General features: G+C 67.1%; 49 protein-coding genes, 2 tRNA genes and 2 pseudogenes. 20 read left to right on the forward strand and 33 right to left on the reverse strand.

The features are described 5' to 3' along the window. Nucleotides 1-283: 283 nt before the first annotated feature. A complete protein-coding gene (locus FHS98_RS04020; RefSeq protein ID WP_167100417.1) occupies nt 284-550 on the forward strand; it encodes a hypothetical protein in 267 nt (88 codons plus the stop codon). 39 nt (nt 551-589) lie between these two features. On the opposite strand, the gene FHS98_RS04025 is transcribed toward FHS98_RS04020, so the two are convergent. Both FHS98_RS04025 and cpdR read right to left on the reverse strand, forming a co-directional pair. Beyond that, nucleotides 590-664 (reverse strand) — tRNA-Val (locus tag FHS98_RS04025). A 77-nt stretch (nt 665-741) separates the two neighbouring features. Further along, nucleotides 742-1119, reverse strand: a complete 378-nt coding sequence (cpdR, locus tag FHS98_RS04030; RefSeq protein ID WP_167100420.1) for a cell cycle two-component system response regulator CpdR — start codon at nt 1117-1119, stop codon at nt 742-744. Nucleotides 1120-1290: 171 nt separating this feature from the next. Here cpdR and FHS98_RS04035 point away from each other — a divergent pair, with 171 nt between their 5' ends. Then, the gene (locus FHS98_RS04035) at nt 1291-2154 is read left to right on the forward strand and encodes an N-formylglutamate amidohydrolase (protein ID WP_243847852.1); all 864 of its coding nucleotides are present in this window, start codon (nt 1291-1293) and stop codon (nt 2152-2154) included. A gap of 213 nt (nt 2155-2367) precedes the next feature. Here FHS98_RS04035 and FHS98_RS04040 read toward each other — a convergent pair whose 3' ends face one another. The 3 genes from FHS98_RS04040 to FHS98_RS04050 all read right to left on the reverse strand — a co-directional run bounded on the left by FHS98_RS04040 (nt 2368) and on the right by FHS98_RS04050 (nt 5263). Further along, nucleotides 2368-2928, reverse strand: coding sequence for a cytochrome b (locus FHS98_RS04040; protein WP_167100422.1), 561 nt, complete (start codon nt 2926-2928; stop codon nt 2368-2370). Nucleotides 2929-2960: 32 nt separating this feature from the next. Continuing rightward, nucleotides 2961-3734 carry a SapC family protein gene (locus tag FHS98_RS04045; protein ID WP_167100425.1) on the reverse strand — a complete coding sequence of 258 codons (774 nt, stop codon included), beginning with the start codon at nt 3732-3734 and terminating at the stop codon, nt 2961-2963. Nucleotides 3735-3802: 68 nt separating this feature from the next. Continuing rightward, nucleotides 3803-5263, reverse strand: a complete 1461-nt coding sequence (locus FHS98_RS04050) for an FAD-binding oxidoreductase (RefSeq protein ID WP_167100428.1) — start codon at nt 5261-5263, stop codon at nt 3803-3805. Nucleotides 5264-5408: 145 nt separating this feature from the next. Here FHS98_RS04050 and FHS98_RS04055 point away from each other — a divergent pair, with 145 nt between their 5' ends. The 4 genes from FHS98_RS04055 (at nt 5409) to FHS98_RS04070 (ending at nt 9207) form a co-directional block, all read left to right on the forward strand. Next, complete coding sequence (locus FHS98_RS04055) at nt 5409-5870, forward strand: hypothetical protein (protein ID WP_341786021.1); 462 nt, start codon at nt 5409-5411, stop codon at nt 5868-5870. A 91-nt stretch (nt 5871-5961) separates the two neighbouring features. After that, the gene (locus FHS98_RS04060; RefSeq protein WP_167100434.1) at nt 5962-7284 is read left to right on the forward strand and encodes a DEAD/DEAH box helicase; all 1323 of its coding nucleotides are present in this window, start codon (nt 5962-5964) and stop codon (nt 7282-7284) included. A 115-nt stretch (nt 7285-7399) separates the two neighbouring features. Beyond that, entirely contained in the window at nt 7400-8410 is a 1011-nt protein-coding gene (locus FHS98_RS19045) for a diguanylate cyclase (protein WP_167100437.1), read from the forward strand. Between the two features lie 299 nt (nt 8411-8709). Beyond that, entirely contained in the window at nt 8710-9207 is a 498-nt protein-coding gene (locus FHS98_RS04070; protein ID WP_167100440.1) for a hypothetical protein, read from the forward strand. A gap of 113 nt (nt 9208-9320) precedes the next feature. Here FHS98_RS04070 and tgt read toward each other — a convergent pair whose 3' ends face one another. Then, nucleotides 9321-10448: a tRNA guanosine(34) transglycosylase Tgt gene (gene tgt, locus FHS98_RS04075; RefSeq protein ID WP_167100443.1), complete on the reverse strand. Its 1128-nt coding sequence runs from the start codon at nt 10446-10448 to the stop codon at nt 9321-9323. A gap of 93 nt (nt 10449-10541) precedes the next feature. After that, a complete protein-coding gene (locus tag FHS98_RS04080; protein ID WP_243847853.1) occupies nt 10542-12497 on the reverse strand; it encodes a putative bifunctional diguanylate cyclase/phosphodiesterase in 1956 nt (651 codons plus the stop codon). Nucleotides 12498-12762: 265 nt separating this feature from the next. On the opposite strand from FHS98_RS04080, the gene moaA reads away from it, so the two are divergent. The 4 genes and pseudogenes from moaA to FHS98_RS04100 form a co-directional block, all read left to right on the forward strand. Then, complete coding sequence (gene moaA, locus FHS98_RS04085; protein ID WP_425057331.1) at nt 12763-13800, forward strand: GTP 3',8-cyclase MoaA; 1038 nt, start codon at nt 12763-12765, stop codon at nt 13798-13800. An 8-nt stretch (nt 13801-13808) separates the two neighbouring features. Next, nucleotides 13809-14597, forward strand: a complete 789-nt coding sequence (locus tag FHS98_RS04090) for an NAD kinase (RefSeq protein WP_167100446.1) — start codon at nt 13809-13811, stop codon at nt 14595-14597. A gap of 77 nt (nt 14598-14674) precedes the next feature. Further along, nucleotides 14675-14749, forward strand: a tRNA-Asn gene (locus FHS98_RS04095). Nucleotides 14750-15145: 396 nt separating this feature from the next. Further along, nucleotides 15146-15268: pseudogene (locus tag FHS98_RS04100) on the forward strand (integrase core domain-containing protein); the annotation flags it as partial. A 22-nt stretch (nt 15269-15290) separates the two neighbouring features. Here the strand turns inward: FHS98_RS04100 and FHS98_RS04105 are convergent. Then, nucleotides 15291-16604 (reverse strand): methionine gamma-lyase, encoded by a 1314-nt coding sequence (locus FHS98_RS04105; RefSeq protein ID WP_341786022.1) that lies wholly within the window; start codon nt 16602-16604, stop codon nt 15291-15293. Between the two features lie 71 nt (nt 16605-16675). Between FHS98_RS04105 and FHS98_RS04110 the strand changes: the two genes are divergently transcribed. Further along, nucleotides 16676-17134: an Lrp/AsnC family transcriptional regulator gene (locus FHS98_RS04110; protein WP_167100449.1), complete on the forward strand. Its 459-nt coding sequence runs from the start codon at nt 16676-16678 to the stop codon at nt 17132-17134. 16 nt (nt 17135-17150) lie between these two features. Here the strand turns inward: FHS98_RS04110 and FHS98_RS04115 are convergent, their stop codons facing one another. After that, the gene (locus FHS98_RS04115) at nt 17151-17906 is read right to left on the reverse strand and encodes a TetR/AcrR family transcriptional regulator (protein ID WP_341786023.1); all 756 of its coding nucleotides are present in this window, start codon (nt 17904-17906) and stop codon (nt 17151-17153) included. A 10-nt stretch (nt 17907-17916) separates the two neighbouring features. Here FHS98_RS04115 and FHS98_RS04120 point away from each other — a divergent pair, with 10 nt between their 5' ends. After that, nucleotides 17917-18582 (forward strand): O-methyltransferase, encoded by a 666-nt coding sequence (locus tag FHS98_RS04120; protein ID WP_167100452.1) that lies wholly within the window; start codon nt 17917-17919, stop codon nt 18580-18582. Between the two features lie 170 nt (nt 18583-18752). Here the strand turns inward: FHS98_RS04120 and FHS98_RS04125 are convergent. Further along, nucleotides 18753-18890: pseudogene (locus FHS98_RS04125) on the reverse strand (integrase); the annotation flags it as partial. Between the two features lie 32 nt (nt 18891-18922). After that, the gene (locus tag FHS98_RS04130; RefSeq protein ID WP_167100455.1) at nt 18923-19846 is read right to left on the reverse strand and encodes a LysR family transcriptional regulator; all 924 of its coding nucleotides are present in this window, start codon (nt 19844-19846) and stop codon (nt 18923-18925) included. A 92-nt stretch (nt 19847-19938) separates the two neighbouring features. Between FHS98_RS04130 and FHS98_RS04135 the strand changes: the two genes are divergently transcribed. Continuing rightward, nucleotides 19939-21354, forward strand: coding sequence for an aldehyde dehydrogenase family protein (locus FHS98_RS04135; RefSeq protein WP_167100458.1), 1416 nt, complete (start codon nt 19939-19941; stop codon nt 21352-21354). Nucleotides 21355-21582: 228 nt separating this feature from the next. Here the strand turns inward: FHS98_RS04135 and FHS98_RS04140 are convergent, their stop codons facing one another. The 4 genes from FHS98_RS04140 to FHS98_RS04155 all read right to left on the reverse strand — a co-directional run bounded on the left by FHS98_RS04140 (nt 21583) and on the right by FHS98_RS04155 (nt 25029). Then, nucleotides 21583-22911 (reverse strand): M28 family metallopeptidase, encoded by a 1329-nt coding sequence (locus FHS98_RS04140; protein WP_208402011.1) that lies wholly within the window; start codon nt 22909-22911, stop codon nt 21583-21585. A 178-nt stretch (nt 22912-23089) separates the two neighbouring features. Next, nucleotides 23090-23668: a DUF308 domain-containing protein gene (locus FHS98_RS04145; RefSeq protein ID WP_167100464.1), complete on the reverse strand. Its 579-nt coding sequence runs from the start codon at nt 23666-23668 to the stop codon at nt 23090-23092. Between the two features lie 118 nt (nt 23669-23786). After that, entirely contained in the window at nt 23787-24428 is a 642-nt protein-coding gene (locus FHS98_RS04150; RefSeq protein WP_167100467.1) for an NrsF family protein, read from the reverse strand. Continuing rightward, nucleotides 24418-25029, reverse strand: coding sequence for a sigma-70 family RNA polymerase sigma factor (locus tag FHS98_RS04155; protein ID WP_167100470.1), 612 nt, complete (start codon nt 25027-25029; stop codon nt 24418-24420). The genes FHS98_RS04150 and FHS98_RS04155 overlap by 11 nt, the downstream gene beginning before the upstream one ends. Before the next feature lie 427 nt (nt 25030-25456). On the opposite strand from FHS98_RS04155, the gene FHS98_RS04160 reads away from it, so the two are divergent. Further along, nucleotides 25457-26017: a cytochrome P460 family protein gene (locus FHS98_RS04160; RefSeq protein ID WP_243847855.1), complete on the forward strand. Its 561-nt coding sequence runs from the start codon at nt 25457-25459 to the stop codon at nt 26015-26017. 165 nt (nt 26018-26182) lie between these two features. On the opposite strand, the gene FHS98_RS04165 is transcribed toward FHS98_RS04160, so the two are convergent. Next, nucleotides 26183-27202, reverse strand: coding sequence for a type VI secretion system protein TssA (locus tag FHS98_RS04165; protein WP_167100473.1), 1020 nt, complete (start codon nt 27200-27202; stop codon nt 26183-26185). A gap of 143 nt (nt 27203-27345) precedes the next feature. On the opposite strand from FHS98_RS04165, the gene FHS98_RS04170 reads away from it, so the two are divergent. From FHS98_RS04170 to tagH, 3 genes are read left to right on the forward strand one after another with little or no spacing between them, the layout of a single operon-like run. Then, the gene (locus FHS98_RS04170; protein ID WP_167101680.1) at nt 27346-29226 is read left to right on the forward strand and encodes a type VI secretion system Vgr family protein; all 1881 of its coding nucleotides are present in this window, start codon (nt 27346-27348) and stop codon (nt 29224-29226) included. Further along, on the forward strand, nt 29223-29768 hold the full coding sequence (locus tag FHS98_RS04175) for a DUF6931 family protein (RefSeq protein WP_167100476.1): 546 nt from the start codon (nt 29223-29225) through the stop codon (nt 29766-29768). Before FHS98_RS04170 ends, FHS98_RS04175 begins: the two co-directional genes overlap by 4 nt. Then, on the forward strand, nt 29765-31060 hold the full coding sequence (gene tagH / locus FHS98_RS04180) for a type VI secretion system-associated FHA domain protein TagH (RefSeq protein WP_167100479.1): 1296 nt from the start codon (nt 29765-29767) through the stop codon (nt 31058-31060). Before FHS98_RS04175 ends, tagH begins: the two co-directional genes overlap by 4 nt. A gap of 16 nt (nt 31061-31076) precedes the next feature. On the opposite strand, the gene FHS98_RS04185 is transcribed toward tagH, so the two are convergent. The 5 genes from FHS98_RS04185 to tssK are packed head-to-tail and all read right to left on the reverse strand — an operon-like array spanning nt 31077 to nt 38394. Continuing rightward, a complete protein-coding gene (locus tag FHS98_RS04185) occupies nt 31077-31820 on the reverse strand; it encodes a PP2C family protein-serine/threonine phosphatase (RefSeq protein ID WP_167100482.1) in 744 nt (247 codons plus the stop codon). After that, nucleotides 31820-32314: a type VI secretion system-associated protein TagF gene (gene tagF / locus FHS98_RS04190; RefSeq protein ID WP_167100485.1), complete on the reverse strand. Its 495-nt coding sequence runs from the start codon at nt 32312-32314 to the stop codon at nt 31820-31822. Before tagF ends, FHS98_RS04185 begins: the two co-directional genes overlap by 1 nt. Continuing rightward, entirely contained in the window at nt 32311-35700 is a 3390-nt protein-coding gene (gene tssM, locus FHS98_RS04195; RefSeq protein WP_167100489.1) for a type VI secretion system membrane subunit TssM, read from the reverse strand. Before tssM ends, tagF begins: the two co-directional genes overlap by 4 nt. A gap of 4 nt (nt 35701-35704) precedes the next feature. Further along, nucleotides 35705-37054: a type IVB secretion system protein IcmH/DotU gene (gene icmH / locus FHS98_RS04200; RefSeq protein ID WP_167100492.1), complete on the reverse strand. Its 1350-nt coding sequence runs from the start codon at nt 37052-37054 to the stop codon at nt 35705-35707. Then, entirely contained in the window at nt 37051-38394 is a 1344-nt protein-coding gene (gene tssK / locus FHS98_RS04205; protein WP_167100495.1) for a type VI secretion system baseplate subunit TssK, read from the reverse strand. The genes icmH and tssK overlap by 4 nt, the downstream gene beginning before the upstream one ends. Before the next feature lie 372 nt (nt 38395-38766). Here tssK and FHS98_RS04210 point away from each other — a divergent pair, with 372 nt between their 5' ends. The 3 genes from FHS98_RS04210 to FHS98_RS04220 are packed head-to-tail and all read left to right on the forward strand — an operon-like array spanning nt 38767 to nt 42853. Next, a complete protein-coding gene (locus FHS98_RS04210; RefSeq protein ID WP_243847856.1) occupies nt 38767-39519 on the forward strand; it encodes a response regulator in 753 nt (250 codons plus the stop codon). Between the two features lie 14 nt (nt 39520-39533). Then, nucleotides 39534-40454: a cytochrome-c peroxidase gene (locus FHS98_RS04215; protein WP_243847857.1), complete on the forward strand. Its 921-nt coding sequence runs from the start codon at nt 39534-39536 to the stop codon at nt 40452-40454. Then, nucleotides 40451-42853, forward strand: coding sequence for a DAHL domain-containing protein (locus tag FHS98_RS04220; protein ID WP_167100498.1), 2403 nt, complete (start codon nt 40451-40453; stop codon nt 42851-42853). The genes FHS98_RS04215 and FHS98_RS04220 overlap by 4 nt, the downstream gene beginning before the upstream one ends. Here FHS98_RS04220 and FHS98_RS04225 read toward each other — a convergent pair. The 12 genes from FHS98_RS04225 to FHS98_RS04280 all read right to left on the reverse strand — a co-directional run bounded on the left by FHS98_RS04225 (nt 42850) and on the right by FHS98_RS04280 (nt 56908). Continuing rightward, on the reverse strand, nt 42850-45177 hold the full coding sequence (locus tag FHS98_RS04225; RefSeq protein WP_167100501.1) for a serine/threonine-protein kinase: 2328 nt from the start codon (nt 45175-45177) through the stop codon (nt 42850-42852). The two genes, FHS98_RS04220 and FHS98_RS04225, sit on opposite strands and share 4 nt — an antisense overlap. A 16-nt stretch (nt 45178-45193) precedes the next feature. After that, nucleotides 45194-47836, reverse strand: a complete 2643-nt coding sequence (gene tssH, locus FHS98_RS04230) for a type VI secretion system ATPase TssH (RefSeq protein ID WP_167100503.1) — start codon at nt 47834-47836, stop codon at nt 45194-45196. Then, a complete protein-coding gene (gene tssG, locus FHS98_RS04235; protein ID WP_167100506.1) occupies nt 47833-48876 on the reverse strand; it encodes a type VI secretion system baseplate subunit TssG in 1044 nt (347 codons plus the stop codon). Before tssG ends, tssH begins: the two co-directional genes overlap by 4 nt. Continuing rightward, nucleotides 48840-50708, reverse strand: coding sequence for a type VI secretion system baseplate subunit TssF (gene tssF, locus FHS98_RS04240; RefSeq protein ID WP_243847858.1), 1869 nt, complete (start codon nt 50706-50708; stop codon nt 48840-48842). Before tssF ends, tssG begins: the two co-directional genes overlap by 37 nt. Continuing rightward, complete coding sequence (gene tssE / locus FHS98_RS04245) at nt 50705-51232, reverse strand: type VI secretion system baseplate subunit TssE (RefSeq protein WP_167100509.1); 528 nt, start codon at nt 51230-51232, stop codon at nt 50705-50707. The genes tssF and tssE overlap by 4 nt, the downstream gene beginning before the upstream one ends. Beyond that, a complete protein-coding gene (locus FHS98_RS04250; protein ID WP_167100512.1) occupies nt 51229-52020 on the reverse strand; it encodes a type VI secretion system accessory protein TagJ in 792 nt (263 codons plus the stop codon). The genes tssE and FHS98_RS04250 overlap by 4 nt, the downstream gene beginning before the upstream one ends. 121 nt (nt 52021-52141) lie before the next feature. Then, nucleotides 52142-52789 carry a hypothetical protein gene (locus tag FHS98_RS04255; RefSeq protein ID WP_167100515.1) on the reverse strand — a complete coding sequence of 216 codons (648 nt, stop codon included), beginning with the start codon at nt 52787-52789 and terminating at the stop codon, nt 52142-52144. Nucleotides 52790-52855: 66 nt separating this feature from the next. Next, on the reverse strand, nt 52856-53344 hold the full coding sequence (locus tag FHS98_RS04260) for an Hcp family type VI secretion system effector (RefSeq protein ID WP_167100518.1): 489 nt from the start codon (nt 53342-53344) through the stop codon (nt 52856-52858). A 62-nt stretch (nt 53345-53406) separates the two neighbouring features. After that, nucleotides 53407-54900 (reverse strand): type VI secretion system contractile sheath large subunit, encoded by a 1494-nt coding sequence (gene tssC, locus FHS98_RS04265; protein ID WP_167100521.1) that lies wholly within the window; start codon nt 54898-54900, stop codon nt 53407-53409. Nucleotides 54901-54925: 25 nt separating this feature from the next. After that, a complete protein-coding gene (gene tssB, locus FHS98_RS04270) occupies nt 54926-55450 on the reverse strand; it encodes a type VI secretion system contractile sheath small subunit (RefSeq protein ID WP_167100524.1) in 525 nt (174 codons plus the stop codon). Nucleotides 55451-55618: 168 nt separating this feature from the next. Beyond that, on the reverse strand, nt 55619-56590 hold the full coding sequence (locus FHS98_RS04275) for a zinc-binding alcohol dehydrogenase family protein (protein ID WP_167100529.1): 972 nt from the start codon (nt 56588-56590) through the stop codon (nt 55619-55621). 99 nt (nt 56591-56689) lie between these two features. Continuing rightward, nucleotides 56690-56908 carry a hypothetical protein gene (locus FHS98_RS04280; RefSeq protein WP_167100533.1) on the reverse strand — a complete coding sequence of 73 codons (219 nt, stop codon included), beginning with the start codon at nt 56906-56908 and terminating at the stop codon, nt 56690-56692. Nucleotides 56909-57227: the final 319 nt, after the last annotated feature.

A 57227-nucleotide genomic window follows, 5' to 3' on the forward strand; every position in this document is an offset into this window, starting at 1 on the left:
CGTCGAAACCGGCAACGACAGCTGGCGCTTCAAGAACCGGAGCTGAAAACCCTTCCCCCGGACCCCCATCCCGGCGGTTGACCCGGTGGGTCCACAGGGACCTCCCACGGCCGTCGCCGCCTGCGCTCGTGGCGGCGCGCGGCGCCGGCCGTGGGCCCCTCCTATGGACTACCGGGACAACCGCCACTCGCCTCTCAAAGGGGTCCCTTTTCGACGCCTATAGGGGGTCCCTTTTGGACGCCGATTGACAGCACTTGGCCTTCCGGGTGATGGTGAAGCGGGCATGAAGCTCATCCGGCGCTCCATGGCGCAACTTCTGCGCGAGCATGGGGTACCTCATGACCAGGTAGAAATGCAGCTCGGTCACCGGAGGTTCGGAAGCGTCAGCGAGCTCTATGCCCCCTTCTCACCGGACTACTTGGCGAACGCTCTCTCAGCCATCGAAGCCATCATCGACGAGATCGAAAGCCGTGCACCGGGGGCATTCCACCGGACAGACACCGGAAGTGCCGAAGGTGCAGAGGTAGGAAAGCTTGATCCGGAGGCATAAAAAAGCCCCGGAAAACAAGATGTTTTCCGGGGCTTTCTATGGTGGGCGTGGCAAGGATTGAACTTGCGACCCCTGCGATGTCAACACAGTGCTCTACCACTGAGCTACACGCCCGCCGTGGGATGGGCCTCTAGCCAGCATGGCGGAGGATGACAAGCGCCTTGTTACGATTTTTTGGGGATAACTCCGCTTCAGGGCTCGCCCGCCATCGTGCCCACGCCGAACAGCCGATCCACCTCCAGCACCAGATCGCGCAGGTGGAACGGCTTGGAGAGCACCTTCGCGTTGGGATGCGAGATGCCGCCCTTCAGCGCCACCGCCGCAAAGCCCGTGATGAACATCACCCGCATGTCCGGCGCCATCCGCGCCGCGCGCTGGGCGAGTTCGATACCGTCCATCTCGGGCATCACGATATCGGTCAGCAGCAGATCGAACCGCTCAGCCTCCAGCAGCGGCAGCGCCGCCGTGCCGCAGTCGACCGCAGTGACGGAATAGCCGACCTTCTCCAGCGCGCGCGCCAGATACTCGCGCATCGAGCGATCGTCCTCGGCGAGCAATATCCTTATCATCGTCTCTCACACACCCCGGATGGCCCCTCGCGGCACGACCGCGGAAAGGGCGTATCGGCTCCCAACGCATCGGGCGGATCACGCAGCGGGTTCGCCTCCGCTTCCACCCCTCACCTATTGGCGAGTGCGCAGACCATTGCTCACCGCACAGCGACTGCCTAGCAGAATAGCATGGCCATGAAGCCTTCGGAACCGATCGCCTATGCCAGGTTGGGACAGGTGGGCGCACGCAGCCCGCTGGTGATCGCCGTCCCGCACGCCGGGCGGCATTATCCGCCCGCGATGCTGGAGGCCGCCCGCCTGCCCCGGAGCGCGCTGGAGACGATCGAGGATCGCTATGCCGATCTGCTGGTCAGCGACGCCGTGCAGGCCGGCGCCGTGGCGATCGTGGCGCAGACCGCCCGCGCCTATGTCGATCTCAATCGCGACGAGCAGGAGATCGATCCGGTGCTGCTGACGACGCGCCCCTCGCCCGGAATGCTCATCGCCTCACCCAAGGTCGCGGGTGGGCTGGGCGTGGTGCCGAGCCGCATCGCGGCGGGCGGAGCCGTCTGGACGCGGCCGTTCAGCGAGGCGGAGCTGGAGGCGCGGATGGCGGGCGTCCACCGCCCCTATCATGCCGCCATCGCCGCCGCGATGGACGAGGCGATGGCGGTGCATGGCATCGCGATCCTGCTCGACTGCCACTCCATGCCGTCGCTGGCCGGCCGAGGCCCCTCGCCGCGCGTGGTGGTGGGGGATCGGCACGGCCGCTCGGCCGCCACGCGGTTCGTCGCAGCCGTGATGGGCACGGTGCGCGATGCCGGGCTCACCGTGGCGCGCAACCACCCCTATGCCGGTGGCCATACGCTCGATCTCCATGGCCAGCCACGCCGGGGGCGTCACGCGATCCAGATCGAAGTCGACCGCTCGCTATATCTCGATCCTCCGGGGCTGGAGCCCGGCCCCGGCCTCGCCGAAACCCGGCGACTGGTGCAGGCGATCGCCGCCGCGCTGGAGGACGAGGCGCGCGGACTTGCGCTTGCGGCCGAGTAAGCGGCGCACCATTAAAAAAACCGCCCCGCGCAAATGCGCGAGGCGGCCAAGGTTCAGGGAGGAACGCGCCCGGAGGCGCGTCATGCGCGATCACGAAGGGGGGCGTGACCACGCATCACAAAAATAGGGCGCGGGGGATCGATTTCAAGCGCAAAGATGCAAAAAAGCCACGACTCGACTAAAAAACTATCGAGAGGCGATTAAAGGCTTGCTTTAGCGCGGCCCCGCGCCCGGCAGCATCCGATCCAGCGTGCGGTCGCGATCCAGGAAGCGGTGCTTCAGCGCGGCCGCGACATGCAGGACCAGCAGCGCGAGCATCAGATAGGCGACCGTCTCATGCCGGCCATGCCAGACATGGCTGATCGCCTTCTCCTGCGGCACGGGGAAATAAGGCAGCCCGAAAAGCCCGAAGAATGTGAGCGCATGGCGCTTGGGCGAGGCCGACGTGAAGATCCATCCCGACAGCGGGATGAAGATCATGAAGGCGTAGAAAATCCAGTGGACCGCGTGGGCAAGCCCCTTCTCCCAGGGCTTCACGCTGGCCGGCAGCGGCGGCGGCCGATGGCCGATCCGCCAGCCCAGTCGCACGAGGCTGAGCAGCAGCACCAGCATTCCGATCGACTTGTGGATGGGCACGATACCGTCGGGCAGATCGTCCATCAGCAAGCCGATGCCAAGGTTGGTGACGAGAAGGACCGCGATCGTCCAGTGCAACGCGATGGCCACCCGCGTGTAGCGCGTCAGGCCGGCACCCGAGAACACGGTCCCCATCATCACCACCTCATGTTGGTCGTTCCGGTCGCGGATCAGATCAGCGGCATGTCCGGCACGGGCAGCTTGCCCTGCTGTGCCTGACGGCCAAAGATGTCGGCCATGCGCTGGAGCGAGAATAGGTGCGCGTAGATCAGCGCCATCAGCCCGCTCTGGATCCACTTGCGAGCCACGTCGCCGCGCAGATTCTTGACCGCCTCTTCCGAGATGATCTGGAAGCCGCGATACACATAAGGCTGCGGCGCCTCGACCGGCTGGGCCGAGAATTCCCCGTCGATCAGCAGCTTCTGCTCGGCGATGTCCTTGAAGAAGGCGCCGGTCAGCAGGCTGCTCTGCTCCACCTGCTCGCAGAAGCTCAGGATCGCCTTGGTGCGCTCGGTCGGGTTGCCGTCTTCGAACAGCAGATCGCCCTCGTCATAGGCGCCGACCACGTCGGAGGTGGGATCGACGCAGAGCGACAGCTCGTCCGTATCCGGGCGCAGGCGCGCCAGCATGAAGGGATAGCGGCGGATATAGGCCGGGACATAGACGTCGGCCGGGAACAGGCCGTTTTCGTCGACGAAGGTGTTGATGCCCTCGTTCAGGCCCATCAGCGCCAGCGGCACGGGATTGTCGCCGACCGAGAAGACGATCGGGAAATGACGGCTGGCGGAGATGAACTCCTCGACCAGCAGGGGCACGGCATGAACGTTCTTGAGGAACGGCGCGCCCTCGACCGGGCGGATGCGCCAATCGGCATGCACCTGGCTCGAGATCGGCGTCAGATCGTTGTAGAACAGCGGCAGGCCCTGATTGGGTGCGCTCGCCATAAACTTGCTCTCCTGAAAACCACTGGACGGGAGAGGCCCCCCGCCACCCCTTTTGAAGACAAAGTCGTCTATGGCCCGGAAGCGGCTTCTGCAAGCGGCAGCAGCGCTCCGGGGTTCATGATTCCGGCCGGATCGAGCGCGCGCTTCACCGCCATCATCGCGGCGAGCCGCGCCGGATCGATCAGATGGAGGAAATCGGCCCGCTTGAAGCGGCCGATGCCATGCTCCGCCGAAAGCGATCCGCCCGCCTCGGTGACGAGGCCGTGGACGAAGCGGGAGACGTCGGCGGCGGTGGCCTTGAACCAGGCCCTGTCGTCTCCCCCGGCAGGCGCGCGGACGTTGAAATGGACGTTGCCGTCGCCGAGATGGCCGAAGGCGATCGGCCGCGCGCCGGGGAAACGCTCCACCACCGCCGCGCTCGCCCGTGCCATGAAGGCAGGCATGTCGGCGACGGTGACGGAGATGTCATGCTTGGCGGCCATGCCGTCCCGCGCCTCGGCCTCGGACATGCTCTCGCGCAGCTTCCAGAAGGCATCGGCCTGCGCCTCGCTGGCGGCAAGCGTGGCGTCGCCGATCAGCCCCGCGTCCAGCGCGTCGGCCAGCGCAGCCTCCAGCCGGGCACCCAGCGGAGCATCTCCGGCAGGCGCCACCGCCTCGATCAGCACGTTCCACGGCCACGCCTGGCCGAGCGGCGCGCGGGTGTTGGGAATGTGGCGGAGCACCAGCGCCAAGCCCTCGGCCGGCACCAGCTCGAAACTCTCGATCGCCTCGCCCAGCCGATCCTCCAGCCGGCGCAGCAGGGCGAGCGCCTGTTCGGGATCGCGGAAGCCCACCCAGGCGACCGCCTTCTCCCCGATCGCAGGCACCAGCTTCAGCGTCGCGGCCGTCACCAGCCCGAGCGTCCCCTCGCCGCCGATCAGCAACTGCTTCAGATCATAGCCGCGATTGTCCTTGCGGAGCGGCGCCAGGCCCCGGAGCATCGATCCGTCCGGCAAGACCGCCTCCAGCCCCAGCACCAGCGAGCGCATCGGCCCGAAGCGCAGAACCTGCGTGCCCCCCGCATTGGTGGAGATCAGCCCGCCGACCGTCGCATTGCCCTTGGACGCCAGCGACAGCGGGAAGCGCCGCCCTTGCGCCTCCACCGCGGCATGGAGATCGGCCAGCACGACGCCCGCTTCCGCCGTCACCGCATTGTCCGCCGGCGAAACCGAGCGGATCGCCCGCATCCGCCGCATCGAGACGAGCAGCGCCCGCCCCTCGCCGATCCCGGCGGGCGTCGCCCCCGCGACCATCGAGCTGTTGCCGCCCTGCGGCACGATCGCCACACCCTCGGCCGCCGCCTGTGCGACGACGAATGCCGCCTCCTCCGCGTTGGCCGGCGAGACCAGCGCCGCCGCCGAGCCCGTCAGCCGCCGCCGCCAGTCGGTGAGCCAGGGCGCGAGATCGGCCGGCTCGGTGGCGAAGCCCGATGGCCCCAGCCGCTCGGACAGGCGCGCCAGCAAAGCGGGAGAAGGCATGGGATAGGTCATGCCTCCCCTCCTAGAGCCATAACGCGGATGCGGAAACGCCCGATTGATCGGCCACGATTGGCTGCATCTTAATTCATCGCATGTTCAACCCGGCATGGTCAGCGTAAGCAGCCGTCATGCTTTTTCCACCATGGGGCCTTCACTGGTGATAGCGCTCGCGCTCATTGCCATCCTCTTCGGCAGCGCCGGCACGTCCGGCCGCCAGAGCGTCGCCGCCGCGACGGTCGAGCAGTTGACCGTCACGCAGTCGGTCATCATCCGGGTGCCTGCGCGGCGGTCCCACCGCGCCAATCGGCGCGCCCATGTCGATCCGCCCGCGATGCCCGTCTTCCGCGATCGCAGGGGGCCGCGCTGCATCGACGCGGGCGCCATCGCCGGCGCCGCCATCTCCGCGCCGGACAGCGTGGATTTCATCCTCCGCGGCGGCCAGCGGGTCCGCGCCCGGCTGGAGGACGAATGCCCCGCGCTCGATTATTATTCGGGCTTCTATGTGAAGCCCGCGGGCGACGGGAAAATCTGCGCCAACCGCGATTCGATCCGCACCCGTTCGGGGGGCGATTGCCAGGTGGACCGCTTCCGGCTGCTGATACCGATCCCCCAACATTAACCCCCCATCCCCTTGACAAGGCGGGCCTGGCGCGACAGGGCAGCGTGCGATTCCACCTGCCTGTCGCAAGTGGTCATTCCCGGAACCGTGCATGAGCTTCGCCGACCTCGGCCTATCCGATGAATTGCTCCGCGCCATCGCGGACGCCGGCTACACCGAGCCCACGCCGGTGCAGGCCGCCGCCATCACGCCCGTGCTGATGAATCGCGATCTGATCGCGATCGCGCAGACCGGCACCGGCAAGACCGCCAGCTTCGTGCTGCCGATGATCGACATCCTTGCCCATGGCCGCAGCCGTGCGCGGATGCCGCGCTCGCTGATCCTCGAGCCGACGCGCGAACTCGCCGCCCAGGTCGCCGAGAATTTCGAGAAATACGGCAAATATCACAAGCTCTCGATGGCGCTGCTGATCGGCGGCGTGAACATGGGCGATCAGGTGGCGGCGCTGGAGAAGGGCGTGGACGTCCTGATCGCGACCCCCGGCCGCCTGATGGACCTGTTCCAGCGTGGCAAGATCCTGCTGACCGGCTGCTCCCTGCTCGTCATCGACGAGGCGGACCGGATGCTCGACATGGGCTTCATCCCCGACATCGAGGAAATCTGCACCAAGCTGCCCGCCTCGCGGCAGACGCTGCTGTTCTCCGCGACGATGCCGCCGCCCATCAAGAAACTGGCGGACAAATTCCTGTCGAACCCGAAGCAGATCGAGGTCGCGCGCACCGGCTCGACCAATGCCTCGATCGAGCAGGCGCTCGTGGCCACCACCTCGCGCGCCAAGCGCGAGACGCTGCGCGGCCTGCTGCGCGCCGAGGACATGAGCACCGCGATCATCTTCGCCAATCGCAAGACGACGGTGCGCGATCTCAATCAGTCGTTGCAGCGCCACGGCTTCTCTTCGGGCGAGATCCATGGCGACATGGACCAGTCTTCGCGCCTGAAGGAGCTGGATCGCTTCAAGGCCGGCGACATCAACATCCTCGTCGCCTCCGACGTCGCGGCGCGCGGGCTCGACATCAAGGGCGTGAGCCACGTCTTCAACTTCGACGCGCCCTGGCACCCGGACGATTACGTCCACCGGATCGGCCGCACCGGCCGCGCGGGCGCGACGGGCAAGGCCTTCACCCTCATCACCGATGACGATGCCGAGAACATCGCCAACATCGAAAAGCTCACCGGCCAGAAAATCCCCCGTATCGAGGGCATCAAGGCCGAGCGCGAGGCGCCGGCTGCCGCCGAGGAGCGCCGCCCCGGCGGTCGTCGTGGCGGTGGCGAGCGGTCGCGTGCCGAGCGTGATCGTCGCGATTCCGCGCCGCAGCGCGCTTCGGCGCCCACGGCGGAGCCCATCGCGAACGACGCCGATGCCACTTGGAACGGCCCCGTTCCGGCCTTCCTCCATCGGCGGATCGCAGACTAAGCGAAGCAAATCTTTCGCGCTTTCTTTACGCTTCTCCGCTACCAAAGTGGAAGGTGAGAGATTCGGCCGACAATGAGGCCGCAATCCTTCGCTTCGGGGGATGGACTGCGGTATCGTGACCGACACGAGGGGCACATTCGATCGTATTCGAGCATTGCTCGAGGAAAGCGCGATCGCGCCGACGCCGTCGAATTATGAATTTCTTTATCGATATGTAAGCGGCGCCGATCCTCAACTGGTCGAAGCGGTGGATGCCGTGCGCCGCACCAAGGGCCAGCTCAGCGACCGCATCCTCGCCAACATCCGCCGCGAACTTTACGGCACCGGCCGGGCCGGCGTCGGCCGCGTGCTGGAGGATACCGAGGCGCAGCTCGCCCGGATGAACGACTATATCGAGCGTTCCGACGCCGACGCGCGCAACTATGCCTCGCGTCTGGACGTGAGCCGCTCCGATCTCGACGCCGCCGCGACGCTGGAGCGCCAGCGCACCATGCTGGCCGAGATGATCGAGGCGACCAACCAGATGATCGCCACCACCGAGCAGCTCCAGTCCGAGCTGACCGCTTCCTCGCGCGAGATCGATGCGCTGAAGGCGGATTTGGAGATCGCCCGTGTCGACGCCCGTTCGGACGCGCTGACCGGCCTCGCCAACCGCAAGGCCTGCTGCGACTATCTCGACGCGCAGATCGATCGCGCGATGAGCGAGGAGCGGCCGATGAGCCTGATCTTCCTCGACATCGATCATTTCAAGAAGTTCAACGACAATTACGGCCACCGGATGGGCGACGAGGTGCTCCGCCTCGTGGCGCAGAGCCTGGAGCGTTTCTTCCACGGGCGCGGCTTCGTCTCGCGCTGGGGCGGCGAGGAGTTCGTGATCGTCATGCCCGGCCACGAAGCCGAGGAGGCGACCCAGTTCGCCGAGCGCTTCCGCCAGCATATCGGCACGCGCACCGTCCGCGCCCGCCAGTCGGGCCGCGAGATCGGCAAGGTCACGCTGTCGCTTGGCGTCGCCGGGCTGGACCGCGAGGACAGCGCGCAGAACCTGATCGATCGGGCAGACCAGGCGCTCTACGACGCCAAGGCCGACGGTCGCGACCGGGTAGTCTGCTGGAAGGCGGCGGCGTAGGATTTCCACGCGAAGTCGACAAAGTCGACACGAGTGACGCTGTTTTCGCCGCATACCTATTGGCTTGATCGGCGCTGAGAAAGATCGGCCGTATGAAGCGGCAGCGTTACCAGCCAGACAAAATCCCACATTGGAAGGGAACGGATTCGTCCCGCCTACGATCCCGTCCAGCCGCTTGCCCGAAGGCAGTACCGTCTCTATAAATCAGGCTCACGAAAGATGAGGGGGCGGTATTGAGGAGATTTTTCCTCATTGTGGCGGCGGCTCTTTTCGCAATTGGCCCGGTCTCTTCCGCACCCATGCCGACGGATAGCTATCTGATCCATATCTTTGGCGGTGGATTGGGGGTAACGACTGATGATACGATTTCTATTTCAAGGATAGGCCATCGCTGGATCATTGAGCGCTTGGTGAGAGATCATAATTGGTGTGGCAAGCAGTCTTTCGATCGTCATAACCCATGCATCACGACAGATGTCGTCAGACATGAATGGGCAGATGGAGGAAACTGTCCAGAAATTTCTCGCGCGATGCTTCAAATTGCTGATGCTTGGCGATCGGATGAAATAATCCCGGATAATATGAGACCGACAGTTACAGACAACCCGAAATTCACGATCGCCGCAAAGCGCGGAAGCAAGAATATTCGCGCAGATCGAACGGCTGCCGAGTTTGGCGGCCCGCTCTCAGCATGGTGGCGCAACACCAAGGCGCGTATATACGATTGTTGGTCAGATGCGGCTCCCTTGAGTTCTGGAGTCCCCATCAAGCCACGATTATTTCCTACATGGAATTGATACAGACACGCGACTTGCTTGACGCCGTCAAACCAAAGCAACCGAACTGATACTTGCCAACGCCGCCATCCGCCTGAGCCACCCAATCCGCCCCGGCGTGACGCCCCCCCTGCCTACTTCCCCCGCGCTCCATATCTCGCGCGGAACCCCTCCGCGAAGCTCTTCAGCCGCCCTTCCGCGATCGCGGCGCGGAGTTCCTGCATCAGGCGTTGGTAGAACCAGAGGTTGTGCTCGGTCATCAGCATCGCGCCCAGCATCTCGCCGGAGCGGACGAGGTGGTGGAGATAGGCCTTCGACCACGCCGCCGTCGGGCTCTCGGGATCGAGCGGGGATTGATCCTCGGCGAACTTCGCGTTGCGGATGTTGAGCGGGCCGTCCCAGGTGAAGGCCTGTCCGTTGCGGCCCGAGCGGGTCGGCAGCACGCAGTCGAACATGTCGATGCCGCGCTCCACCGCGCCGACGATATCGTCCGGCTTGCCGACGCCCATCAGATAGCGCGGCTTGGACGGATCAAGCTGTCCCGGCGCATAATCGAGGCAGCCGAACATCGCCTCCTGCCCCTCGCCCACCGCAAGGCCGCCCACGGCATAACCGTCGAAGCCGATATCGAGCAGCGCGTCGGCCGAGGCCTTGCGCAGCCTCTCATCCAGAGCGCCTTGCTGGATGCCGAACAGCGCCGCGCGCGCGGCATGGTCTCCACCGCCATCGAACGCGTCGCGCGAGCGCTTCGCCCAGCGCATCGAGCGCTCCATCGCCTTGGCCTGCACCTCGCGGGTCGAGGTGGTCGGCACCAGCTCGTCGAACGCCATCACGATGTCGGAGCCGAGCAGGCGCTGGATTTCGATCGAGCGCTCCGGCGAGATCATGTGGCGCGAGCCGTCGACATGGCTGGCGAACGCCACCCCCTCCTCGCTCCGCTTGGTGAGCGCGGACAAGGACATCACCTGATAGCCCCCGCTGTCGGTCAGGATCGGACGATCCCACTGCATGAACCGGTGCAGCCCGCCCAGCTTCGCCACCCGCTCCGCGCCGGGGCGGAGCATCAGGTGATAGGTGTTGCCGAGAATGATGTCCGCGCCCACCGCGCGCACGTCGGCGGGCTTCATCGCCTTGACGGTGGCGGCGGTGCCCACCGGCATGAAGGCGGGCGTGCGGATCTCGCCGCGCTGCATCTGGATGGTGCCGGTGCGCGCCTTGCCGTCGGTGGCGGCGATCTGGAAGGAGAAACGGGGCTTCGTCATGGCCGCGCGCTTTGCCTCGTCCTGATCGCGAAGTCGAGCCGCGGCGGCCTTGGCCGCTGCGATACAAGACGACGCTTCTGCCCCAATAGCGGCCTAGCGGACCAGTTCCTCCAGCGTCCTGACGTCGACCGGCGGGGCGCAAAGGAAGCCCTGGAAGAAGTTGCAGCCCGCCCGCGCCAGCAGGGTGAGCTGGTCCTCCGTCTCGACGCCTTCCGCGATCACCGCGAGGCCGAGCGAGCGGCCCATGTCGATCACCGAGCGCACCACGATGCGATCACGCGGGCTGCCGACGATGTCCTGCGCCAGACGGCGGTCGATCTTGATCGTGTCGAGCGGGAGGGCCTTCAGATAGGCGAGGCTGGAATAGCCGGTGCCGAAATCGTCGATGGCGACGCGCAGGCCTCCCGAGCGCAGGTCGGCGAGGATATCGGCGGCGCGCGCCAAATCCTCGATCAGCCCGCTTTCGGTGACCTCCACGGTCAGCCGCCCACGCAGCCCCGACGCCTCGGCCCGCGCTAGCATCCGGCTCGCGAAGCCCGGCTCGGCCAGATCGGCGGCGGTGACGTTGATCGCCACGCGCAGATCCGCCAGCGCGCCCTCCCACGCGGCGGCGGCGGCGATCGCCTTGGCCTGCACATGGTTGGAGAGTTCGACCAGATAGTCCGAGCGCTCCGCCGCCGCGAACAGCGCCTCCGCGCCCAGCTCGCCCAGCACCGGATGACGCCAGCGCGCCAGCGCCTCGACGCCGACGATCCGCCCCGTCGCCACCGACACCTGCGGCTGCCAGAGGATTTCGATCCGATCTTCGTCGAGCGCGAGGCGGACGTCCAGCTCCAGACGGCGATCCTCGGCACGCCGGCTCTGCTGCCCTTCGGCGAAGACGCGCACGCGCCCCGCCTCGCCCTCGCGCGCATCGGCCAGCGCGAGGCTGGCGCGGCGCAGCAGCTCGCTTGCATCCCGTTCGTCGGGGCGCGAGCCGGCGATGCCGATACGCGCGGTCAGCGTCACGACATGCTCGCCCGCCACGAAGGGCCGGCTGATCGCGGCGAGCAGCTCGCTCGCCAGCAGCTCGGCCTCGTCGATGGTGCTCGGCGTCGGCATTCCGATCGCGAACTCCGCGCCGGCGAGGCGGGCGACCATCCGCCGATGCGGTGCCAGCGGCCCGGCGATCCGCTCGATCCGGCGGGCGACCGATCCGATGATCGTATCCCCCACCGCGCGCCCGAACGCCGCGTTGACCGTATCGAAGCGGCTGAGCCCGATCACCAGCAGGATCGTCGCCTCGCCGCGCGCCAGCCGCGCCTCGATCCAGCGACGCGCACCATGGCCGTCGTCCAGCCCGGTGAGCGGATCGCGCGGGCTCGCCCCGCTCCGCTCGCCGTCAAGCGGCTGGACATGGCCGATCACCGACGGCCCGCGCGCGCCGCCCTTCTCCAGCATGAGATGATGCGCGACCCGGCGGCCATCTGCGGCGTTATGGGCGAAGGGGGTCACGCCGCCCTCCTCGCGCAGCCGCGAGACGGCGTGGAGCGCCGCCCGCATCCCGCCCCGGCCGAGCCATCGCTGCGCCTGCCCGCGCGTCACCTCGACGCCACCTTCGGCAAGCCCGCTCGCCTTCGCCAGCGCCGGGCTCAGCGTCAGGATCGCCGGCCGATCGGGCGACCAGCGCCAGATCATCGCTTCGTTCGCCGTCATCTGCGCCTGACCGGCGGCGGCGCGATGGCCGCCCGCCAGCCGATCGGCGTGGCGCTTGGCGAAGCGGAGCGCCTGCGCGAACTCGCCCTCCGCGAAGGGAGAGGTGAGGTAATGCGTCGCCCCCGCCTCGAACGCCGCCGCCACCGCCGAAGCCTCGCGCCGGCCGATCAGGAACAGCAGCGCCGCGCCATTGGCCTGCACCGCATCGGAGAGCGCGCGCGCCGCGCCCAGCCCCTCGGCCAGCGTATCACGCGCGTCGATCACCGCGACGCGGGCACCGCTGGCGAGAAAGCGCCGCTCCAGCCCTTCGCTGCGCCGCGCGGCGAAGGCCGCCCAGCCGGCGCGCTCCGCCATGCGGGCGATTTCGTCACGCTGCCGGAACGACAGCATGAACAGAGGCGTCGACCCGGCCGGAGCTTCGTCGCTGATGGAAATCTCTTGTCTCCTGCGGATGCGCCACGGAGCGCACCCCACTATCCCGTCCGCCACGCTAGCCGCCGCCGTGGCCATCGCCAACGGGCTTTGACGGTCGTCCTGTCCCGCCTTGGGCAGGATTCGGCCCTCCTGCGCGCCGCCGCCGGCCTTGTCGAGCGGCGTCGCACGGCTTAGCTCTGATGGGATGACCAATGTCGCCCCTCCCCGTGCCCACGCGTCGGCAGACGCCGCGATGCTGCGCGACGGCTTCGGGCGGCGCATCGACTATCTGCGCATCTCGGTGACGGATCGCTGCGACTTGCGCTGCCGCTATTGCATGGCCGAGGCGATGAGCTTCCTGCCCCGCCGCGAACTGCTCTCGCTGGAGGAGCTGGCCGAGCTGGCGGAGGCCTTCATCGCGCGCGGGGTGCGCAAGATCCGGCTGACCGGCGGCGAGCCGCTCGCCCGGCGGGGCCTTCCCGATCTGGCGCGAGACATCGGCCGCCATCTGAAGACGGGCGCGCTCGACGAATTGACCCTCACCACCAACGCCACCCGCCTCGCCGAGCAGGCGGAAGCGCTGGCGGATGCCGGCATCCGCCGCATCAATGTCAGCCTCGACAGCCGCGATCCCGCGCTGTTCCGCCATATCACGCGCACCGGCGACGTGGCGCAGGTGCTGGGCGGCATCGCCGCCGCAAAGGCCGCCGGGCTCGCGATCAAGATCAACATGGTGGCGCTGAAAGGCCTCAACGAGGCCGAGATTCCCGCCATGGTCGAGTGGTGCGGCGAACAGGGCCTCGACCTGACGCTGATCGAGACGATGCCGCTCGGCGCCGTCGACGAGGATCGCACGGACCGCTATCTGCCGCTCGATGGCGTGCGCCGCACGCTGGAGGAGCGCTTCACGCTGATCGGCGACAATCACCGCACCGGCGGCCCCGCCCGCTATGTCCGCGTCGCGGAGACAGGCGGACGGCTGGGCTTCATCACCCCCTTGACCCACAATTTCTGCGAAGGCTGCAACCGAATGCGTGTGACCGTGCAGGGTCGCCTTTATATGTGCCTCGGCCATGACGACCGCGTCGACCTCAAGCAGGCGCTGCGCGAGGGCGGCCGCGCCGCGCTCGATGCCGCGATCGACGAGGCGCTGCGCCACAAGCCCCAGCGCCACCATTTCCAGATCGCCGGACGCGACGCTGAGCCTGCCGTCGATCGCCATATGAGCGTCACCGGCGGATGAGCCGCGGCATGAGCCGGGAAGACCGGCGCGAACCTCGTCTGGCGCTGGTCGCCTCGCCCACGCCCGCTGCGCAGGCTGCGGAAGCGGAGATGCGCCAGCGTTACGAATGGACCGACATCGCCAATGCCGACATGGTGGTGGCGCTGGGCGGCGACGGCTTCATGCTCCAGACGTTGCACGCGATGCTCGATCAGCACGAGATTCGTCCCGTCTTCGGGATGAACCTCGGCACCGTCGGCTTCCTGATGAACGAGTGGCGGCTGGATGCGCTGCACGATCGCCTGGCGCGCGCGCGCGCCTTCTCGGTCGCGCCGCTGCGTATGGAGGCCGAGACGGTGGATGGCGAGCGCTGCTCCAGCCCGGCGATCAACGAGGTCTCGCTGTTGCGCGAAACGCGGCAGACCGCGTGGATCGAGGTGAGCGTCGATGGCCGCACCGTATTGCCCGAACTGGTGTGCGACGGCGTGATGGCGGCGACGGCCGCAGGATCGACGGCCTATAATCTCTCCGCGCAGGGGCCGATCCTGCCGCTGGGCTCCGGCCTGGTGGCGCTGACGCCGATCAGCGCCTTCCGTCCGCGCCGCTGGCGCGGCGCGATCCTGCCCGAGACGGCGCGCATCTCCTTCCGGGTGATCGATCCGGTGAAGCGCCCGGTCTCCGCCGTGGCGGATCAGCGCGAGATTCGCGATGTGGCGGTGGTGGATATCTCGATCGACCGCTCGATCGCGCTCACGCTGCTGTTCGATCCCGAGCACGCGCTGGACGATCGCATCACGATGGAGCAATTCGCGGTTTAGTTGTGGATAACGCGCAAACGGGGTTGCAAGCCCGGAAAAGCTGATGCATAGGCCCGCCCACGCCACGAGGCAAACGTTCCCCGGTAGCTCAGCGGTAGAGCATCCGACTGTTAATCGGACGGCCGCCTGTTCGAATCAGGCCCGGGGAGCCATTTTCTTTCGAACAATCTATTCCGATTGTTTTTCAATCGGCTAGGGTTTGAAAGCACCGAATAGGCCAAACCAGCAGAAAGCCGGCACGCCGCAATTCCCTGGAATTGCGGCATTTTTCGTTCATATCGCATTTGGCGCGTCCATCTTTCTCCCTTCAGATGCATTGCCCCATGCTGAAGCGGCTCAGATGCTCTGCAGGCCTCCGATTTCACCCCTTGGCTTGTGATTGATCTCACAACGGCTCTCAATGGCTAGGGCACTGACATGCTTGGATGAGGCACATAGGTGCCGCTTTTGAGCCCTACACTGCCAAAGTTCGGCTCGCTCGCGCCCATCCTCCGGGGCGTTATCTCTTAAATCCCGTCTTCCAGGCGAGGCGGGGTACCTACATGATGCACATGTTCGACATGCGCTGCCGTGAAAATGGGATCGAGCATCGCCTGACCAGGATCAAGCATCCTTGGACCAACGGCCAGGTCGAACGGATGAACCGGACGATCAAGGAGGCCACCGTCAAATGCCAGGGCCAAACACCTGGATTTAGACCGTCTCAGATAGACGCTGCCTATCTGCCTCACGGAGGCCCATTGAATCTTCAGCGCCACTGTCGCGAAGTTCGACGTCGAGCGCACCGAACAAATCGCAGACCAGGTCGCCGACGTCCTCGAGCCCGACGGACAAGCGGAGCAGGCCCGGCGTGATACCATGGGCGAGACGCTCGGTTTCACTATAGGCCGAGTGAGTCATGCTCGCCGGGTGCTGGATTAAGCTTTCGGCATCTCCAAGCGATACGGCACGGAGGATGAGTTTAAGCCGATTCATCACGCGGATTCCGGCGGCGAAACCGCCTTTCAGTTCGAATGCTATCATACCGCCCGGCAGGGCCATCTGGCGCTTGGCAAGCGCATATTGTGGAAAAGTCGGCAAGCCTGGATAACGGACAAATGCGACCGCCGGATGAGCGACAAGTCGTTCGGCGATATATTGCGCCGTCTCGGAGTGCCGCTGCATTCTGAGCGCCAGCGTCTTCAATCCGCGCATGATGAGCATGGCGTTGAACGGGGCGAGCGCGGCGCCCGTCATATCCTTCAATCCAACCATCCGCACCTGCGCGATATCCTCGGCACGGCCCACCGCAAGGCCAGCGACCAAGTCGCCATGCCCTCCCAGATATTTGGTCGCGGAATGAACAACAATGTCTGCACCGTGGGCGATTGGGCGCGTCAAAAATGGTGTCGCGTAGGTGTTGTCGACGATCGTGCGCGCGCCGTGCGACCTTGCGATCCTCGAGACCGCCTCGATATCGACGAGCCGCATATTGGGATTGGCCGGCGTCTCGAAATACACAATCTTGGTGCGCGGACCGATCGCTGCCGCCACGGCATCCGGGTCGGTCATATCGACATAGGTGACCCGCACGCCAAATCGCGTGAGCCCATGCTGCATGAAACCGAAGGTGCAACCGTAGAGCGTCTTATCCGTCAGAATTTCGTCGCCCGCATTGAGGAACGTCCACAATACGGCGGTAATCGCGCCCATACCCGAGGCCGTGGACACGCCGGCCTCCGCGCCTTCGAGAAAGGCGATACGCCGTTCCAGAAGGTCGAGCGTGGGGTTGGAAATGCGCGTGTAGAAATGGCCGGCGCGTTCGCCGGCGAACATCTCACCGCCAGCTTCGGCGGTCTCGAAAGCGAAGGTGGACGTGAGATGGAGCGGCGGCACGAGCGCGCCCTGCTCATCGCCTGGATCATAGCCATGATGGATGGCAGCCGTCGTGAAATCCATCGCCTTGCCAGTCCACAGCACCATGTTACGCCCTTTCCCGAGTTCGGGGCATAAATAGCGCAGAATCACCGATGAGACATTGCGAACTGGCCCATGATTTGCCAAAATATTAGCATGATTTACCCCAAAAGGCCCCAAAAATGGATGCCAAGGATCATCAGATCGTTCGAATGCTTCAGGAGGATGGCCGCCTGACCAACCAGGAATTAGCTGACCGTGTGAACCTCTCACCGTCGCCATGCCTCAGGCGCGTGCGTCGGCTGGAAGCGGACGGCGTCATTGCCGGTTACACGGCAATCATCGACCAGAAGCGATATGGGCTGGCGATCACCGCCTTTCTTCGCGTGCGGCTGGTGCGCCACGGCGAGGAGGAGGTCAGAATTTTCGAGGACCGCATTCGCGCGCTGGACGAGGTTCTAGATTGCTTCCTGATGACGGGCGACGCGGATTATCTTCTACGCGTCGCGGTTTCGGATCTCGAAAGCTACGAGAGCTTTATCCGGCTCAAGATGCACGCGATCCCAGGAATTGCAGCGCTGGACACGAGCTTCGCCTACGGGACAATAAAGGCGGGACGCTATTTGCCGATGACGATGTGACAAAATTCACCCGCCCTCAGGGGGCGATCGACAGACGGGAAGCCGGTTGAACGGTGGCGTCGACGGCCAGACGATCGAGATAGGCGCAGAACATGTCGGCCACGGCATCGGCATAGACGTCGACGCGCTCCACCAAAGGCTGCTCCTCCGAAATCCGCTTTCCCGTCTCCGACATCGTCATCTTCAGGATCGTCATGGCCACCTCGCGGCGTTCGAGCGGGACGTCGGGCAGCGCCTCCGCCATGAAGTCGCGAAACACCTGGGTCGCCCGATTCCGAGGATCCTCGTCGAGTGTCGCATCTCGGTAATAAGGTGCGGCATCGGCGAGTGCGATCCGGAGTTCCGCCTCCTCGCGCTCCGATCGGACGAAGGCGCAGACGAGCCTCCTCAACCGGTCGGGCGGCGGGAGCGAACGGTCCTCAAGGATGCCGCACAGTAGCGCGACATTCTGCCGCCATTCGTCGGTCTGCAGGCGGAAGAGGATCGCCGCCTTGTTGGGGAAATATTGATAGAGCGACCCGACACTTACTCCCGCTCGCTCCGCGACTCGCGCTGTCGTGAAACGGTGCGCACCATGCTCCGACAGAACGCGAGCAGCAGCCGTGAGGATGTCTTCCACCAGTTGGTTCGAGCGCGCCTGTCGGGGCGCTTTTCGCGCGGAAAGCCTCGATTTCTCCTGTCCTGTCATCATCAGCCTTCCGAACGCGAATACCGAAAGCGACGAATCAATCGTATTTTGACGGCGGGCGCAAGATCGCCCCGACCAATCCACGGAGAATCCGATGACAATGTTGCATTCCGAGCCGGTCGCATCCCTGCTCAATCGCCTCTTCGCGGAGGCCGACGCCAGCCGCGCCGATATCCCAGCCGCCTTTGCCGGCATGTCCGACGACCAGGCCCACGCCATGCTCGGCAGCAGGACCGAGTATATCGACCTCTACACCCGCATGAAGGATCTGCCCCTCCCCGTCTCCCGTGAGGCCGGCTCGCTGCTCTACATGCTGGCGCGCTTCGGCAACGCCCGCTCGATCGTCGAGTTCGGCACCTCCTTCGGCATATCGACGCTCCATCTGGCGGCGGCAATCCGGGACAATGGTGGCGGCCGGGTCATCACCACGGAGTTCGAGCCATCGAAAATCGTCCGCGCCCGGCAGCATCTCGCAGCAGGCGGTTTGCTCGATCTGGTCGAGATCCGCGAAGGCGATGCGCTGGAGACACTCGGGCACGACCTGCCCGAGACGATCGACCTCGTCCTGCTCGACGGCGCCAAGGGCCTCTACAACGACATCCTCGACCGGCTGGAGAGCCGCCTTCGGCCGGGCGCGCTGCTTCTCGGCGACAATGCCGACATGTGCCCGGACTATCTGGCCCGGGTCCGTGCGGCCGGCGGCGGATATCTCTCCATCCCGTTTGGCGACGATGTCGAGCTTTCCATGAAGATCGGTTGACCCGTCCAGACGAGCCGCTCGCGGTCGCTCCAAGAACGACCGGAGCGTTTCCAAACTATTCAACCGGCGAAACCGGACGGACCCCATATAGGAAGAGCCCCATAGCGCCAGAACAGCCGATATGGGCGCCGAGCCGATCGGCTCCTCTCATGGGGGAGGAGCCGACACCATCAGATTTCCGTGCCTTCGGCGAGGGCCAATGCATCCTCAACGTCGACGCCGAGGTATCGAACGGCGTTCTCGATCTTGGCGTGACCGGGCGGGATCTGAACGGCCCTCGGTTTTCCCGTCGCCTTATAGATGATCGAGATGGAAGCGGACATTCACATGCGGCGGCGGGTCATGGCTTCGGGACGTCGATTACGTCGCCTGCTCTGTTCCTTTCGCGGATAAGCTCGATCAACGCGCGCAGGCCGGCGGGAACGTGCCGACGTCCAGGATAATAGAGGCAGAGCGCCGGATAGGGCGGGCTCCATTCCTCGAGCACCGGGACGAGGCGGCCTTCGGCGATATGATCGCGTACCGCCCATTCGTTCAGATACGCAAGACCGGCACCCGCCAGCGTCGCCTCCAACATCAGCGTCGTCTCATCAAGTGTGAGGGCACCGGGGACGTCGACTTCCACCGCCTCGCCGCGCCGCTCGAACTCCCAGGACCAGATCGCTCCGGTCGCCATTCGCGCGCGAATACAACGATGGCGGAGCAGGTCGGCAGGAACCACCGGCATATCGCGCTTATCGAAGTAATCGGGTGAGCCGACCACCACCGTGCGAACATCACCGCCGATGGGGATGGCGATCATGTCCTGCGGCACCGCTTCGGCGAGGCGGATACCGGCATCGAATCCCTGCCCGACGATGTCGACCAACCGACCCTCGGTGACCAGCACGACATTCATGTCGGGGTAGCGCTGCATATAGTCGAGGATGATCGGCGTCAGGATAATCCGGGCCGCGCCGGCCGATGTGTTGATGCGCAAGGTGCCAACTGGCGTGTCGCGGTGGCTGTTGATGTCTTCGATTGCGCCGCCGATTTCAGCAAGGGCGGGGGCCACGCGGGCAATGAACTGCCCGCCCGCATCTGTCGCCGAGACGCTGCGGGTGGTGCGATTGAACAACCGAACGCCGAGCCGGGTTTCAAGCGCTGCGACCGCATGGCTCAGTGCCGAGCTCGATATGCCGAGCTCGGTGGCTGCTGCGCGGAAACTGCCAAGCCGTGCGACCGCGATCACGGCGTCTAGCTCGGTCAGACCAGTCTTCGCCATTGTCCCGATTCCTGCATCACTTCATGCCGATTTATCCAGCTTATTTGACCAATCATAGCCGCTTAAATCCGGGCACCCCTCGGAGAAAAATCGTGAAGAATATCGACCGCATCTATATCGACGGCGTCTTCGTCGCCCCGCACGGCACCGAACTGTTCGACCTGCACAATCCCGCCACCGCGCGGGTGATCGGCCGCGTCCGGCTGGGCGATGTTGTCGACACGCACGCAGCCATCGCCGCCGCCAAGCGCGCGTTTCCGGCGTTTTCACGCACGACCAAGGCCGACCGGATTGCGATGCTGAATCGCCTCGCCGACGCCCTCGAAGCGCGCACCGCCGACCTGACCGAGGCCGTGATCGAGGAATATGGCGCGCCCCTGTCGCGCGCGTCGTGGATGGCAGACTATGCGGTCAGCGTCTTCCGTCTGGCCGCGCAGACGCTCGAGACCTATGATTTCACGCGTCAGATCGGCTCAGCGCGCGTCACGATGGAACCGCTTGGCGTAGTCGGGCTGATTACACCGTGGAACGCGAACCCCGGCTTCATCGCCAACAAGCTGGCGATGGTCGTCGCGTCGGGATCGACCTGCGTGATAAAGCCCAGCGAGATGAGCGCGATCCAGACCCAGATCGTGACCGAGGCGCTCCACGAAGCGGGCTTGCCTGCGGGTGTGTTCAACATCGTGAACGGTCGCGGCGATGTGGTTGGCGCCGAGTTGAGCAACAGCCCCGACATCGCCAAGATTTCGTTCACCGGGTCGACCGCCACCGGCCGCGCGATCCTTCGTGCAAGCGCCGAGACTTTCAAGCGTGTCACGCTTGAACTCGGCGGCAAGTCGCCGATGGTGATCCTCGATGATGCCGATTTTGCGGTGGCGATCCCGTTCGCACTCGGTGCCGGCTACGCCAACAGCGGCCAGGCCTGCATCGCCGGCACCCGCATCCTCGTGCCCGAAAGCCGGCTCGCCGAATTCGAGGCGGGGATCAAGGAAGCGGTCTCAGCCGTGAAATCGGGTGACCCGCGCAATCCGGAGACTGCGATTGGCCCCATGGTCAGCCAGCGACAGTGGGATTGCGTTCAATCCTATATCCGCAAGGGCTGTGAGGAAGGCGCGACGCTGTTGGCGGGTGGCGAGGGCCGCCCCGACGGGACGGCGGACGGCTGGTTCGTCAAGCCTACTATCTTCAGCAATGTGTCCAACGACATGACGATCGCGAGGGACGAGATCTTCGGCCCCGTGCTGGCGATCATTCCCTACGCCAGTGACGAGCAGGCAATCGCGATCGCCAACGACACCGATTACGGCCTCCATGCTTATGTCGCCGGTTGTGACGAAATCCGCGCCCGCGCAGTAGCAGATCGCATTATCGCAGGTCGCGTGATCGTCAACGCCGCGCCGATGGAGATGTCGGCCCCGTTCGGCGGGTTCAAACACTCCGGCATCGGTCGCGAAAACGGCGTGTTCGGGCTCGAAGCCTATCTCGAGCCGAAGGCTGTGATGGGCTGATCCGCCTTCGGCCCCAGAGGCAGGTTGACTACGAACAGCCAGCGCCAGTCCGCAATCGACAGGATCAGGGCGCCGAGCCAAGCACGACCGCCAATGCATTCCATCCGATCGCGGCTCCCACCCGCAAGACGTGCAGCATCATCCCGATCCCATCATGCTCCACATGCACGGACGGGATCGAGGTCTGCTCGCCGGAAGGCCGAATGAGCGCAGGGACGGCGATACGCGTTACTCCGCTGGCTTGCCCGCGCCCGTCCAGTGCGGCGTGAAGTCGCCATCCGCGAGCCAGCGGACCGGCTCGATCAGCGACTGGATCGCGCTCGTCATATAATCGATATCGAGATTGGCGATCGTGTCGGTCGGCTGGTGATAGGTCGGCACCACCGCCCAGCCCGAGAGCGTGTGCGCGACGACTCCCTTGAGCGCGAGCGAGTAGTTGTCCGATCGCTCGAAAAACTTCTCCTGCGGATAGGGATCGGGCGCGACATGGCCGCCATGGGACCGCAACGCCGCACCGAGGTCCGAACGATCGAACCCGGTCATCATCAGCGCGCCCTTGGGCAGCTTGGGATCCTGCGCACCGATCATCTCGAACTCGATATTGGCGACGATGTCGGTGAGCGGCACCGGCGGATGAGCGCCGAAAAAGCGGGAGCCATACCCTCCAATCTCCTCGCTGCCGTAGCAGACGAACAGAATGCCGCGCCGATGAGGTTTGCCCTCCGCGAGTGCATGTGCCAGCTCGAGCACCGCCGTCGTTCCCGAGGCGTCATCGTTGGCACCGTGCATCACCGGCCCGTCGCCGGTCTGACCGAGATGGTCGAGATGGGCCGAGAGCAGGATCACCCCGGCCTTGGGGTCCGTGCCGGGGAGATAGCCTATCGCGTTGCTGGTGGTCGTCTCGTCGCGCGCGATGGCGAGCGCCAGCCGTGCGCTTTCGCCGGCCTTGATCCCATCGACCGCCGCGGGCGGCAAGGTCGCGAAGGCGGGGCGTGGGGCGGGCGGCGCCTCGGCGAGATAGCGCGGCATATTCGTCCGTCCACCGATCTTGGCGAACCAGTCGGCAGCGCTCTTGCCGTCCTTCGCGATCAGCAGACCGATATGCTTCGAGCGCACCGCGCGCCACACATCGAAAGCCGGCACGTCCTTCGCGGTGAACACCACCACCGCGGCCTTGTCGGGCAGCGCGGCAAGGCTGTCGGCGATCACGACCGGGCCTTGCACATCGCCGGCCGAGCCAACGATCAGCCTCAAGCCCTCGGCCGGCCGACCACCGATCTCCAGCGTCGGGGCGGACGCCACGCGCGTGCTCACGATCCCGGCAGTCTGGAGATAGCCCGTCATCCCCGGCGCGTGCTGCAAGCCGAAGCCTTCGAACTGAGAGGCCACATAGGCCGCCGCGACCTCCTCGTCGTGGGTCGCGCTGCCCCGGCCGCGCAAGGTGTCGCCCGCCAGGAAATCCTCATGCGCACGGACCGATTGCGCACTCACCGTCCAGCTTGCCTCGGCGGGCGCGGCGGCGGCGAGCAACAGCGCCGCGAATGGGATGATACGCATACGAAGTCTCCATTTTTCCGGCGAGGTGGATGATATGCCGGACATCGTCGAGGAACGGCCCACGCCAATTTGCCTGAAACCATCGCCATCGCAACGGCATGACTGTCCGTCGCGGTGACGAGCGCCCGAGGTCATTTCGATAGGCACCGGCTGAATCCTTGATGACGGGCCTCGGTTCTCATGCCGCGCCGTTCGGGCCGCGACGCGCGTCGCTCGCGGTCAGCCAGACGGCGGACACGAGGAAATAGAAAGCGCCGAAGGCTGCATAGGGCGCGATGTTGGCGATGCCGACAAGCTCGGAACCGCCAGCCATCTTGAGCATGAAGCCTCCGGCGAGGATGGATTGCATACCGCTCAATATCATTGCCCACTGGGCGCCGTATGACTTCCAGCGCCGCACGCCCGTCACGAGCTGGAACAGGCCGGCGAGGATAGCCCAGACGCCAAAGACCTGCAAAACGGCGTTCATGCTCCGGCCGAGAGCGGCGACGACGGCGATCGCCGCCACGACGCTCACGATGCAGTTCAGCATTTGGCTCCTGTTGCGGGCAAGGCCGCCACTGTGGCCGGCATCCAGACAATTCGCGATTGCATCCCACGCCGGGTAGGCGACGAGCATGACGGCCGCGACGGATGGCACGCTTCTGGCCAGCGTAAAGGCCAAGGCGACCCATAGGGCGGAAACCGCGAAGCGAAGGAAATAATAGGTCTTGAGCCAGTTGCGGTTTGATCCGGCGGCTTTGGCGATCTTTGCCATGATGGGCTCCTGATGAAGGCGCGCGCGTCCGATGCCGGAAGCCGGCGGCCTTGGTGACGAGGGGAAGGTCGATCGTTTCGCGGGCGCGGCAGGCACCGCCCCGCAGGGAAGCGCGGAGCTATAAGCGGAAGCGCCGAGGCAGAAGCCATCGCGCCATGGCGGTCACCACGGCGCATCCCGCGGAATACCAGACGACGATGTATAGCGGATCGTTGATCGGGCAGCAAAAGGCGAAGATGAAGGCGCCGCATGTGCCAGCGGCGATGCCGGAAGCGAGCGCGCTGCCTTCTGGATGCGCGGGAGCGGCAGCCCGCATCAGCACGGCCAGCATCGCCATCATCGGTATCGACAGGACGACGATCGAGAATGCGCAGAGCAGGCCGCGCATGGGTGAAAGGCGATCGAGGAGCGTATGGCCGCTTGCGTCGCCGGCCCCGACGAACAGGCCGCCGATCATCACGGCGCCAGCGAGCATGAAAGCCAGCATCAAGCCACGACGAGGCCGTGCGGTTGGCGAGAAGGATCGGATCGCGACCGTGCAGCAGACGCCGGCGAGCATCGCGAGGCCGCCCAGCTTCCACATCATGTAGGGAGAAGCGATCCTCTGGCCCATGTCCGGCCGCATCAGCCCCAATCCGAGGAACAGGCCAAGCTCGGCCGCACCGAGCGCCAGCAACAGGGCGGCTTCCCGCAGCACGAGACGGCGCCGGACTGGAACCAGATCGGCCGACAGCTCGCGGATCAGGGCATCATTCGACATCTTCGGTCTTCTCAAGCAAGGCCGTCAGGCGTGCGAGCCCGCGGTGGATGTTCATTTTCACGGCCGAGGCGGACAAGCCCGTCTCGCGTGACGCGTCCTCGATGCTGTGACCCTGTATCTTGACCAGCATGATGATCCGCGCCTGCGCCGGCCGAAGATTGTCCAGCAAGCTCGCGAGGACCGAGGCGCTCGTGACGGAGGCCTCATGATCGCCGACCGCAAGATCGTCGGTCAGCTCTTCGGTCGGGCGGCGGCCAAGGCTCCGAAGCTGATCGATCCATTTGCGCTTGGCGATCGACGCCAGCCACGGACCCAGGGGATATCGCGGATCGTAGGTGTGGCGCCGCCGATGGACCGCGAGCAGGGTTTCCTGCACGGCATCCTCCACATCGCCATGAGGCAGGCGACGCTGGAAATAACGATGCAGCCAGCCCGAGATTTCACCGAGCAATCGACGATAGGCGCCACCGTGCCCATTCTGGGCCGCCACCATCAAGCCGCCCCATTCGTCCGGCGCGGCAAGCGATGGCCGCTCATGGTCATACCGCGCCGCGCCCGGAGATGGTTTGGAGAGGAGCCTCGATAGGAGATCGGAGCGCATGGTCTTTTATTCGCCAGCGGCGCAAGACCGGTCACCTCTCCATAAAATATTCTCGTCCGCCGGGAGCGCGGCGCGATTTTACCCTCCCGCACCGCTCGCACGGCATCGCAGCGTTTGGCGCGCACCGGGTAGCCAATGGCGGTATCCTTATGCTTTTCTGTTTGCGTTTGGAGGAATCTGCCTATGTCGAAGCCGTCGCTGGAGACCGTCGCAACGGATCGACGAGGGTTCATGGACGGCGCCGCCGCGACCCTGCTTGCTGCCCCCGTCCACGCGCAAGCATCGGCCGGCATACGGCAGGGCGCATATCGGCGCACGTTCACCGATCCCCATGAGCATCGCACCATCTCGGGCGGGACAGGACATATTCTTCCCCGGAAAGCCTCTCGTGCCTTCCCGCAAGCGGTGCCGGAGTTGCGAGGCCCATATGAAGCTTGAACGCGCCAAGCCCGGTCTGCCGTTGGCGAGCCTCGCGCTCGGCGTCGCGATCTTTGCCTCCGCCATGCTTTTCAAGGTCGCGGCCGAGGCTCGGGGCGAATCCGCCGCGACGGCGGTCTCTCCAGTCTATGGGGTCGCGTTGCCGGCCGGCTATCGGGACTGGAAACTCATCAGCGTGGCGCATGAGGCCGGCAAGAACAACGACATCCGCGCCATCCTCGGCAACGAGATCGCCATGCGGGCCTTCAGGGAGGGGAAGCGCCCCTTCCCCGACGGCACGGTCATCGTCCGGCTGGCGTGGCAATATCAATCGTCCCCGCGGAACGATGCCGTGTTTCCCGCTCCCCAATCCTTCGTCGCGGGCGAGCCGACCAATGTGCAGGTGAGCGTCAAGGATTCGAAACGGTACGGCGCAAGCGGCGGCTGGGGTTATGGTCAGTTCGAAAGCGGCAGGCCGAATGAAGACCTCGCCCTCGTCCGCGCCTGCTTCGCCTGCCATGCGAAGCTCGACAAGGCCGACGATCTCGTTTTCACGCACTATTCGCCATAAGCGGGAGCTGCGGGCCACCGTCCGAAATCCCCCGACAGCTCGGCGAGGTGGACCTGCCCTTCCATTTCAAGTGAAACCGCTTTGGAATATCGGACGCCCGTCCCCCCGAGTACTGGATGATCGCGATTGGATCAGCCCAGATCGGGGATTGACGTGCCTCTTCCATCATATGCCCTGATCGGTGTTCAGGCGGCTCTGCAACAGCGAGCGCGCATCGTCGAGCGCGCCGGGCGCGATGTCCTGCAACACGGTCATGAAATCGAGCGCCACCCAGGCCTTGGCGCGCTCCAGCAGCATGGGAACCGGGCTCGCCGGCTCGCTGCGCCGATAATAGTCGATCACGAGATCGAGCGTCCGGGCCACGTCCTCCCGATTGCGGACCACACCGGTCATGCGCGGGCCGGCGGCCGGGGCATCGCTCATCAATTCCCCCTCCTCGCCCAGACCCTCGTCCCCGGAAATCGGCTCCGCGCGCGGCAGGAAGGCCGCGATCGCGGCCTCCGCCGCCGCGAGACATTCATAGACCGGCGCGAAATTCGTGCCGCCTTCCGGGCCGGCATGCTCCATCAGAACGGCGTCGCTGCGCCGGAAAGCGTCGTGGATCGCCTGCAAGCGGGCCGCGGCGTCGCCGAGCCCCTCCTGCCCGCCTTCCTCCAGCGCCGCACGGAAGGGGCCATAGCCCTCCTCGCCCTCGCCACCGCGACGGAAGCGGATCAGATCCTCGACGGTGAAGCGGCCGAACCGGCCATGCTCCACCAGCACGACACGCCCGAGCGGCCCGACGAACTCACGGAAGCTGGCGAGCGTGTCGCAGGCTCCCTTGCGGCCGAGAAAACCATATTCCTCCAGCCGGGGATGCGCGTTGCCCCAGTATCTTTCCAGAACGCCGGCAAGCGCGAGTGCGCCGGTCTCGACGGTTGCAAGCTGCCCCGCGCGGGCACCGGCACGGCAGAGATAGACCGGCAGCCAGACATCCTTTGTCCGCGCCGACTGATCCGCGATCGCCGCGATGATGGCGCGCCAGTCGACGTCACCCGCGTCCTCCGCGACACCGGACGCGTCGATCGAGACGGACGCATCGAACACCTGCTCGATCAGATGCCGCTGCGGATCATAAGCGAGATCAGGCCCGGCCGGGTCTTCCCCGGTGACCGGGGCCAGCAGCTTTTCGAGATCGAGCGCCATGACGGGGAAACTCCTTCGCAGCGGCGGCCGCCATCGGCCGCGTTCGCCACGCGACTTAACGGACAAATATCCGCCTTCAATCGCTCCAATCGCGACAATTGTAACTTTGCCCCGGATAGCCACGCATGAAACGCCAAGCCGAAATGACGCTCGATGTCGGATCGACACTGAAGCTCATCAAGTTCGACTGCCAGGAACGATTGAGCTCCATCTATGGGATCGATGCGGAAATCGCCGTGGAGGACAAGGTCGACTTCCTCCCTATCCTCGGCAAGCCGGCACTGATCGAAATCTTCGAGCTGGAGAAATCGGTCCGCTTCTTCCATGCGCTGGTGATCGAGGCGCATTACCTCTCCCAGGACGATCAGGGATTTCACTATCGGCTGACGCTGCGCCCCTGGCTGCATCTGCTCGACCACAACCGCACCTATCGCGTCTTCGAGCAGAAGAGCGTCGTCGACATATTGAAGGAGGTGCTGGAATCCCAAAGCCGGCATGTCGATTACGGCAAGCTGACCGGCAGCTATCAGCCCTGGCCCTATTGCACCCAATATCGGGAAAGCGATCTCGCCTTCATCTCGCGGCTGATGGAGCGCGAGGGCATCTATTATTATTTCCGCCACGAGCGGGACGATCATATTCTCGTGCTGGCCGACGGGCGCGGGGCGCACCGGCCCGCACCGGGCTATGAGACGGTGAAGCTGCGCGCCGACTGGTCGGGCCACAGCGGCGGCCTCGCCGAAGCGCTGTGGGATTGGCAGGAGCATGTGTCGAGCGGCGGCGAAACGCGCTTCCTGCTCCAGAGCTTCGACTATCAACAGTCCAGCATTAAGGACGGCCACACCGACGGCCCGCCTCGCAATCCGGCCGACAAGCAGGAAGTCTACGAGTTCACCGGCGATTTCGTCGACGAGGGGCTCGCCGATCACTGGACCAGGGTCCGGCTGGAATCCGCTCGCGCGCGCCAGCGGGTCTACACCGGCATGGGCGACGCGATCGGCCTTGCCTGCGGCGGTGCCTTCACGCTGGATTCCGACGCGGCGTTCGAGCGTGGGCAGGAGTTCATCATCACCGCGCTCGATTACAGCCTATATGCCGAGCCCTATCGCTCCGGGAATGACGAGCAGCCGCGCCGCGTCCGCATCGAGGCGGTGACGAGCGACACCCAGTGGCGCGCCCCCTTCGTCACGCCGCTGCCGGTGGCCGGGCCGGAGACGGCGATCGTCATGGCCGGCGGCGCGGACGATACCAATGTCGACGCGATGGGCCGCATCCGCGTCCGCTTCCTGTGGGGCAAGCCGGGCGAGGCACCCGAGAAGGCGCGCTCCTGCTGGCTGCGCGTCTCGCATCCTTCCGCCGGCGCGGCCTTCGGCCATGTCACGTTGCCACGCACCGGTCAGGAGGTGATCGTCGATTTCCTCGATCGCAATCCCGACCGGCCGATCGTGACGGGCCGGGTCTACAATTCCGATCACGAACATCCCTACGCATTGCCCGAGCAGCGCACCCGCTCGCTCTATCGATCCCGCACCATCGGCGCGACCGGCAGCTATGACGGCGCGGAAGGCACGCCGCCCGCCCCCGGCTACAACGAGCTGAGCTTCGAGGATAAAGGCGGCTCCGAGCAGGTCTATCTGCGCGCCCAGCGCAACCGGCTGACCGAGGTGCTGCTCGACGACGAAGCCCGCATCAAACGCGATCGCACCGCCACCGTCCACCGGGACGACAGGACGACGGTCGAGACTGGGGACTACAGCGTCTCGGTCCGGGCCGGAGAGGCGACGATCGAGGCGGCCAGGCGGATCACGCTGAAGGTCGGCCTCAACAGCATCACCATCGATGCGCTGGGCATCGCGCTCAGCGTCGGCCCTACGCAGATCCGGCTGAGCGAGGCGGGCATCCTCATGAACGGCCTCACCGTCACGGGCGAAGCCGAGACGACGATGACGCTCAACGGCAGCATCACCACCGTCACCGGCGATGTGATGCTCAACCTGCTCGGCGGAGCGCTGGTGATCGCATGACAGGCTGGCCCCGCACGATCTGGAGCGAGGCGCGGCAGATCGGCGCGCTGCTCGGCTGGCCGCCCGCGCCGGGCGACGATGCCGCGCCCGATCGCTTCTTCGAGAGCCTGCGCGCCGAAGGGCGCGATCGTGATGCGGTGCGCTTCCTCGGGCAGGCGCTGCCGCGCTACGAGGCCGTGCTTTGGGCCGCGCGCACGGTCGAGCATGGCTCGTCGCAGGCCGATCCGCGCGCGATGGTGGCCGTCTCCGCCTGGCTCGGCGATCCGTCCGAAGCGCACCGGCGGGCCGCCTATGACGCGGCTCGGGCCGCTCCCGATCCGAGTGCCGCGCGGCTGTGCGGGTTCGCGGTGTTCACCTCGGGCGGCTCGCTCGCGCCCGAGGGCAAGCCGCCCTATCCCGCTCCCAAGGTCGCGGTCGGCCGTTTCGCCGCCGGCGCCGTGCTCATTGCGGTGGCGGACAGCCCCTCTCGCGATGCCGCGCTCCAATGGGCGCTCGATTATGGAAGCAGGCTCGCCACCGGCGCGCCGGAAGGACAGCCATGACCCTCATCCTCACCATCCAGAACCGCGACACGCTCGACAATGGCGAGCCCGCCACGCTCCGGCTCGACCGCCACGGCGCGATGATCGGGCGTTCCACCCATGCGGACTGGTGCCTGCCCGATCCCCGCAACCACATCTCCTCGCGCCATTGCGAGATCAGCTATCGCGACGGCGTCTATCTGCTCGCCGATCGCAGCACCAACGGCACGTTCGTGAACGGCTCGCCGGGGCGTCTGGAAGCGCTGCACGCCATCGCCGAGGGCGACCGCATCCTGATCGGCGGCTATGAGGTGGTGGCACGCTACCCCCACAACGAAGCGGCCGAACCGGTTGCGCAACCGCAGGCAGCGGCAGACACTTGGGGCGACTGGGCGCCCGAGCCTCGCCCCGCCGTCTCATGGGGCGCGTCCGTCGCCGAACGCCGGGACGCGCCGCGTGTGTCGCCGCCGCTTCCCGACGGTGGCGGATGGGACACGTCCGCCCCGCTCAGCCGCCCGTCTGCCTGGTCGAGCGAGCCGCGCGAGGCCGCCCCGCCTTCCGCCGGGGATATCTGGGGGCAACTCGCGCAGGAAAGCGAGATCGACTGGGCGCAAGGGGATTTCGGTCGGCTGGAGCCGGAGCCCGAAGCATGGGGCCGGGTCGAGGCTCCGTCCGAAACCTCCGCCGAAGCGCCTGCCGAGCCCGCCGCCACGATGCCCCCTGACGCGTGGCACGCCTTCCTGCGCGGCGCGGGTCTCGTCCCCGATCAGATTCGCGGCACGCCCGCCACCGTTCTCGCCAGCGCCGGCGCGATGCTGCGCCAGATGATCGCGGGGCTCGTCCTCATGGTCGACGCGCGGGCGCGCACCAAGGCGCAGCTCGGTCTACAGGCGACCAGCCTCGAGCTGGAGGGCAACAATCCGCTCAAGTTCATCCGTGCGCCCGAACGCGCCCTTCTCCAACTCCTCGAACCGCCGGAGCGCGGCTTCATGGATGCGGCGCGCGCGGTGGAGGATGCGCATCAGGATTTGCAAGCGCACCAGATGGCGACGCTGGGCGCGATGCGCGGCGCGCTGGCGGAGACGCTCGCCCGCTTCTCCCCCGCAGCGATCCGCGAGCGGCAGGAGACGCGCGGCTGGCTTTCGCGCCTGCTGCCCGGCGCACGCGAGGCGGCGTTGTGGCAGGCCTATGAGCGCGAGTTCGAGGGCGTCGTGCGCGGCGCGGACGAGGCCTTCATGGATATGTTCGCCAAGGAATTCCGCGTCGCCTACGAACGGCACATCGCGGAGATGAAAGCCCGCCGCCGCGACTGAGAGCGGCGGCCGGCGCTCAGCCGACCTCCACCATCGTCGTCGCGTCGCAGCCCACGACCGCGACCGTCACATTGTCCGGCGCGCCCCGGTCGAGCGCCATGTCGACCAGTCGCGCGGCCACCGCGCGCGGCGGCTTGTCGACGAGCAGGTTCTGGATCTCCGGCGCGCGGACCATGCGGCTGAGGCCGTCGCTGCACAGCAGGAAAACGTCGCCCGCTTCGACCTCGGCGTCGATCCGATCAAGCACCAGCGCCTCGCGCACACCGACTGCGCGGGACAGGACGTGCGCCATCGGGTGGTTGTCCGCCTCCGCGCGATCGAGCAGGCCCGAGGCGACCATCTGCTCCACCTGCGAATGATCGGTGGTGAGCGGCTGGAGCACGCGATCGCGGCACCGATAGACCCGGCTGTCCCCCGCCCACAGCACGGCGCAGCGGGCGCCCCGGATCAGCAGCACCGCCACCGTCGAACCGATCGCGCCGCCCGCTTCCCAGGCGGCCTGATAGATTTCCCCGTTGGCACTTTCGAGCGCCGAGATCACGCTCGCCGCGGCATCCTCGAAACCTCCTTCCAGCGACACGCCGCTCAGCGCGCGAACGATCGTCGAGGAGGCCCATTGCCCCTTGATATGGCCGCCCATGCCATCCGCGACCGCCCACAGCCCGTCCTGCGGGCGGGCGAGATGTGAATCCTCGTTGATCTTGCGCACGGCCCCGACATGCGTGCGCACGCCTTGCTCGAAGCGAAGCGTCGGTGCCATCAATCATCCCTTCCCTGCATGATCGGAGAAGCGCCGAGCCAGTCGGTCCGCCATCCTGCACGTGTATCGATCCGCGTGGCTTTCCCGGTCACGAGAGCCTCCGCGACGAGCCCCAGCACCGCCTCGGCATCGAGGCCCCGCGCGATCGCGGCTCGCAGGCACGGTTCCAGGCGTCCGGCCAACGTGCGCCATTCCTCGCCCCAGCCCGCTTCGCGGGCGACGCCCAGCACGAGCAGGAAATGCCGTCCTGCCCGATCGCAGGACGGGGCGACGCAGGCGATCTGCCAGAAGGGCTCCTCTGCGCTCGGCGCGATCAGGAAACCGTGCGGTGGTCTGCTCTCCCATAGCGCGTGGCCGCCATGCCTGTGAAACTCCGCCAGCGCATCGGTGCAGCGCGCGTCCCACGCCTCGCGCTGGGCGGGCGTCATGTTGCGGCAGACGAAATCGCCCAGCGCCGGCAGCTTCCCGAACAGGAAGGCTCCGCCCGTCGTCATAGCCGCTCCGGGCACTGGAACGAGAAGGGACCGCCACGCCCGAACGGGTTGCTCGTCGAGGGCAGGCGGATGAGGAGGCTGGCAGTCTGCCCGCCCGCGCCAAAGGTCGCCTGGATGGCCGAGGCGCCCGCATTGCGCACCTGCGCCGCGTCGAGCACATGGAACAGCGCCCACGCGCCGTCCGACTGGTCGCGATGCACCTCCTTGCTGCCCGAAAGCAGCGCGACATGCGCGTGCGGCAAGCCCGTCGGCGTCCAGATGAGAGGGTGCGTGGCCATGTCCCTCGCGTCGAGCCGATAGGTCGTGCCGCCGGCGGAAATCTCCACGGCGTCCACGCCATGACCGAGCGAGGCGAGACTGACGTTGAGCGCGAGGCCCGCCGATAGCAGATCGCGGATCGCCGCCGCCTTCTGGAACTGGACCGCGCTCGACGGCCTCAGCCCCTGCGCCACCGGATCGCCTGATCGCCAGCGCCAGACCGGCCCGGCGGTATCGAGCAGCGGCTGAAGACGGTCGCGCGTGAAGCCGTCGATCTGGCCGTTGGCGCCATAGACGCGCTGGAGATCCGCCACCGCCGCATCGCTCCGCGCGGTGCGGGCGAAGGGATAATGCCGTTCCGCGACCGACAGGCAGGCGGGCAGCACGTTGGCCGCATATTGCTGATTGAGCGTCGAAAGCGCGGTGCGCGTGGCCGCCCCCTGCCCGCGCCGCGTCGCCTGCGCGACGAAGGGCTGGAGCTGGGGCGGCGCGACCACGCCTGCCGTCGACAGATCGCCCAGCGCGGTCGCGAGCTGCCCCTGCACCGCACCGCCGTCGAGCGTCACGCCCGGCACGCCTGCCGCCGTGGTGGCGGCGGCCGCCTGACGGATGGCCTTCACCAGTTCGTCGACCGGCGCGGCGGCGCTCACGCTCTGTCCGGCGAAATCGGCGACACCTCGGAAATGTTCCTGGATCGCCCGCCCCGCGTCGAAGCCGTCTCCGCCACCAGCGCCGTCGCTGCCCAGCATCGTGTTGCGCCGGGCTTCGAGCAGCAGCGTCTTCATCGGCGGCGGCGTCCGCGTGAAGGCGCCCAGCGCCGCGCGGTTCGTGAAATAGTCGGCCGGCTGCGGCGTGCCCAACACCGCGTCCCACGCCTGGATATAGTCCCGCGCATAATCCTGCGCGACGGCCGCGCGCATGGCGGGGAGCTGATCGCGGATCGAGGCCTTGGCCGCGTCCGGCCCCAGCACCCAGAGATCGCGACCCAGTTCCGCCTCCACGTCGAGCAGGCCGGGCTGATAGGCCTTGTGATAGCCATCGGCGGTGAAGAACCATGGCACGGACATCTGAAGCACGGCCGCCCCATTGGCGAAGGCCTGGGCGTCGCCGCTGGCGAGCACGGCGTCGCCCCGCCAGTCCGGCTTGCCCGTCGCGGCCGCGCGCTGGCGCAGCACGGCATAGGCACGGTCCGCCACCGACAGGCTCTGCACCGCCGCGCGCGTGCTGGCGATCAGGGCACCATCGAGGGGCGCCCGCCGCCCCGGCCAGACGCGGCCGAGATCGGGGTCCGCCAGCAGTGCGTCGAGATGCTTCTCCAGCCGCGCGCGCACCTCGGCGCGGTCGGCGCCCGCCAGCGACTGGGCGCGCCAGTCCTCCACCACCCAGGCGCGCACCGCCCTGGCATCGAGCGGGCCATAGCCGCCCAGCATCAGGTAGGTCTTGAGCGGCTCATAGAGCCTGATCGGCCGGTCGGCATCCTGCCGCATCGCCTGTTCGAGGCGGAGCAGGATGCGCGGCAGCATCACGCGCTGGAGCGCATCCAGATAGGCCTGCCGCGCGGCGTCCGCATGGCCAGCCTGAAACAGGCCGAGCCGCATCGACCAGGGCGGCCCGCCCGCCTGCTGGTCGGCAAAGCCGCGCGGCATGGCGCGCAGCCGGTCGAGCAGCGGCAGCGCCTGCTCCAGATCGGGATCGCTGTCGCGCACCTCGACCAGATCGATGCCGCTCGCCTGCTCCTGCCCGATCGCCTGCTGCCCGCTGGTAAGGAGTGCCGACTGCAAGGCCTTGTTCCGCGCGAAGCTAGCGGCCCAGAGGCCGATGACTACGAGGCCCACCACCGCCATGACACCCAGCGCCGTGCCCAGGATGATCCGTCGGCGGCAGCGGATGGCGGGCTCGGCGCGGACGAGCCCGGCCTCGGGGAACACCACCTCGGTCAGCAGGCGGTTGAGGAAATAGGCCTTGCCGCGCGTGGCCCCGCGAGCCGGAGCCTGTTCCTCCTCATAGACCGCCGCCATCGCGCTCAGCACGCGATCGAGCGGCGCGCCCTCCTGCACGCCGCTGGCGAAATAGAAGCCGCGCAATCTGTGGCCGCCCTCGCCCTCCGCCGGGAAGGCCCCCTCGACGAAGCGGGCGAAGCGCGCGCGCAACGACGCGATCTGCGCCGGAAAGGAGAGGATCAGGCTGCGGCGGCGTTGATCGGGCTCGTCCTGAAGTCGCTTGGCGCTGCGTTCCCAGACCGCCTCGACCATCTGGTCGAACTCGGCGATCACGCTGGCAGCGTCGGTCGAGCCTTCGAGCGGGAAGGTCGCGCCGAGAACGGCCCGCCGCCCCTCCGCGCTCAGGTCTGCGAAATATTCGCCGAAGCCCGCCAGCAGGTCTGTCTTGGGAAAAAGCAGATAGACGGGCGCGGTGACGCCCAGCACGCGGCGCAGTTCCGCCAGCCGGCGGCGCACGGCGGCGGCATGGGCGTCGATCCCCTCGCGCGTCGCCGACATCAGCTCGTCCACGCCCAGCGTCACGAGGATGCCGTTCACCGGCTGGAGCGGACGCGCGCGGCGGAGCAGGCGCAGAAACTTCTCCCAGCCCGCGGCATCGGCCGCCGCATCGGAATCCTGCGTCGTATAGCGACCGGCGGTATCGACCAGCACCGCCTCGTCCGCGAACCAGAAATCGAGATTGCGCGTGCCGCCGACGCCCTTCAACGCGCTGTCGCTCCACGGGAAGCGCACGCCGGAATTGAGGAGCGCGGTCGTCTTGCCCGCCCCCGGCGGGCCGATGATGAGATACCAGGGCTTGGCGTAGAGATAGTCGCGGCGCCCGTTCGCCGCCTCCTTGAGCCGGGCGAGCGCATCCCGCATCCGGCCGGAGAGCAGCGTGCCCTCCGCCTCCTCGGGCGTGGGCTCGGCCAGTTCGGCGGCGAGGCTGTCGGATGCCTTGCGCGCCTTCCACCACCGCCACCCCGCCGTCACCGCGAGGCCGAGCGCGACGAGGCCGATCAGCAGCAGGCGTATCCATGCCGCTCGCAATGCCGGAAACAGCGTCGGCAATCCGATCGAGGCCAGCAGCGCCAGGATGAGGGCGGCCGTGCCGGCAAGCGCCCACCAGCCGCGCATGAGCTTTTCCATGATGTCACTGGCTCCGTGGAATGACGATCTCGACGCGGCGGTTGAGCGCCTTGCCGCCGGGCGTGGCGTTGCTGGCGATCGGCTGGGTCGCGCCGAGCCCCGCCGCCGTCACGCGTGAGGGATCGGTGAGATGGCTGCGGACGATCCGCGCCACCGCCTCCGCCCTTGCCTTCGACAGGGCGAGATTGTCGGGAAAGGTGAGCGTCGAGATGGGATCGCTGTCTGTATGCCCGTCGATGCGGATGGCGCCCTTCTCCTTGTCCACGGCATCGGCGATCCGCTCGAACAGGGCCTGCCGACCCGGCTCCAGCGCGTCCGAGCCGGACTGGAAGAGCTGGCCCACCGTGGTGCGGACGCGCAGGCTGGCCGGGTCTTCCTCGACCACGACGAGCTTCCGGGCGATCTCGTCGGCGAGAAAGCCCTGCACGCGCTGCTGCTGTGCGTCGGACTGCGGCGGCGGTGGCGCCGCACTTCGCGAGAGGCGGAGCGGCTGATCGGGATCGATCGCAAGCAATGTCGCCATGGAGGGCTGCCCCGTCTCGATCAGCACCAACCGCAGCGCCAGCACCACAAGCAGCAGCACACCGAGCAGGATGCTCGCCGCCAGCGCCAGCGGTGCCCAGAACCCGACCCGGCCAAGCGGCGTCGGCTGGCCCCGCCAATGCGGCACCAGCTCGGTGTCGGAGACGCGGCGCGCGTGTGGGAGCGCGGCGAAGGCGCTCGTCAGGATCTGACGCAGCCGGCTCCGGCCATCGTCGCTGATCCGGTGCCGTCCCTCGAACCCGGCGGCGAGACAGGCATGATAGAGTTCGATCAATTCGGCATAATCGGCCGGGCGCGACAGCATTTCCTGGAGCAGCGCCCAGAAGCGGTCACCGCCGATATTCTCGCCGAAGCCGCGCACCACCATGCTGCGCCGCGCCCATTCGGCCCCATCGGCCGCCTTGCCGGGCAGGTTCTGCGCCACGTCATCGACCGTCGCATAGACAGCGTAGCGCGCGCGGCGGCGTGTTTCGTCGTCATAGCCCGCGCTCGCCAGCGCATCGTCGAACCGCATGGCGGCGGCCGTCGCCTTCTGATGGAGTTGCGGCAACTCGATGGAAAGCCGGCCGGAGCGCACCGCCGCGATCAGCGCGAGGAGCGGCGATCCCGCCTCCAGCATGAGGTTGCGCGGCCGCGCGCGGGGCGGCGGCTCCGGCATGTCCTCGTCAGGCGTGAAGCGGATGGACGGCCCCACCTCCCCGTTGGCGGCCGCGGGGACAAAGGCCGTCCCGCCGCTCCCTCGCGAGCGCAATTCCTGAAGTGGCGTTGGGCTGAATACCGTCCGCTCGCTGTCGGCGCGATCGTCGGTCATCGGGATGCCGCCTTCTTCACGCACCAGAGTTCGAGCTTCAGCTCCGGCCAGTCGCCCGCGACATGGAGGCCCAGCGCAGGGGCGCTGGCGAAGGCCGCCCAATCCGGCGAGGAGCGGTCCAGCTCGAAATAGACATAGCCGGGGATGCCCCGGATCTGGGGTGGCGGCGTCGGCGTGTGGCGAAGCGGCACGCCGGCGAGCGCGGAGTCCACGATCGCGCGCATCTTCTGCACCGTCCCGATCTTGGCGACCGAGGGGAAGCGCGCCCGGATATCGTCGAGCGACAGGCGCGCGCTCACCGCGAGGTAGAAATAGCCGGTCTGGTAAAGCGCCGGATCGGTGATCCGCGAGGTATAGGCCCCCGGCCCCGCCTGCTGGAGCGGGAGCTGGATGGCCGAGCGATCGTAGACTGCCGACAGCGCCGCCTGGATCGCCTCCACCACGGGCTCGAACGTTTCGCGCAGCCGCTCATGGCCATAGGCCGGGAAAGGCGGCGGCCGGCGATCGGGATGGGTCAGCGTGGCGAGTTCGCCCGCCATGCCGAGAAACGCCTCGTAGAGCCGCTCGGGATGCACCATCGGGAGCGCCGCCAGATGATCGAGCTGCCCCTTCCAGCGATTGAGCGCCTGGAGCAGCAGGAAATTGGCGAAGGTCTCGGCCCCGCCATCGGTCGCCTCGACCGCGCGCACGGCCAGTTCCTCGATCCGCTGCGCGGAGCGGCCGACGATGTCGGAGAGGAAGCCCGAAAGCCGCGCGCTCGCCCGGATGTCGAGCGAGGGAGGGATATAGCGCTCGTCGAACAGCAGCGCGCCCGCATTCGTCTCGCGGATGCGGGCGAGGCCCAGCAGGATGCGGCCATAGGTCTGGTCGCGCGTGATGCCGAAGGCGAGATTGGGGCGCGCGATCTCGATCGGCTCGGCGGTCCGCTCCTCGGCGAAATTGTCGATCACCTCTTCTTCGTCCACCACGAAGCGGACGGCCTCGCTCCCGCCCTCTCCGCGCGTGCGATATTCGAGCGCGCCCGGCTGATGCGCCGGGAGAGTGAGCTGAAGCAACGCGTCGCGGGTGTCGGCGGGTATGTCGATCGGCAGTGGCGGCGGCAGGTCTCCGGGGATGGCGAAGGGAAGGCCGTCGGGCAGGATGCCGACCAGCTTCTCCACCGCGAACTTGCCGAGCGCGGCGAGATCGCGATTGATCTGAAGTTCGATCACGCCCCAGCGATAGGGGCCGGCGCCGCGCGCATGGGCCGCGACCAGCGCGTCTATATGGCGATCCTGCTGCTGGAAATGCTGCTGGCGCAGGAACAGCCCCTCCCGCCAGGCGACCCGCCCACCCTTCACGGACGCCTCGTCGCGGCAGGCAGAATGTGGAGATGTGCGAAAAGCATCGACAGCGTTCCCGATGGCCAGAGGGCGTCGGAATGGCGGTCTCCGCGTTTCAAACCCATGTCGCGCAGGGGGCTGTCGCGTTTCAAATGTAATGCAGGGGGCCGGAAGCGATCCGGGCGCATGGACGCTCGAAAATCATGCCGTTAGAGGGGCCGCCGGACGTCATCATGCCGGATGACGCGAGCCGCGGGCCGTCCCACGACGAGATCCTTTCGTCGCAGACGCCTCGTTTCGATGACAGCGCTTGTCACCATAGCATTGCCTCGAACGAAACGCGGTCTAGTGCGTGAAACCGTTTGCGTATCGAGTGGAGTGGGACCGGACATGCGAATGCTCGAAGCGTTTGGCACCGTAACCGAACCGCATGCCGCGCGAATCCTCGTCGTCGACGATGAGCCCGCGATGCAGCGTATGATCGTCAACTATCTGAACGAGCACAACATGCGCGCCAGCGCGGTATCCGGGCGCAAGGGGCTGATGCACACGCTCGCCGTGCGCGAGCCGGACCTCGTGGTGCTCGACCTGCATCTGGGCGAGGATGACGGGCTCGACCTGCTGCGCGAGCTGCGCGGGAAGAGCATCGTCCCCATCATCCTCATCACCGGCCATCGCCGCGACGAGATCGACCGCGTGGTGGGCCTCGAACTGGGTGCGGACGACTATATCACCAAACCGTTCGGGATGCGCGAGCTGCTCGCCCGCATCCGCGCCACGCTCCGCCGCCGCAACATGGACAGCCTGACGCCCGCCCGCCGCACCGAGCATCGCTACAGCTTCGAAGGCTGGCAATTCGATCAGCGGAGCCGGGAGCTCACCAGCCCGGACGGGCAGACCGTATCGCTCACCAAGGGCGAATTCGCGCTGCTCAGCGCCTTCGTCGCAGCGCCGCGACGGGTGCTCAGCCGGGAACATCTCCTCCAGGCGACGCGCCTGCATGAGGATGTGTTCGATCGCAGCATCGACGTGCAGATCCTGCGCCTGCGCCGCAAGCTGGAGGACGATCCGCGCGCGCCGCGTTTCATCCGCACCCAGCGGGGCGCCGGCTATATCTTCGATGCCGACGTGCGGGTGAGTTGAAACAGCGGCTGCCCTTGCCCGCCCTGCTGCTGGGCGCGGCGACGCTGGCCGCGTCGGGCCTTTTCTCGTTGCGCGCCGTCGCCGCGCCGGACACGCGCCGCCCGGTTCTTCCCCTGCCATCCCGGCCCGCGCCGGATCAGGCGAGGATCGCGGTGGGCGAGCGCCTGTTCGCCGATCCTCGGCTTTCGCTGCATGGTCGCATCAGTTGCTGGTCCTGCCACGACGTCTCCACCAACGGCGCCAGCGCGCGGCCCTTCGACAGGGGCGATGACGGCACGGCGATGCCGCTCAACACCCCGACCGTGTTCAACAGCACGCTGAATTTCCGCTTCACCTGGACCGGCCACATCACGAGCGCGCCCGGCATGATCGCCGCATCGCTCCGCAACCCGCACGTCATGGGAGGCGACGGGCCGGGCATCGAGCGGCTCCGCCGCGATCCCGTCCTCGCCGCCCAGGTGCGCGCGGCCTATCATCGCGAGCTGGACGAGCCCGCCGTGATCGACGCCCTGACGCTCTATCTCCGCTCGCTGACGACACCCGGCGCCCGCTTCGATCAATGGCTGGCGGGCAACAGGCGGGCGCTGACGGCGCAGGAACGGCGCGGATGGGCGCGCTTCCAGTCGGTTGGCTGCGTATCCTGCCATCAGGGCGTGAACATCGGCGGCAATCTCTTCCAGCGGCACGGCATCTTCCACCCGCTCGCATCCCCCAATCCCGCTGTCCTGCGCGTGCCCAGCCTGCGCAATGTCGCGACGACCGCCCCCTATTTCCACGATGGCAGCGCGCCGGATCTCTCGACGGCTATCCTGTCGATGGCTCGCGCGCAGCTCGACATCACCCTGTCGCCCGGCGACGTCGCCGACATCACGGCCTTCCTCGGGACTTTGACGGGCAGCTACAAGGGCCGCCCCGTCCGGGCGCCGAGGCGGTGAGGCTTTGGCGCACCGCGCTGGCGATCGCCACGCTCCTCGCCTGCGGAGGGCTGTGGATCGTGCTGATGCCCAGCATGTCCGAGCAGCGCTGGACCATCGGAGCCTATCATGCGCTGGATTCCTATGCGCTGGCCGATCGTGCGCTCCAGCGCGATCTGCTGATGGCGCGCGCCGGCCTGCTGCGAAACTACGATCCGATGACGGCGGACACGGCGGAAATCGACGCCTCTCTGTCCAGGCTGACCCGGCTGGCCAGCCGCGATCCTGCGCTGGGAAGCGCCGTCCGTCGGCTCGCCGCGGACGGCAATGTGCGCATGGGGCTGGCGGAGCAGTTCAAGTCGGACAACGCCCTCCTCCAGAATTCGCTGGCGCGCATCACGCTCGCCTCCTCCACGCCGACAGCGTCGAAAGCGGCCAGCCTGCTCGCCGCGCATGTGCTGCGCCTGACGCTCGACACCACGCCCAACGTCGTGGCCGATGCGGATTTGGGCATCGCCCGTTACGAACATTCGCCAGATTATGCGGACAGCGAGGAGGCCCGCCAGCTCCTCAACCACGCCCGCCTGCTCGTCCGCCTGCTGCCGGCGGTGGACCAGATCGCCGCGAGCTTCCTGGCCGTTCCCGTCGATCACGACCTCGATCAGGTTCATCTTTCCATCAACCGGATCGACGATGCGATCAACCGGGACATCCACCGCCGCAAGCTGGCCCTCGCCGGAATCACGGGCTTCGCGCTGATCGTCTTCCTGCTGCTGGTCCTGGAGGTTCATTTCCATGTCCGCTCGCTCCGCCGCCGGGGTGATTTCGAGCATCTCCACGCGACCATTCTCGGCCTGATGATCGATGCGCGCTCGCGCGAGCTGCCGGAGCGCATCCAGCACGCGCTGGAGCGGCTGGCCCATCATGTCGAGGCCGATCGCGCCTATCTGCTGCTCAACGACACGCGTTCGACAAGCTATTTCTGGTCCCGTTGCGGAGACTTCGTGCCGGCCCGCAGCCGCGCCGTGGTCGAGGCGGCGATCCATCTGCAACCATGGGCCGACGACCGCATCAATCTGCGCTCGCTGGCCGCGCTCCCGGCCGTGCAGCGTATGGCGATCGATCAAGGAGGCGTGCTGCCTCACTCGCTGATCCTGCTGCGCTCGCCCGAGACTGAGGATGCCGTGGTGCTCGGCATCGAGAGCGACAGGTGCCCGCTGCGCGTCGAGACGGAGACGATGACCGGCCTGTCCGCCGCGCTCGCCGCCATCCTCCAGGCGCTTCACCGCGACCAGTTGGAGACCGAGCGGCTGGAGTTCGAGCGCAAGCTCGCCCAGGGTCGTCGCATGGAGACGATCGGCGCCTTCGCCAGCGGCATCGCCCATAACGTCAACAACATCATCGGCGCGATCGCGGGCTTTGCCGAGACGGCCGAGCTGCATCTCCGTGGCGCTTCGCCCGCCAGGCACGATCTGATGGAGATCCGCTCCGCCGTGGGGCGGGCGCGGATATTGGTGGATCAGGTGCTGCGCTTCGGCCGCCGGGCCGAGCGGCCTCACGAGGCCGTATCCCTCGGCCCCTTCGTGGAGGAGACGGCACGCCTGCTCGGTGCCTCGCTGCCCTCCAGCATCACGCTCTATCTGGGGGACCATGTCTCCCCGACCATGCTCGAAGCCGATGCGGTCCAGCTTCAGCAGGTGCTGCTGAATCTCTGCCACAACGCCGCCTTCGCCATGCCGGAGGGCGGCAGCATCCGCTGCGACATCGAACATGTCGCGCTTCCTTCCTCGCGCCGCCTCAGCCACGCCGCGATCCGGCCGGGGAATTATATCGTGATCGCCATCTCCGATGAGGGGCATGGCATTCCCGCGAACGTGCTCCCGCGCCTGTTCGATCCCTTCTTCACGACGCGCCCCAACGGCACGGGGCTGGGCCTCTCCACCGCCTGGGAGGTCGTTCAGCAGCATGGCGGCTCGATCGACGTGCGGAGCGAGGTGGGGCGCGGCAGCCGCTTCGCCGTCTGGCTGCCGCGGGTCGACAGGGAGCGTGCGCCCGCGCCGCAGGCCGTCATGCGCGGCGACGGGCAGACAATCCTGCTCCTCAATCCCGATCCCGGCGCATTGGGCCGCGATGAGGAGCTGATCGCCGCGCTCGGATATGAGCCGTGGGGCTTCACCACGATCGAGGATGCGCTGGAGGGCATCACGCAGAGCGATCTGCTGCTGATCGCGGGGGCGGAGCCGGGCTTCGTGACGGAAGCGCTCGACCGATTGCTGACCGAAGCGCCCGGTCTGCCCCATGTCGTCGCGACCCTCATTGCGCACGACGAGTCCGAGACACTCCATTACCCGCTACGCGTCCACGAACTCGCCGTCGCCCTGGCCCTCGCACGCAAGGACGCCGAGAGCGAGCCGGCCTAGCACGCGTCCGCCTTCGCGATCGCGGTCCAGCGATTGCCGCGCATCCACTCGATGCGGCCGTCATAGCGGCGAAGCGGATTGTCGCCGAACTGCCCGCTCGAAATCTCGCAGCGATTTTTGAACACGCGCTCCACGCAGACCGCGCGGGAGCTGTAGCCAAGTTCGGTCCACCGCTTGCCGTCCCAGCGGCGGCAAGCGGAGAAATCGGACGCGCTGGTGGCCTCGGCATGTTGTCTGAACGCCGGGCGCAGCGCCTCGTCCGCTGCGCCGACGGGCGGCGGCGCCAGCGCAGGCGCGAGGGCCGCGGCCGGCTTGTCGACGGCGGGTTCCGCGACGGGGTGGACCGGTGCGCCCGGCGGGGCGGCGTCGATCCGCAGCCAGACCGAACGCGTGCGCCAGCCATGCACCGAGGCCATGCTTCGGACATGACGCGCGAAGTCCTCCGGCGGCTGTCCGGCGAAGTTTTCGGACAGGCCGAGGTCCAACGCACCCTGCCCATCCACGAGCACGATTCCCACCGGCCCGGCAGCACCGTAGCAGGCGGACACCTGAAAGCGGCCATCGCCCAGATCCTGGAACTTCCGGGGCTGGCGGCGGGCGAGCTCGGCGAACTCCCTGCGCCCGGATACCAGCAGATGCACGCCACCGTCGGGCAGGATCGAGAACAGCGCGAAATCCCGCCTGGGATCGCGCTCCACTATGGTCAGGTCGGTCCGGGCGGCGGGATCGGTGGGACAGCCTGGCGTGCCGACCCCGAGCGTCAGCAGACGGGTCGTCGACACCAGCTTGAACGCCTCGTCGTCGCCGGTGGGCTCTACGGTGCGCAGGGCCTCGATCAGATCGCAGCGCGTCTCGGGCACCTGAACGACGCCCGCCGAATTGACGGACTGCACGCCAAGGCCGTTCGCCCGCGCGGATGCCATCACCTGATCGTCCAGCGTCACGGGATCGCGCGCACCACCCGACACTTGCAGCGTCGGCGCGCCGCTATCCGCATGGAGCCATGCGCAGGACATCGCCTTCAGCAGCGAGGCGACATCACCCACTCTCGCCTGCTGCGGCGGCGGGGTGGCGATCCCCGCCGTTGTTATGGGCACCGGAGCCGGCGCGGGGGGCGGAGACTTATGGTGGAGAAGCAGCACCGCGCCGATGGCCGCCACCGGCAGCGCCACCGCCCCGCCGATCCAGCGCCGCGACGATCGCGCCGCCTTGCGCGGTCTGGCGCGCGGCGGCGAGGCAGGCGCCGACGCAGCCTTGGGCTGTGCCATCGGCGGCGGCGGGAACGGATCGGCGGGCAGGAAGGTGGTGGGCGGCGTTTCCACGGCCTTCGCCGGCTCCGCCATCACCGGAGGCGCGACCGGCGTTTCGATCGGCGCCGGCTCCTCCTCGCTCGCGTCGATCAGGTCCAGCTCGGTCAGGACGTCCGCCATCGAGCGAATGCGCTCGCGCGGATCGGGGGCCAGCATCCGGCTCAGCAGCGGCTCGATCGCGGCCGGCAGGCCCGACAGGTCCGGCCCTTCCCGGCGCCGCTCGATCGCCTCGGACAGCGTCTTGCCCATATCGGGCGCCTGCCCGCGGATGAAGGCCAGCAGCACCAGCGCCGTCGAATAAACGTCGGTCCAGGGGCCGACCTGTCGATCGAAATCGCCGAACTGCTCGGGCGCGACATAGCCGAGCTTGCCGGCGAAGCCGTCCCCCACCACCGTCTCGGCACTGACGTCGAGGCTCTTGGCGATGCCGAAATCGATGATCTTGGCACGTTCGAGCACGCCATCCGGCAGCAGGATATTATCGGGCGACATGTCGCGATGGATGGCGCCATGCTCATGCGCCGCCTCCAACCCCGCGGCGAGCCGCCGGGCGAAGCGCACCACGGCCGCGATGCTCGGCCGCGTGCCGTCGAGATGGGCGGACAGCGGCTCGCCGTTGATGAAGTCCGTGACGATATAGTGCAGGTCCAGATCGGGATCGCGGGCCAGCACGCGATACTGGACGATCGCCGGATGCGCGATGCGGGTGAGCACCTGCGCTTCCTTGCGGAACATCGCCAGCACCTTGGGATCGGCGGCGAGATGACTGCGCATCGCCTTGATCGCGACACGCTCGTCGCTCTCGATGTTCACCCCTTCGAACACCTCGCCCATGCCGCCGCGGGCGATGAAGCGATCGACCCGGTAGATGCCGTTCAGCACGTCGCCCGGTTCGAGGCTCACCTCGCGCCGCGGGCCACGACGCTCGCTCGCGCCCGCGCTTACCTCCGGCGCCACGACAGTGCGGTCGTCGGCGGGCAGGTCTGGATCGTTCACGTCGTCGGCCCCTGTCATGATGGATGTCGCCCGCTCATTCCGCCGCTTCGAGCCGTGGCTCGGCGGCTTCGTCCCGGTCGGTGTAGCGATAGGTGAAGCCCTGCCCGTCCGCGCCGACATGGATACTGGCGAGGCGGCCGCCGACGGCCTGCCGCTCCAGCACCGTCACCGACAGCTCCGGCAACATCGAGTTGGTGAGGATCGCGTCGATCATGCGCCCGCCCGACGCCACCTCCTGGCAACGCGACACGATGAGTTCGACCACGGCCTCATCATAGTCGAGCCGCGCGCCGAGATTGTCGTCCACGCGACGGACGACGCGATCGAGTTGGAGCCGCACGATATCGCGCAGCACCGCCGGCGCGAGCGGCCGGTAGGGCAGCACCGTCAACCGGCCGAGCAGCGCCGGCGGAAAGACCTTGAGCAGCTCCGGCCTGAGCGCCTGCGCCAGCCCGTCCGCAGCCGGCGCCATCTCCTCATCCTCGCAGAGCGTGGTGATGAGATCGGTGCCGACGTTGGAGGTGAGCAGGATCAGCGTGTTGCGGAAATCGATGTAGCGGCCTTCCGCATCCTCCATGTAGCCCTTGTCGAACACCTGGAAGAACATCTCGTGGACGTCGGGATGGGCCTTCTCCACCTCGTCGAGCAGCACCACCGAATAGGGCCGCCTCCGCACCGCCTCGGTCAGCACGCCGCCTTGCCCATAGCCGACATAGCCGGCCGGCGCGCCCTTCAGCGTCGAGACGGTGTGCGCCTCCTGAAACTCGCTCATGTTGATGGTGATGAGACTGTCGTCGCCCGAATAGAGCAGCTCGGCGAGCGCCTGCGCCGTCTCCGTCTTGCCGACGCCCGACGGGCCGCAGAGCAGGAAGACGCCCACCGGCTTCACCGGATTGTCGAGCTTGGCGCGGCTGGTGCGGACACGCCTGGCAATGGCGTCCATCGCCTCGTCCTGGCCGATCACCCGGCGCTTCAGCCGCTCCTCGATGACGAGGACGGAGGCGATCTCGTCCTTCACCATCCGGCCGACGGGAATGCCCGTCCAGTCACCGACCACCGCCGCCACCATATCGGCATCGACCTCGCCGAACACCATCGGCCGGTCCCCACGCAACTCCCTCGATCGGGTGAGCGCGACGTCGAGAGCCTCGCCGCCCTCCCCGTTCGCCAGCATCGCCTGACGCGCGGTGCTCACATCCTCGATGGCCGCCTTCTCGGCCTCCCATCGCGCTTCGAGATCAGCCCGTTCGCCGCGCGCCGCCTCCAGCGCCTCGATGATGACGGCGCGGCCGTCGGGGGCATAGCGCCCCTCGCTCTCACGGGTGGCGACCTCAAGCTCCACCTCCAGCAGCTCGATCCGCCGCCGCGCGTCCTCGACCGCCGCAGGCGTCGCGTGCTGCGACACCGCCACGCGCGCGGCCGCCGTGTCGAGCAGGCTCACCGCCTTGTCGGGAAGCTGGCGCGCCGGGATGTAGCGCTGCGAGAGGCGCACCGCCGCCTGCACCGCTTCGTCGAGCACCACCACGTCATGATGCTTCTCCATCACGCCCTTCAGCGAACGCAGCATCGCGATCGCGCGATCCGTTTCGGGCTCGCCCACGGCGATCGGCTGGAAGCGGCGGGTGAGCGCCGGATCCTTCTCGAAATATTGGCGATATTCGGCCCAGGTGGTCGCCGCAATGGTGCGCAGCCGGCCACGGGCGAGCGCGGGCTTGAGCAGGTTGGCGGCGTCACCCGTGCCCGCCTGACCGCCCGCGCCGATCAGCGTGTGCGCCTCGTCGATGAAGAGGATGATCGGGCGCGGCGAGCCCTCCACCTCGTCGATCACCTGCCGCAGCCGCTTCTCGAACTCGCCCTTCACGCCGGCGCCCGCCTGCAACAGGCCGATGTCGAGCGCGTAGAGCGACACGTCCTTGAGCGCGGGCGGCACGTCGCCGTCGGCAATGCGGCGGGCGAGGCCCTCGACGATGGCGGTCTTGCCGACGCCCGCCTCGCCGGTGAGGATCGGGTTGTTCTGGCGACGGCGCAACAGGATGTCGATCGCCTGCCGGATCTCGGCATCGCGGCCGACGATCCGATCGATCTCGCCGGCCCTCGCTCTGGCGGTCAGGTCCACGGCGAAGCGGGCGAGCGCCTCGCCGAGCGCGGCCTCCGGCAACGCGGCCCCCTCGGCCGGATCGGCGGCCGTTTCTGCGGAGCCTTCAGCGGATGTCGAAACGAGGCTCGCGAACTCCTCCCCGATCTGCTCGGCGGAAAGCTTGCGGAACTCGGGCGAGATGCCGAACAGCAGCGAGCGCAGCGTCGGCGTCTTGAGCATGGCGAGGATCAGATGCCCGGTCCGCACATGCCGCGCGCCGTACATCAGCGAGGCATAGAGCCACGCCTTCTCGATCGCCTCCTCGATCTGGGGCGCGAAGTCCGACACGGCGGTGGCGCCGCGCGGCAGCCTGTCGAGCGCGACCAGCACGTCGCCCGTCACGATGGCATCGTCCACCCGGAAGGCCGTGCGGAACGCGGCGACGTCGTTCTGGCCGTCCTGCAAGAGAATATGCAGCCAATGCGCCAGTTCGACATAAGGATTGCCCCGGATGCGGCAGAAGCCCGTCGCCGTCTCGATCGCCTTCAGAGCGGTGGGATTGAGCCGCCCGAACAGGGCGGACCGGCTGATCTCGGTCATGCGATAGCTTCCTCTTTTCGGGTCTGTGCAAGGCGGCGGGCGCTGATGCCGAGCCGGGTGTCTGAGCGGGTTCCGTCAGGCGGCAGCGGGCCGATCCAGCCCGACCAGCCGAGACGCCCGCCGCCGCCCAGCCGGGCGGGCCGGATGGCGCCGTTCGAGACTTCCAGCTCGATGTCCCATTCGAGATGCGGCGGCGCGAAGGCATCGAGCGCCTCGACCAGCAGAGCGTAGCGGCGGCCGCCGGGCAGAAGCTCGTTCATCACCTCCGCGCTCGGCACCGAGACGACGACACGGAAAGCATCGGAGACGGTCCGCACGCGCCCGCCAGCCACCGCGTCGCGCCCGAGGCTGGCGAAGCCGCGACCGGCGCGGCTGCGCTCGTCGGGCTCCACGTCACGCCAGCGCGGGACATGCTCGACGATGCGGACCGGCGCGCGCATCAGGTCCGCCAGCGCATCCTGAATCGCCGCCGGGCTGCGCGGCGAGGCATAGAGCGCGGCATAGCGAAGCCGCGCGCGGGCGGGCAGCAGCGCATCGGGCCGCACGCCCTGCTCAGCCCCGGTCAGCGCGGCGATCCGATCGCCGAAATGATCCTCTTCCGGCCGGTCGGCGCTGGCGGCGGGGCTCGCCACCGCCCAGCTCCGATAGAAAAGCTGGAGCATCCGCCCGGCGAGCACGTCGAGAAAGCCGCCGAAGGGCTGCTTCTTCGAATAACGCCGCTCATAGGAGGCGAACTCGCTCAGATGCAGCGGCAGCGGCGCCATCGGCCCGGTCAGGCCCAGCCAATGCCCCTCCACCCTCGCCCGCCCATCCGCGATGCGCACGGAATCCAGCGTCGCGGCGGGGAAAGCGAGCGACGGCACCTGCGCCAGCGTGACGACATCCTGCGCCGGCAGGCGTGACGCGCCGATGCGAGGGCGGCCATGCGCGCGCGCTTCCGCCCCGCGCAGCAGCGCGAACGGCGCCAGCGCGCCGATCCGCTCCGCCGCGCGGGCGAGATAGCTCAGATGGTCGGGCGTTGGCCGATGCGGGCGGGCCATGACGCGAACGTCCCATGCTGTACGGTGTCGAAAACGCATTCGGTGAAGCTGTTGATCGAGGCGAATTCTCCGAGGAAACGCTCCAGCACCGCGCCGAACAGGAACATGCGGGCATTCTCGAAGCTGGCCTCGTCGAGCGCGATGCGAAGGCGCTGCCCCCGCACGAAGGCGCTCGGCCCCGCCCCCGGCGCGCGGCGCGAGACATGCGAGGCCCGGATCGAGCGCACGCCGTCCACCTGCCGGCGCAGCGCCGCGTCCTCCACCCGCCCATAGAGCGCAAGGTGGGCGCGCAGCACAGAAGGATCGCCGTCCTCGCCGGCCGCGAAGGAGGTGTAGTTGGGCGTCAGATGCCCGATCACGCGCCAGGCGCCATCGTTCAGGCCCATCGGCGAACGCGGCGGCGTCGGCGGGCGCAGGATATGGATGGCGCGCACCGGCAATCCCTCCGCAACGAAGGGCGAGGCGGCGCCCGTCCGCACCAGTTCCGGCAATTCGCGGTTGGTGACGAGCGCGCGGACCGAAAGCTCGCGCACCTCCTCCAGCCGCTCGGGCCGGCCGGGCGCGGTCAGGCTGAGCCAGGTTTCGGTGCCGACATAATCGCTGCGCCTCCGCGCCCGCTGCTCGCGCGTGGAAAGACGGCGCGGGCGCAGGCGCGTCACATGGAAAAGCGCATCGCTCCAGTCATAGAGCAGCCCGGCGAAGTCATAGAGCGGCGCCACCGGCCGGGCATCGCCGCCATCCCGCCCATACGCCTTCACGTCGAGCAGGCGATATATCTCGAAGCCGAGCGGACGGGTGCGGTCCGCGATCACCTGCCGCTCATGCTCGAAGCCGCTCACGGGGATGCGGTCCACCTGCTTTTCGAACAGGTTGATGGCCGGCGTCGCGAACAGGCGGAAATTGGCGGAGGAGACGGCGCCCTTGAGCCCCTCCACCGCGCGCCGGAACAGGATGACGATATCGCACGCCTGCGCATCGCCGCAGGCCGCGAAAGCCTCGTCCAGCCCCTCGATCCGCACGAACAGGAAGCGTTCGGGGCAGGCGAAATATTCGCTCAGCAGCCGATAGCCGCGATGCGAACGCCGGTCGGCCGGCAGCAATGCGCATTGCTCGTCGAACCCGTGCTGGGCCGGCAGCGGCAGGCGGACCGTGGCGGTCGCCGAGCCGACCGGACGCGCGGCGACGGCGACGGCATCGCCGATGAACTGGCGGTACAGCTCGCCCGGCGCCGCTTCCGCGCCGTCGAGATAGAGGGGCAGCGCGCCCGGCTTCAGATCGGCGAGCCGCACGCCGCCGGTCGCCGCGATCCGCAGGCGCAGCCCCGCCTCGATCGCCTCGCCGCCGCCCGCCGGCACGAAAGGCGCCACTTCCGAACGCGAGCCCAGATATTCGGCCTCGACGATGGCCAGCGGCCATAGCGTCACCTCATGGCCGGTGCGGAAGGTGACAGGCGAATTGTCGCGATCGCCGGCAATGGCATGGAGCTTCGTGTGGCGCGGCACGGGCACGCCCTTCGCCATCGCCGTATCGCCTTCGCGCGGCTCGAAGCCCACCACGCACATGGAAGGCGTCGGCGCGCAATAATGGGGCTGCACCGCATTCAGCAGATGCTGGGTGAAATCGGGAAACTGATCGTGCAGCTTGAGCTGCACCCGCGCGCCCAGGAAGGCCACGCCTTCCAGCAGCCGCTCGACATAGGGGTCCACCTCGGTGGTGGCGCCAAGGCCGAGACGGCCGGCGACCGTCTCATATTCCTCGCCGAACTCGCGCGCGCTCTCGCGCAGATAGACGAGTTCGTCATTGTAGAAGCGGAGCAGCCGGGGATCCATCATTCGCCCCAGAGCGTCACGGCGCCGGTGTCGATCTCGACGTCCGTGCGGAACTCGACGGGCAAGGCGCGCACCGCCGTGGCGATGTCGCCGCGGATGGTGAAGCCGACGCTGTTGGCCCGCTCGCGCGCGGGGTCGGCCTCGACGTCGAGGCTATGCCGGTCGACGCGCGGCTCGTAACGCTGGATCGCCTCGCGCATGTCTCGCGCGCGGGACTGCACCGCCTGCCGGGTCAGCAGCTTGCCGGTCAGGTCGCCCAGCCCATAGTTGAGCGTGGAGGTCGCGACCTCGGGCGCCTGCGCAAGATCCTGCACGGAACCGAAACTGGTGGTATTGAGCAGCCAGTTCAGCTCGCGCAACACGGTGGCGCGCATCGCCGCCTCGTTGAACCGCTCCAGGCGCGGCACGGTGTAGAAGCGGAGCGACCGGTCGAGCCCGGTCAGATCCTCGCCATCGTCGCGCAGGCCGTCCAGTTCCAGGTCGGCGACCAGCTTGTCGAACAATGTCGGGTTGATCCGGCTGCTCATGATGGATCGGCGAAGCGGATGCGGCGGAACGAGAGGATGCCGACATCCTCGCCCTCGCCAGTGGTCCAGACGCGCTGGCCATTACCCCGGACAAGGCCGCCCGCCTCGCGCCACTCGGTCATCTGGGCAAGGCGCAGCCCGCCCTCCGGCTCGCGCTCGGTGCCGGGGTAGCGCACCGGCAGCATGGCGGCGAGCGCCGGCCCCTGACGGAAGCGGATCCCGGCCGGCAACCATACGAGATCGCGCAGGTCGACCGGTCCCTCGGTGCTGATCTCCTCCACCATGGCGAAGGGGATCAGACCCCAGCGCCCGGCAACGATCGCTTCGAACATCGGGCCGAAGCGGGCGTCCCCGTCGAAGAGGAAGTCGAACGGCCGGCCGTCCACATCGCCCGGCGTATCGGGACAGGCATCGAGCGCCCCCGCGTCCGGCTCACCGGTCGCGATGGCCGACACGAGGGCTTCCGCCCAGGCCGGGGCCTCGATCAGCAGGGAGGCGGCTTCCTCACCCGCGAAGGCCCGTGCGCGCGCCTGCTCGCCCTCGATGGCCTGGCCATAGGCCGCCGCGAGCATCTGCGCTTCCGGGGACAATTCGGCGAGAGCGCGAAGCTGAGCCCGCGCCTTCTCCCACTCGCCTTCTACGCAAAGCAACTGGAATAGAAACATCCGGGCACGCTGGTCCGCCGGGCGATCGCGCACGCCCTGCACGAGCTGCCGCCGCGCCTCGGCAACGTCCCCGGCCGCGAGCAGTTGGGCGGTGTGCGTTTCGTTCAGGGAAACGACCGACATCATATACATCCCTCGCTGCTGACGGCCGGATTGCCGAACGGAGCCGGGCTAGGGCTCCACCGCTTCGCCCCGATTTCAACGGCGGGGCATCAGGTTACGATTGTCATGCAGACGTGCGCGTTCAGGTGAACCGGCGCATCAGAAGCTGCCCGAGCTCCGCTATGGCAATCGCTTTCCGGCGCGAGTTCATGCAGCCGCCCGTGTCATACATCGAGATGATGACGCCTGCCTTGGCCGCCGATTTCGGAGGCGATCCGAACGGCCGCCGGCTTTCACCATAGGTCTCGAATGTCTCGGGGAGCTTGGTGACCGCCTCGCGTATCGTACCTCCCATTCCATTATCCCTGAAGGTGATAAGCGCATCCATGGATTGGAGCGCGTTCCCCACGGTATCGATGAAGAACCCGCCAATCCTCTTGATGAGAATCTTGTCGGCATCATAAATGCGCAGCGGCGGCACTTCCGTGAAATTCGGCACGATCTTGCCGCATATCGAGAATCCCGCCTCCATGAGCGCGCCCTTTTGCTCGATATAGATCGGCACGTCGCTCTTCTTCATGGCGTCGAGCGCCTGCTTCACGCTGTCGGCGATGACGGCGACCGGAAAGACGCCGACGCCCGCCTCGCTGAACACCAGCCCGCCCGTGGCCAGCCGGGCCGGGATGTTGGAGATGCTTTCAACCGCGAACGCCCGCGTGCTGAGCGAATGGACCTGTGATCCGCGAAGCCGCTGATAAGAGACGGCGCCACCCAATGTTTCGAGATGCATAACGGTCTTCCAACAGCATCTGGCCCGATGGCGTGCCCGATCGGCCGGGCACGCCGCGCATGGCCGTCAGGCCGCCTGGTTCTTGAGGATGTCCCACTTGAACTCGGGGCTGGCGCCGCCGCTGCCGCCGGTCTTGCTCTGTTCGGTGTATTTCACGTCGATCTTCTCGAAGTTGAGCGAGATCACCTCGGTCGTGCGCTCGTCGCCGCTGCTGCCGCCGTGCTGGATGTTGGTGACCATCACCTCGGTCATGGTGATGATGAGATATTCCAGCGGGTTGTCGCCGCCGGCCTTGCGGATGGTGAGCGTGGCGGTGGTGACATGCTTGCCCTGCGCGCAGCTCAGCATCAGCGGGGTCGAGGCGAGGTCGACATATTTGGTGACGGACAGATCGTGGATATTGACCTTGCCGGTGCCGGCGCCACCGCCGAGATGGGCGGTGCCGGTGTTGCTCATGCCCCAGTTCCAGCCGATGATATCGATCTCCTGGGCATGTTTGGCATCCTCGGACTCACCGTTGATGCCCGTGAGCTTGAGGAAGATATCGACAGCCATGACGTAATCCTTTTTCGTGGATCAGGAAGGGTTCGGGGATTTCGGTCCGCCGGAAGCCGCGCTTATTTTTCCGCGCGCGGCAGGCGCGAGACCATGCTGAGCGACACGTCTATGCCCTCGAGCTGATAGTGCGGGATCATGCGGAACAGGCCGCGATAATAGCCGGGGTTCTCCGGGTCGGGGATCACCTCGACCGACGCCTGCTTCAGCGGCTTGCGCGCCTTGGTCTCCTCGGTCGAGAAGTCCGGCTGGACGTCGACATATTGCATGATCCAGCTCTGAAGATCGGCCTGGAGCTGCGGCGCCTCGCGGGAGCTGCCGATCCAGTCGCGCACCATGCACTTCAGATAATGGGCAAAGCGGCAGCTCGCGAAGATATAGGGCAGCCGCGCCGACAGGTTGGCGCTCGCCGTGGCGTCCGCATCCTCATAGGCCTTGGGCTGGTGCAGCGTCTGCGCGCCGATGAAGGTGGCGTGATCGGTGTTCTTGCGATGCACCAGCGCCATCAGGCCCGCCTTGGACAGCTCCGCCTCGCGACGATCCGAGATGGCGATCTCGGTCGGGCACTTCGCATCGACACCGCCCTCGTCGGTCGGGAACAGCGCGGTCGGCAGATCCTCGACGGTGCCGCCGGATTCCACGCCGCGGATGCGGGTACACCAGCCATAGGTCTTGAACGCCTCGGTGATCCGCACGCCGAGCGCATAGGACGCGTTCAGCCAGAGATGCTTGTCATGCTGGCCGTCGACCTCTTCCTCGAAGGCGAACTCGGGCACCGGATCGGTATCCGCGCCATAGAGCGGGCGACCGAGGAAGCGCGGCAGGGTCAGCGCCATGTAGCGGCTGTCGTTGGACGACCGGAACGAGCGCCACGCCATATAGTCCGTGGCGTCGAACTGCTTGGCGATGTCGCGCGGGTTCGACAGCTCGCCCCAGCTATCCATGCCGATCAGGCCCGGAGCCGCCGCCGCGATCACCGGGCAATGCGCCGCGGCACCGATCTTCGACAGGCCCTTCATCACCTCGATGTCCGGGCCGCCATGGTCGAAATAATAGTCGCAGACGATGGCGCCGTAAGGCTGCCCGCCGAGCTGCCCGAACTCGGACTCATAGACCTTCTTGAACAGCGGGCTCTGGTCCCACGCCGCATCGCGATACTGGCGAAGCTGGCGGCGCGTCTCCTCCTTGGAGATGTTGAGCACCCGGATCTTCAGATCCTTGCCGGTCGACGTGTTGCCGACCAGATACCAGAGGCCGCGCCACGCGGATTCCAGCGCCTGGAATTCCGGGTGGTGGATGATGCGGTTGATCTGCTCGGTCAGCTTGCGGTCGATCGCGGCCTTGAGCGCATCGACGGTCAGGAACACGTCCTCGCCGATGATCGCCGCATCCTCCAGCGCTTGGCTGGCGAGCGTCCTGACCGCCTGCTCGATGCGGGCCTGCTTGGCGTCGCTGCCGGGCTTGAATTCCTTCTGGAGCAGCAGGGCGAAGTCATCGGCCGTGCCGTCCGTCGTCATTTCGGCAGGCGCGGCCTGCTGAAGCATTTCCTGGGGCATAATTCTCTCCGGGAATGGCCGGCGGTTATTCCGCGGCGGTGTCCTGCTCGCTGGCGTCGGGACGTGCGGCGGCAAGCGCCTTCATCAGCGCGGGATCTTTCAGAACCTTGTCGAGAAGCTCCTGAGCGCCGGCCTTGCCGTCCATGTAGAGCATCAGGTCGTTGAGCTGCTCACGCGCTTCCAGCAGCTTGGCGAGCGCCGGCACGTTGCGGGCGACCTGACCGGGATTGAAATCCTCCAGCGTCTTGAACGTCAGATCGACGCCCATGCGGCCTTCGCCGGTGAGCGTATTCTCCACCGCGAAGGCGGCGCGGGGCGCGATGCGCTCCATCCGCTCCTCGAAATTGTCCATGTCGAACTCGACGAAGTCGCGCTGTTCATGCGGCTTCTTCTCGACCAGGCTCTTGCCGGACAGATCCGACATGACGCCCATCACGAACGGAATCTCGATCTTCTGTCGCGATCCGTAGGTTTCGACCTCATATTCGATATGAACGCGGGGCGCCCGGTTCTCCTTGATGAAGCGTTGTCCGCCTTTCGCCGATGCCATGTCTTCGACCTCGCGTTGATGATGACCGCGAGAGGCCCCCATCGAGAGCCTCTCGTCTTGCGAGACGATGTGACGGAGCCGGGCTTCAGCTTGGTTTCAAGCCGGCGGGGTTAAGTTACGGATGACATGAGGCGGATTACCGGCCTTCCGGGGTGGGGATCGACAGGATCAGTGGACGACCACCATCTTGCCCCCGGCGGCATTGGCTTCCATCAGCCGGTGCGCCTCCGGCACCTCCTCGAAGCGGAAGACGCGCTTCGGCCTGACGTCGAGCCGGCCGGCCGCCGCCTCGCGCGCGATCTCGCCCAGCGGCACGTCGGAGAGCGGGAAACCCGGCGTGCCGAACACGAAACTGCCGAAGAAAGTGAGATAGACGCCGCTCGCCATCTGGAGCAGCGGGTTGAAATCGGGGATCGGATCGAGCCCGCCCAGCCAGCCGGCCAGGCAGGAGCGACCGCCCCGGCGCAGCATCGCCAGCGAATCCAGCGCCACGCTGTTTCCGACCAGATCGAGCACGGCGTCGATCTCTTTCGCCTCGGCGATATGCTGGGACAGGTCCGGCCGCTCGATCTCGCAGCGTTCGACGCCCAGCGCCTCCAGCATCGCGAAACGTTCCTTCTGGCGGGTGGTGGCGATCACGCGCGCGCCGGCGTTCACCGCCAGCTTCACCGCTGCCTGCCCGAAGGCGGAAGTCGCGCCGCGGATGACGATCAGTTGCCCGGCCCTCAGTTCCAGATTGCGGAACAGACAGGTCCACGCGGTCGCATAGGTTTCGGGGATGGCGGCCAGCTCCGCCCAGGGCAGGTCCGCCTCGACCAGCGCGACATTGCCGACCGGCACGCGGGTGAACTCCGCATAGCTGCCGTTGATGGTGCGGCCCATGCCACCCATCAGCGCCGCCACCTTGGCGCCCACCGGAAATTCGCCGCCGGGGCAGGATTTGACGATGCCGACACATTCGATGCCGGAGACCGGCGCGGCCTCCGCCCATTCGCCTCGCCGCATGTGCATCTCAGCATGGTTGATGCCGAACGCCTTGATCTCGATCACGACATGGCCGGCGAGCGGCTCGGGCTCGGGAATGTCGCGATAGGAAAGGGCTTCGAGGCCGCCGAAGCCGTTCAGAACGATGGCGCGCATGATCGTCTCCTTGATAAGATGGGTGCCGAGGCGCATCGCCTCATGATATAACTATATTAATACCGTTATTACGGTTACTAACTCTGCAATGAAACGGGCTCAAAAGCCTCTGAGCATCGGCGCTCGCATGCGGACCAGCAGCGTCCCGCACATGAGGAGGAAAGCCAGATCCGGCAGCGTGACCTCGATCAGCTTCGCGACGAACATCCTGGCTTCGTCGAACGAATGGAGCGGGCTCCGCATCGGCGCGATTTCCCCTTCGGGGGACTGCGCCCAAGCACTTCGGGCGAACGCCACAATCATGCGATGCGCGACCATGCTCGGCCTCCCTTGTCCGTCACCCGATTGCAAAACCTGTCAAATGATATGACGGTGGTTACGATTCATTTTGTAACCTGTCAATAGCCATTTTGATGGTTACAAATTCAAGATGCGGATCATCGGCGGTTTTCCCGAGGGCGCCATAGCGGGCAAGCCGGATCGCGTGGCCGATCAGGCCCGCGACCGGCGCGAATGGTTCCGGGGATTTGTGAGGAGTCCTATGGGTCGGCCGCTGTCAGCCGATGCGCCGGGCGATCTCGCGCCGCTCAACGGACACCGCATCATGTCGCATGAAGGAGATGCAGCATCGGGCATG

This window comes from Sphingomonas oligoaromativorans (assembly GCF_011762195.1).
Classification (GTDB): Bacteria; Pseudomonadota; Alphaproteobacteria; order Sphingomonadales; family Sphingomonadaceae; genus Solisphingomonas; species Solisphingomonas oligoaromativorans.

Coding starts and splice junctions, on each gene's coding strand:
- tssM (WP_167100489.1), bottom strand. CDS start 35,700: ATGGAAAAGCTCATGCGCGGCTGGTGGGCGCTTGCCGGCACGGCCGCC.
- tssH (WP_167100503.1), bottom strand. CDS start 47,836: ATGACCGAGATCAGCCGGTCCGCCCTGTTCGGGCGGCTCAATCCCACC.
- FHS98_RS04110 (WP_167100449.1), top strand. CDS start 16,676: ATGGATGCCAAGGATCATCAGATCGTTCGAATGCTTCAGGAGGATGGC.
- FHS98_RS04130 (WP_167100455.1), bottom strand. CDS start 19,846: ATGGCGAAGACTGGTCTGACCGAGCTAGACGCCGTGATCGCGGTCGCA.
- moaA (WP_425057331.1), top strand. CDS start 12,763: ATGACCAATGTCGCCCCTCCCCGTGCCCACGCGTCGGCAGACGCCGCG.
- FHS98_RS04080 (WP_243847853.1), bottom strand. CDS start 12,497: ATGGCGGAGCGCGCCGGCTGGGCGGCCTTCGCCGCGCGGCGCAGCGAA.
- FHS98_RS04140 (WP_208402011.1), bottom strand. CDS start 22,911: ATGCGTATCATCCCATTCGCGGCGCTGTTGCTCGCCGCCGCCGCGCCC.
- FHS98_RS04250 (WP_167100512.1), bottom strand. CDS start 52,020: ATGTCGGTCGTTTCCCTGAACGAAACGCACACCGCCCAACTGCTCGCG.
- FHS98_RS04060 (WP_167100434.1), top strand. CDS start 5,962: ATGAGCTTCGCCGACCTCGGCCTATCCGATGAATTGCTCCGCGCCATC.
- cpdR (WP_167100420.1), bottom strand. CDS start 1,119: ATGATAAGGATATTGCTCGCCGAGGACGATCGCTCGATGCGCGAGTAT.
- FHS98_RS04165 (WP_167100473.1), bottom strand. CDS start 27,202: ATGGCGCTCGATCTCGAAAAGCTGCTGGCCCCGGTCACCGGGGAAGAC.
- FHS98_RS04045 (WP_167100425.1), bottom strand. CDS start 3,734: ATGGCGAGCGCACCCAATCAGGGCCTGCCGCTGTTCTACAACGATCTG.
- tagF (WP_167100485.1), bottom strand. CDS start 32,314: ATGACGACGGGCGGAGCCTTCCTGTTCGGGAAGCTGCCGGCGCTGGGC.
- FHS98_RS04120 (WP_167100452.1), top strand. CDS start 17,917: ATGACAATGTTGCATTCCGAGCCGGTCGCATCCCTGCTCAATCGCCTC.
- FHS98_RS04150 (WP_167100467.1), bottom strand. CDS start 24,428: ATGTCGAATGATGCCCTGATCCGCGAGCTGTCGGCCGATCTGGTTCCA.
- FHS98_RS04210 (WP_243847856.1), top strand. CDS start 38,767: ATGCGAATGCTCGAAGCGTTTGGCACCGTAACCGAACCGCATGCCGCG.
- tssC (WP_167100521.1), bottom strand. CDS start 54,900: ATGCCCCAGGAAATGCTTCAGCAGGCCGCGCCTGCCGAAATGACGACG.
- tagH (WP_167100479.1), top strand. CDS start 29,765: ATGACCCTCATCCTCACCATCCAGAACCGCGACACGCTCGACAATGGC.
- FHS98_RS04275 (WP_167100529.1), bottom strand. CDS start 56,590: ATGCGCGCCATCGTTCTGAACGGCTTCGGCGGCCTCGAAGCCCTTTCC.
- FHS98_RS04260 (WP_167100518.1), bottom strand. CDS start 53,344: ATGGCTGTCGATATCTTCCTCAAGCTCACGGGCATCAACGGTGAGTCC.
- FHS98_RS04175 (WP_167100476.1), top strand. CDS start 29,223: ATGACAGGCTGGCCCCGCACGATCTGGAGCGAGGCGCGGCAGATCGGC.
- FHS98_RS04170 (WP_167101680.1), top strand. CDS start 27,346: ATGACGCTCGATGTCGGATCGACACTGAAGCTCATCAAGTTCGACTGC.
- tssE (WP_167100509.1), bottom strand. CDS start 51,232: ATGAGCAGCCGGATCAACCCGACATTGTTCGACAAGCTGGTCGCCGAC.
- FHS98_RS04145 (WP_167100464.1), bottom strand. CDS start 23,668: ATGGCAAAGATCGCCAAAGCCGCCGGATCAAACCGCAACTGGCTCAAG.
- tgt (WP_167100443.1), bottom strand. CDS start 10,448: ATGACGAAGCCCCGTTTCTCCTTCCAGATCGCCGCCACCGACGGCAAG.
- FHS98_RS04155 (WP_167100470.1), bottom strand. CDS start 25,029: ATGCGCTCCGATCTCCTATCGAGGCTCCTCTCCAAACCATCTCCGGGC.
- FHS98_RS04020 (WP_167100417.1), top strand. CDS start 284: ATGAAGCTCATCCGGCGCTCCATGGCGCAACTTCTGCGCGAGCATGGG.
- FHS98_RS04160 (WP_243847855.1), top strand. CDS start 25,457: ATGAAGCTTGAACGCGCCAAGCCCGGTCTGCCGTTGGCGAGCCTCGCG.
- FHS98_RS04225 (WP_167100501.1), bottom strand. CDS start 45,177: ATGACAGGGGCCGACGACGTGAACGATCCAGACCTGCCCGCCGACGAC.
- FHS98_RS04040 (WP_167100422.1), bottom strand. CDS start 2,928: ATGATGGGGACCGTGTTCTCGGGTGCCGGCCTGACGCGCTACACGCGG.
- tssF (WP_243847858.1), bottom strand. CDS start 50,708: ATGATGGATCCCCGGCTGCTCCGCTTCTACAATGACGAACTCGTCTAT.
- tssB (WP_167100524.1), bottom strand. CDS start 55,450: ATGGCATCGGCGAAAGGCGGACAACGCTTCATCAAGGAGAACCGGGCG.
- FHS98_RS04255 (WP_167100515.1), bottom strand. CDS start 52,789: ATGCATCTCGAAACATTGGGTGGCGCCGTCTCTTATCAGCGGCTTCGC.
- FHS98_RS04070 (WP_167100440.1), top strand. CDS start 8,710: ATGCCGACGGATAGCTATCTGATCCATATCTTTGGCGGTGGATTGGGG.
- FHS98_RS04280 (WP_167100533.1), bottom strand. CDS start 56,908: ATGGTCGCGCATCGCATGATTGTGGCGTTCGCCCGAAGTGCTTGGGCG.
- tssG (WP_167100506.1), bottom strand. CDS start 48,876: ATGGCCCGCCCGCATCGGCCAACGCCCGACCATCTGAGCTATCTCGCC.
- FHS98_RS04185 (WP_167100482.1), bottom strand. CDS start 31,820: ATGGCACCGACGCTTCGCTTCGAGCAAGGCGTGCGCACGCATGTCGGG.
- FHS98_RS04035 (WP_243847852.1), top strand. CDS start 1,291: ATGGCCATGAAGCCTTCGGAACCGATCGCCTATGCCAGGTTGGGACAG.
- FHS98_RS04090 (WP_167100446.1), top strand. CDS start 13,809: ATGAGCCGGGAAGACCGGCGCGAACCTCGTCTGGCGCTGGTCGCCTCG.
- icmH (WP_167100492.1), bottom strand. CDS start 37,054: ATGACCGACGATCGCGCCGACAGCGAGCGGACGGTATTCAGCCCAACG.
- FHS98_RS04050 (WP_167100428.1), bottom strand. CDS start 5,263: ATGACCTATCCCATGCCTTCTCCCGCTTTGCTGGCGCGCCTGTCCGAG.